Raw genomic sequence first — 56,588 nt, forward strand, 5'->3', positions numbered from 1 at the left:
TCAGGGGTGGAACTCCTACTCGGGCCCTCTCAGGCTAACCCGACAAAGCGGGATGTCTCACCCAAGGCTGACAGAGAGGGGCCTGGCGCGCCGTTCGGCCCGCGGCCGGCGACGGGGAGCTGACGCGGCTGCTCGCTTTCGGTGCGTTCGCGGCCGTCGAGCGGGTGGCGGGGTGGATCGGCGGGTGACCGGCCCGTCCGGCCCGCCCGGCCGTCAGCTGCAACCGTCAGCGCAGCGGCTTCGCCATCACGAGCTCCCGGGCGACCCTGTCGGCGAGCGGCCCGCCGGGCTCGGCGAGCACGGTGAAGCCGTGCCGGCGGTAGAGCGTGATCGCGGGTTCGTTGCCGGGGAGCACCGCGAGGCGCAGCGTGCTGCCACCGGATGCGCGGGCCCAGCGCTCGACCTCCTCCAGCAGGCGGTCGGCGACGCCCCTGCCGCGCGCCTTCGGTCCGACCCATACCGAGCGCAACTCCCGTACGCCGTCGGCTCCGGGGAGGCCGTCCGCCAGGCCGACGGGAGTGGCGTCCGGACCATCCGAACCGGCCGGACCGTCCAACAGCGCCGCGACGTGGTGGGCGCCCGGCAGGTGCAACCGGGCGCGCCACCGTCCCTCGCCGCCGTGGTGCCAGTCCGCCAGGCGGGCCTTGAAGGCGTGCGGCGCGTCGGAGAGGGCGGCGAGGCGTAGGTCGCGCCAGAGCGGCCAGTCGTCGGTCGTGAGGATGCGCAGGGTCACCATGGCCGTCACGGTAGGGCGTGGGCGGCGGGCCTTCGCCGAAGGCCCGGGGTCGGCCTGCGGCCGGGGTCGAGACCGGGGCGAGCCGAGCAGGGACGGTTCAGGGCGTGCGCCAGTCGGTGGCGAAGGCGGCGGCCGGGTTGGCGGTGAGGAGGAGGCCGGGCAGTTCGGGGCCGAAGGTGCGGGCGAGCCGTGGGACGAGGTCGTTGAGCAGCTCGGTCGGGCCGCCGGCCCGACGGGCGGTGCGGGTGGTGGTGTCGGCGCCGAGGAGGAGTCGGGAGGCGTGGCCGGCCTCGACGAGGTCGGCGATGACGTCGAAGGCCTGGTGGTCGGCCGGGTGGCCGGCCCGGGAGGGGCTGTCCAGCGCGAAGTAGACGCCTTCCGCCGCGAGTTCGCGGTGCACCCGCACATCCGGCAGCCGGGTGAGGTGGCCGAGGATGATCCGGTGGGGCGGGACGCCGTGTCGAACGTGCAGCCGGTTCAGTACGAGGTGCGGGTGGGCTCGGGGTTCGAGGTGAACGGCGATCGGGGCACCGGTGGCGCGGTGCGCGTCGGCGGCCGCGGCCATCACCCGGCGGGTGTGCGCCGTGGTGGTCCCGGGGTCGCAGGCGACCTTGATCAGGCCCGCCCGGACGGCCGCGGGCGACGCGGGCGCTTCGGGGGCCTCGGGGGCTGCGGGCGGTCCAGGCGGTCCAGGCGGTTCGGTGGCCGGTTCGGTGGCCGGTTCGGCCGTCAGCCCGGTGGTGAGTTCGGCGGTGAAGCGTTCGGCCAGCCCGTCGTACAAGGCGCGGAGGGTGTCCGGGTCGCAGTGGGCCGCCTGGTGCAGGCCGGTGGCGGCGACGACGTGGACTCCGGTCACGCGGGAGAGCCTCGCGAGGGAGTCCGCTCCGCGGCCCATGCCGTACGGGGTCCACTGGACGAACGAACGACCGCCGACCGCCGCGAAGGCGCGCAGGACGCCCTCGGCGGCGGCCGGGTCGTCCAGTTCCTCACCGGGGAGCAGGGGGCTGCGGATGAAGAGGTGGTCGTGGGAGTCGGTGGCACCGAGTTCCGCGGGGTCGAGGTCGCCGAGGACGGTACGGATCGTGGGGGTCATGCCCGGTCCTCCTCGGTCGGGGATGCCGGGGTCGGGTCTGCTGGAGTCGGGGATGCCGGGGTCGGGGATACCGGGGTCGGGTCTGCGGCAGCCGGGGGCGCCTCGGTCGGGGGCACCTCGGCGAAGGTGGCGGTGGCGACGCGCAGGCCGGCCAGGGCCTTGGGGACGCCGACGTAGGGGGCGAGGTGGACGATGACCTCGGTGATCTCCTCCCTGGTCAGGCCGATCCGCAGACTGTTGCGGACGTGGTCGGCGAGCTGCGGCTCCACGCCGCCGAGGGCGGTGAGCGCGGCCAGGTTGGCCACCTGCCGGTCGCGCAGGGCGAGGCCGGGGCGCTGGTAGGTGCCGCCGAAGAGACTGGTGACGATCCAGTCGGGGAAGCCGGGCGCGAGACCGTCCAGGCCGCCGAGGGTCGCGGCGGCGACCGGGCCGGCGAGGTCGGCGAGCAGGGCGTAGCCGGCTTCGCGGTCGAGCGGCGCGGGGGTCAGGTCGGCCGGTGTCATCGGGGCGGGGGCCTGGACGGCGGTCGCGGTCGCGGGGGTGACGGTCGCGGTCATGGGGCTGGTCATGGAAGTGGCGAAACCTTTCACCAGTGTCGGCCGCCGGGCAGCCGGTCGAGTTCGGGACGGGACAGGTGCAGCACCTGGTAGCGGATGCCCGGCACGTCGTCCGGGGCCGGGCCGTACCAGAGGGCGAAGCGGACCAGCTCCCAGCGGCTCGGATCCACCGCGACGGCGGCGGTGTGCAGAGCGGGGTGCGCGGGGGACTCGGCGAGGGCCCGCTCGACCGCCTCGGCGGGATCGTCGGACTCGGGGAGCCTGACGATGTGCCGGGTAGCCGTGATCGAGGTCGAGGTCGCAGTCGAGGTCGAGGTCGAGGTCGCCGGAGCGTCCGGCACGGCGCCGTGGGCCAGACCGGCGCCGAGCCAGTGACGGACGGCCGGGCGGCCGAAGTCGGCGCTCAGGCCGCGAAAGCCCGGTCCCCAGAGGAAGCTGTTCATGCCCTCGGCGGTGCGCCAGAGGTAGAACGGCGCGTACTGGTTGACGGGCGACCCGTCGCGGCCCCGCTCGCGGACCAGGTACGCCTTGAGCCCGAGGCCCGGGTGCGCATCGAGCAGATGGCCCTTGTCGGCGACGCGTTTGCGGATGATCCCCAGGTCGTAGTCGGCGGGGAGGGTGATCTCGTACTGCATGGCGTGCACGGCGGGTCTCCTCGGTCGGATCGTCGAGCGGGGATCGCTCGGCCAGTCGGTCACGCGCGCGGTCACGCGGCCAGTCGGTCACGCGGCCGCTCAGCCGTGCGCGGCGCGGGTCAGGCGGTGCGCTGGGCGGCGAGCAGGCCGAGGGCGCCGCGTACGGCCTGCTCGAAGGGCTCGGCCCGGTCGGCCGCGCGGGCCAGGACGTAGCCGCCCTGGACGACGGCGACCACGGCGGCGGCGGTGTCGGCCGGGTCGACACCGGGGACGAGCTCGCCCGCGGCCTGGCCCTCGGCCACCAACTCGGCGATCCGGGCGCGCAGCCAGTCGAAGGTCTCCTCGACCGGGGCGCGCAGTTCGGGGTCGGCGATGACGTCCGGGTCCTGGGCCATCCGGCCGATCCGGCAGCCGCGCAGCACGTCACGGTCGCGGTGCAGGTAGGCGGCGATGCGGTCGTACGCGCCGCCGGGGGCGGACAGGTCGGCGGCGGCGACTCCCCGCAGTTGCTCGGCGCTGCGGCGCAGGGCGGCTGCGGCGAGGTCGGGCTTGCCGGCGAAGTGGTGGTACATGCTGCCCTGGCCGACACCGGCGTGCTGCTGGATGGCCTTGGGGCTGGTGCCGACGTAGCCGCGCTCCCAGAGGAGTTCCTGGGTGCTCTCGATGAGGCGGTCCTGGGTGGTCATGCGAACCACTGTACATACCAGTAGGTACAGAAGGCCAGGAATTTCCCAGCTCGACGCGGACGCGGGGCGGGCGGACGAGTTCGCGCCGGGGACGAGGCGGGCCGACGGGTTCGCGCCGGGGACGGCCGAGGGCCGTGCGCCGCCCCCCGGCGGCCACGGCCCCTCGCCCGCTCGTCTCCCCCGCCCCGACCGGCGGCACTCCACCGCGGCCGGTGGCGCGCGTCACGTCGGGCGGGCGCTCACGGAAGCTCGCGCCTGACCACCGGGGCGACCTCGGCAGCGAACAGCTCCAACTGCTCCCGCTGCGCCCCTTCCGTCAGGGCGTCGACTCCGATCCCGACCACCTCGTTGCCGAAGGCCTCGTGATAGCGGTGGATCTTCTCGATCACCTGCTGCGGGCTTCCGACCAGGGCCGAACCGTGTTCCAACGCGTCCTCCAGCGAGGTGAACGGCGACTTGTTGTGCCGGCCGGCCGCCGAACTGAACATCGCGTCCCAGTACGGACGGAAGCCCTCGACCGCGTCCTGCGAGCGCTTGGCGACGTACAGCCCGCCGAAGCTCGCGCCGACCCTGGCCTCCCTCGGATCGCGCCCGTAGTGCGCCCAGCGCTCGCGGTAGTGCTCCACCAGGGAGCGGTACTTGGCCAGCGGGTGGAAGGAGTTGGCGGAGAAGAGCGGGTCACCGTAGCGGGCGGCCAGGTCGGTGGACTGGGTGCTGGTCGCGCTGCCGTGCCACACCGGGATCGGGTCCTGCAACGGGCGCGGCGACACGGCCGTGTCCTTGAGCGGCGGGCGGGTCGAGCCCTCCCAGGTCACCCTCTCCTCACGCCAGAGTCGGCGCAACAGGCCGTAGTTCTCGGCGAGCGCGTCCCACTGGCGCTCCTCGGGCAGGCCGAACAGGTCGAAGTGCCGCGGGTCGTTGCCCTTGCCGATGATCAACTCGACCCTGCCTCCGGAGAGCTGGTCGAGCAGGGCGTAGTCCTCGGCGACCCGGACCGGATCCAGGATGCTCAGCACCGTCACCGTGGTGAACAGCCGGATGGTGGAGGTGCGGGCCGCTATCGCGCTGAGCAGCACCGGCGGCGCCGGAGAGAGGAACGGTTCACCGTGCCGCTCCCCCACGCCGTAGCCGTCGTAACCGAGTTGCTCGGCCACCACCGCCTGGTCGATGACGTTCCACAGCTTCTCCTGCGGGGTGCGCTGGACGCCGGTCACGGGATCGGGTCCGTTGGCGACGAGGGACGAGACGGTGAACCGCACGGCGGTCTCCTTGGGGGCGCTCGATGGGGCCTCGGCGCGACGCCCTGACCCGAGGCGCGGGCACGGCTGCCGAGGAGGGGCGGCGGCGGCCCGCGCGGAACGCCCGGGTACGGGCTGCGCTCACGCGGGCGGCACCGGGAGGGGATCGCGGCGGAGCGGCTCTGGGGCGGCGTCAGCGCGAGGTGCAGCGGCGGCGACGACAACAGCGGGGCACGGCGGTCGCGATCGCGGGTGCGGTCATGGCCGTGGCCGTGGCCGTGGCCGTGGCCGTGGCCGTGGCCGTGGCAGCGAACACGGTTGCGATCTCGGGTGCGGTCGCGGGTGGGGTCACAGCCTGGACGGTCATCGTGACTCCCCCTTCGCCTCTCACGCGTACGATCCCCCGCGAGCATAAGCACCGGTCAGAAACGGGGCAAGGGCTTGATCCGCCCGCGACGACTGGCAAGATGTCCAGCATGAGCTACCTCGCCGCGGATGACCGCTATGCCTCGATGACCTACCGCAAGGCCGGCCGCAGCGGCGTTCAGCTGCCGGCCGTCTCGCTCGGCCTCTGGCACAACTTCGGTGACGCCCAGCCGCTGGAGGTCCAGCGCGCGGTGCTGCGCCGCGCCTTCGACCGGGGGATCACCCACTTCGACCTCGCGAACAACTACGGTCCGCCGTACGGCAGCGCCGAACGCAACTTCGGCTACCTGTTCGCCCAGGACTTCCGCCCGTACCGCGACGAGCTGTTCATCGCCAGCAAGGCCGGCTGGGACATGTGGCCGGGCCCGTACGGCAACGGCGGCAGCCGCAAGTACCTGCTGGCCAGCCTGGACCAGTCGCTGGACCGGATGGGGCTGGACTACGTCGACGTCTTCTACTCCCACCGCTACGACCCGGACACCCCGCTCGAGGAAACGATGGGCGCGCTGGACAGCGCGGTGCGCTCGGGCAAGGCGCTGTACGCGGCGATCTCCAACTACCCGGCGGAGCAGCACCGGGAGGCGGTGGCGATCCTGCGCGAGCTGGGCACGCCGGTGCTGCTGAACCAGTCGGCGTACTCGATCCTCAACCGGTACGTGGAGGAGGGCGTGCTGGACGCGGTGGGCGAGACCCGGACCAGCCTCATCGCCTACTCGCCGCTCGCCCAGGGCCTGCTGACGGATCGCTACCTGTCGGGCGAGGTGCCGGCCGGTTCGCGGATGTCGGTCGGGCGGTTCCTGACCGAGGAGGCGCTCAGCGGGCCGAAGCTGGAGCAGCTGCGGGCACTCAACAAGGTCGCCGAGCGGCGCGGGCAGACGCTGGCGCAGCTCGCGCTGTGCTGGGTCCTGCGGGACCCGCGGGTGGTCTCGGTGATCATCGGGGCGAGCAGCGTCGCCCAGCTGGACCAGAACATCGACGCGCTCGCGGGCGGTCCGCTGACCGCGGAGGAGCTCGCGGAGATCGACCGACTCAGCCTCTGAGCGGGTAGGGGGCTTGCCGCCGGAACGGGCGAACAACTAACAGCTGACAGATTTCATCATCTGTCAGCTGTTAGTTGTCACCTGTCAGCCGTCAGCCGTCAGCGGCGGATGCCCAGGGCGGGCAGTACCGTTTCTGCAACCCGGTGGGCCTCCTCCAGCAGGGGGTTACCGGAGAGGATGAAGGTGTCGACGCCCAACGACTCGAACTCCTGCAACCGCTCGACCACCTGGGCCGTCGAGCCGACCACCGCCGTACCGGGGCCGGGGCGGAACAGGCTCATTCCCGGCCAGAGGTTCGGGTAGGCCTCCAGCTCCCGGGCCCGTGCGGGCACCTTGCCGCCGTGCTGGCGGAACTGCCGCTGCCAGCCGACCCCGTCCTCACCCTTCGCGCCGCCCAGTTGGCGGGCGTACGTGGCCTCGCTGGTGACGTCGAGCAGGCGGTCGGCGGCCGCCCAGGCCTCGTCCTCGGTGTCGCGGACGATCAGGTGCAGCCGCAGCCCGATCCGCAGGGTCCGGCCGTGGGCGGCGGCCCGCGCCCGGACCAGGTCCAGCTTCTCCTTGAGCAGGTGCGGCGGCTCGCCCCAGGTCAGGTAGACGTCCACGTGCTCGGCCGCCATCTCGATGCCGGCCGCCGAACTGCCGCCGAACCAGAGCGGGATGCCACCGGGCTGGACCGGCGCCAGATCCCGCAGGCTCGCGCCCGCGTTCTTCAGTTCGTAGAACTCGCCCTTGTGGTCGAAGACTTCGCCGGCGGTCAGGCGCTTGACGATCGACCAGTACTCGGCGCTGAGCCGGTAGCGGTCGTCGTGCTCGACGTCCAGTCCGTACTCGCGCAGTTGCGCGGTCGAGCCGTTGACCACGTTGAACCGCAGTCGGCCGCCGTGCATCCGGTCGAAGCTGAGCGCCATCTTTGCCAGCAGGGTGGGCGAGACCAGCCCCGGGTGGACAGCCAGCAGCGGCTTGAACGCCGGGGTGGTGGCGGCCGCGAGCGCACTGCCGAGCGTCCACACGTCGTAGAGGTCGGTCGCGAGCAGGGCGCCGGTGTAGCCCAACCGCTCGACGCTTCCCGCCAGTTGCTGCAGGTAGCGGAGATCCACCGGGCGGCGGCCGGCCGGCTCCCACGGGTAGTGGCCCTCGCGCGGGATGATGTACCAGAGGACTTCGGAGGCCACGGTTCAGACCGCCTTGGCGAGCGCGGCGGCCACCGGGGCCTCCAGCGCGGGCAGATGGGCGTCGGCGACGGTCAGCGCCCGGTCGATGAACCCGACCCCGTGGAAGATGTCCGCGGCCTCCTGCTGCTCGGCGATGAACCCGGCGGTGGCGGGCTCCAGTTGCCACGGCAGTGCGACCAGCGCCGTCTGCCAGTCGACGGCCGAGCCGCCCAGCTGCTCCGCCGCGATCGCGGCCGCCTCGGCCGGGTGGGCGGCCACCCAGGCGTCCGCCCGGCGCAGCGCGGCGGCGATCGCGGCGACCACCTCGGGGCGGACGGTCGCGAAGTCCCGGCGGGTGAAGAACACCGAGCGGTCGGTGATGACGTCGCCGGTGCGGATCAGCTCCCGAAAGCCCCCGCTCCGGCGGGCGGCGGCCAGTTCGGCGCCCTGGGCGATCCACCCCGCGATCTCGCCGTCGCGCAGCCGCTGGGCCTGGTCCTCGCCGGCCGCCGGGCGCACCGGGGTGACGTCCTCGGCGTACGAAAGCCCCTGCCCGTGCAGGGCCTTGGCGAGCAGATGGGTCTGCCAGGATCCGATGCCCAGCACGACGGTGCCGCCCTTGAGGTCCGCCACCGCCTGGACCGGGCCGCCGTCCAGCACCAGCAGGGCGCCGTGGTCGGGCCGGGGTGCGGAGACCGCCGCGTACACCAGGTCGTGGCCGGCCGCCTGGGCGGTGACCGGCGGGGTCGAGCCCGTCCCGCCGAAGTCGATGGTGCCGTCGGCGAGCAGCGCACCGGTGCGGGTGCCGTCGGCATAGTGGTGGAAGGCGCCGGTCTCGCCGAGCGGGGCCAGTTCCTCGTCCAGGTAGGGCAGTCGGGCGAGGTAGTAGAGCGAGGGGTTGCTGGCGTGGACGCCGAGGGTCACGGTCATCTGTTCAACTCCGGTGGTGCGGGCGGGCGGTCTTGAGGACGGTTCGGTGGGGCCGCTTACGGGTCAGTGGACGCCGAGGTCCGCCAGCAGTCGGCGGCGCAGGTCGGCGAAGGCCGGGTCGGCGGGGTCGCGGGGGTGGTCGACGGCGACCGGTTCGTCGCGCACGAGCAAGCCGTCACGCAGGACGGCGACGCGGTCGGCGAGCCGGACGGCCTCCTCCACGTCGTGGGTGACCAGCAGCACGGCGGGGCGGTGGCGGCGGACGAGGTCGCCGACCAGGTCCTGCATGCGCAGTCGGGTGAGCGCGTCCAGTGCGGCGAACGGCTCGTCGAGCAACAGCAGTTGGGGTTCGCGAACGAGGGCCCGGGCGAGGGCGACGCGCTGCGCCTCGCCGCCCGAGAGGGTGGCCGGCCAGGCGTCGGCGTGCTTGTCCAGGCCGACCTCGGCGAGCGCCTTGAGTCCGGTCTCCCGGGTGGCGGCACCGCGCGGCAGGCCGACCGTGACGTTGGCCAACACCCGCTTGGACGGGACGAGTCGGGGCTCCTGGAAGACCACCGTACGCACCGGCGGGACGAGCACGGTGCCCTCGTCGGCCCGGTCGAGCGCGCCGAGGATGCGCAGCAGGGTGGTCTTGCCGGTGCCGCTGGCGCCCAGCAGGGCGACGAACTCGCCCCGGGCGATGGAGAGATCGACGCCATCAAGGACAGCCCGGGTGCCGAACACCCGACGCAGGCCCCGCAGATGGACGGCCGGAGCGGCGGCCGCGGGAGCGGCGGTCGCAGGCACGGAAGTGGCGGAAGTGGCGGAGGTGGCGGTGCTCATCGGGCTGCTCCCTGGACGGCCTGGCGCCACGGCATGAGGAGGCGTTCCAGGACCCGGACGACCGCGTCGGCGGTGAGGCCGAGCAGCCCGTAGATCAGGATGCAGACGGCGAGGATGTCGGTGCGCGAGTAGTTCTGGGCCTGGGCCATCAAGTACCCGATCCCCTCGGTGGAGTTGATCTCCTCGGCGGCGATCAGGGCGATCACGCTGAGCGTCATCGACAGCCGCAGACCGGACAGCAGGGCGGGCAGCGCGCCGGGCAGGACGACGGTGCGCACGATGGCCCAGCGGCCGAGCCCGAAGCTGCGCATCGCCTCGACCAGCTTGCGGTCGGTGTTACGGACGCCGCCGGAGGCGGACACGTACATCGGGAAGCTGGTGGCGACGCCGATCAGGGCGACCTTCGCGGTCTCGGTGATGCCGAACCACACCATGAACAGCGGAACCAGCGCCAGGAACGGGACGGTGCGCAGCACCTGGATCGCGGAGTCGAGCAGTTCCTCGCCGAGCCGGGTGAAGCCGGTGACCACGCCGAGCACCAGACCGGTGGTCGCGCCGAAGAGCAGGCCGAGGCCGGCCCGGGTGAGGGAGACCCCGAGGGCATCGGTGAGCTGGCCGTTGCCCCACAACTCGCCGACGGCTCCGGCGACCTGGGCGGGTGAAGCGAGGACGTCCTGGGTGAGGGCGCCGGTGGCGGAGGCGAGCGCCCAGCCGCCGAGCAGGGCGAGCGGGCCCAGGGTGCGCAGGATCACGGCGAGGGCGCGCGGGCGGGGCCGCTGCCGCCTGGTGTGCGGGGTGACGAGTCCGGCGTCGAGAGCGAGACGGGTCTCGTCGGTGGTGCGTTCGGGGGCGGCGGTGGTCACTTGGCACCGTCCCCGAGCTTGTTGATGTCGATCAGGTACGGCTTGACGTCCACGAGTTGCTTGGTGACCTTCTGGTCGGCGAAGAACCGGGCGACGGTGCCGAAGCGGGCGGTGTCGGCGTCGGAGATGGCCTCCGCGGCGGCGCCCTGCCCGCTGACGTTCACCGCGATGTCCTTCTCGGCGGGGGTGACGGCGGTCGGGCCGGAGTCGGTGAAGACGTTGAGGTAGGCGGCCGGGTCCGCCTTCTCCTTGAGGCCGTTCTCGCGCAGGTAGGTGTAGAAGGCCTTGACCACCTCGGGGTGCTTGTCGGCGAAGCCGTTGCGGACGGCCCAGACGGCGTAGTTGTCGGATCCGACCTCCTTGCCGTTGGCCAGGAAGTGCGCCCCGGCGTTGGCGATGGTGGGCGTGGAGAAGGTGTTCCAGGTCGCCCAGGCGTCCACCTGGCCGGAGTTGAAGACACCGGCCGTCTGGTCGGCGCGCAGGTAGACCCGCTCGACCTTGTCGACCGGGATGCCGTTCTTCTCCAGCGCCTTGAGCAGCAGGTACTCGCTGGTGCCGCCCTGGGAGACGGCGACCTTGCGGCCGACCAGGTCCTGGACGGACTTGATGGGCGAGTCGTTCTTCACCAGGATCCCTTCGCCGACGCCGTCGGGCGCGGTCTGGGCGAACAGCTTGAAGCCGGGCTTCTGGGCGAGCGCGGCGACGGCCGAGGTGATCGAGCCCAGGGCGACGTCCAGTTGGTCGGCGGACAGGGCCTGCGCGGCCGGGGCGAACGGGCCCGCGCTGCCGGTCCAGGCGACCTTGGCGTGGACGGCGGCCAGCGCCTTGTCCAGCGAGCCGTCCTTCTTGCCGCGGGCGAGGAAGCCGTTGTTTCCGGGGTCGGGCAGGCGGAGCACCACGTCGGCCTTGCCACCGGCCCCGCCGTCGGCGGAGGCCTTGGCCCCGTCGGCGGACGAGCCGCAGGCGGCCAGTGCGGTGGAGGCGAGCAGCGCGGTGGCGGCGAGGGCGAAGCGGGGGGTCTTCACGGGGTCTCCAAACGAAGGACAGCTGACAAGTGACAACTTTCGAAATCTGTTATCTGAAATCTGTCTGCTGAAATCTGTTAGTTGTGATCTGTCAGCCTGCGGCCGGGCGGCGCTCAGCCGCCCACCGCGGCGCGGCGCCGTTCGCGCAGCAGCTCGTGGGCGGCGCGCAGGGGTTCCGGGTCGGCCCAGCCGGGGATGTCGACCGGGGAGGCGAGGAATCCCCGGTCCCCGAGGAAACGTTCCTGCTGCGCCAGCAGCTCCAGGCGCTCCGCCGAGAGGTCCAGGTGCAGGGTGCGGTGGCTGCCCGGTGCGTACGCCCCGGCCACGCCTTCGGCGCCCGCGCCGGTCTCGGCCCGCAGGATCCGCACCACCTCCGCCGGGTGCTCGGCCGCCCAGTCGGCGGCCTCCAGCAGAACGGCGAGGAAGCGGGCGACCAGCTCCGGCTGCTCGTCCAGCAGTTGCTGGTGGACGGTGACCGGCCGGGGCGTCCCGTTGTTGACCCGGGCCCGGCGGTCCGGCGCCGCGTCCAGCTCCACGGCCACCTCCGCCCCGACCCGGCGGGCCGCCTCGACGGCGAGCGCCCCCTTCACGTACACGGCGTCCACCACACCGTCCCGCAGCGCGGCCAGCTCGCCGGCCCACTGCCCGCCGCCGGGCAGGCCCGGGACGTCGACCAGCTCGGCGTCGTCCAGCGTGAGCCCGGCGAGGCCGAGGGCGCCGCGGAAGCCGGCCAGGGCCATCGCCCGCCAGAAGTCGATGCCGATGTCATGATGTGGGACCGCCAGCCGCAACCCGCGCAGGTCGCCGGGGCCGGTGATGCCGCTGCCGGCCCGGACCAGGACCACCTGGCGCTCCTCGATCCAGGTGAGGCCGATCAGCCGGGTCCGTTCGCCGCGCGAACGGGCCCACAGCGCCGGGACGTTGCCGCCCTCGCGAAAAAGTCCGGTGAGCGCGTGGGTGTAGTGGTGGTCGGCGGCCACCTCCGGCGGGGCGTCCTGGAGCGAGCGGACGGCGATCCCGTCGGCGGCGAACTCGCGGGCGAGCCAACCCTGGTCGGCGGCGATCCCGGTGGCGGTGGGCACCGGGCAGCGGGTGAACCAGAGGGTGTCGGGGGCACTGGGGGAAGGGCTGGGCACGGGGTGTGGTCCTCTGCGGAGGGGGCGGGTTCGGCGGGCGCCGGAAGGCTGCGGGTCTGGGCACGCCGCGCGGGTCACGGGGCCCGGGGCGTCGGGGAGTTGCACGAGGTGGCGAGTCGGGCGGGGCGGTGGGTCGCGCGAGGCGGGGAACGCCGGACGGTGCGACGCGAGGGGAGCGTCAGCGACAACACGCGCAGGAGGCGAGGAACCGGTGGATCGTCACGGCGTCGCTCCTTCCTGCGGGTCGGGGTTGCGGGTGGTGCGCCGGACGGCGGGCGTCCGGCGCGATGGGAGGAGCGTTCCACGACGATCGAGCCGGAGGCAAGGTTTTGCCACATGGTGGGATCACTTGTTCATCAACGCCATTCCATTGCAACGTCGTCGACACAATCCCGCAGCACTCGCTGCCCTACGCTGAGACTCCTCCCGGTGATCCAGCCGGATTCCCGAACCGAAACGCGAGGTGCCATGGCCGAGGCCGCCACCGCCGTCCAGGGCCCGCCGGCCGGTGCGCAGGCCGTCCAGCGTGCGCTGGGGCTGCTGCACTGCTTCCACGACAACGGCCCCGACCTGAGCGCCTCCGACCTGGCCCGCCGGATGGACCTCTCGGTCTCCACCGCGCACCGGCTGGCCCGGACGCTGGTCAGCGCCGGCTTCCTGGAGCAGGACGAGCAGACCGCGCGCTACCGGCTCGGCCCGGCGGTCGCCGAACTCGGCCAACTCACCTTCCACCAGCGCGGACTGCACCTGGCCGCACCCGAGTTGGACCGGCTGTCCCGACGCACCGGTGCGACCGCGGACCTCGCGATCCGCAGCGGTCCGCACGCGGTCATCCTGGTGGGGGCCTCCGTCCGCCCGGACACCGGCCTCGGGCTGCGCCGGCCGCTGCACTCCACGGCGCTCGGCAAGGTACTGCTGGCCTGGCCGCGCCCGGGGGAGCCGGCGGTGTCGGCACTCGGCCCGCTGCCGTCGTTCACCGACCGGACGATCACCGAACCGGCCCGGCTCGACGAGGAGTTGGCGAAGGTCCGGAGCTCCGGGCACGCGCTCAACGACGGCGAGTCGGCCGCCGGGGTGCGGACGGCGGCCGTGCCCGTCCTGGACGGCACCGGGCAGGCCCGGTTCGCGCTGGCCGTCCGCTCGACCCCGGCACACCTGACCGACGACCGCCTGGACTGGTTCCTGGGCCACGCCCGCACCTGCGCCGACGCGCTCGCCGTCCTGCTGCTGCCGCCCGATCAGCGCGCCTGACGACACGTCACAATGCCGCAGCGGGATGCCCGTTGCGCGATGGCACGGGCAACCCGCCGCGGCAGGAAGTTCGGTGGCCGATCAGCTGGCCGGGGTGTACTTGTATCCGACCCGACGGACCGTCACGATCGTGTCCCGGTAGCCCGGTCCGAGCTTGCGGCGCAGCCGGGCGACGTGCACGTCGACCGTGCGGCCGTCGCCGACGTGGCCGTAACCCCAGACCGCCGAGACCAGGTGATCCCGGGTGTGCACCCGCTGCGGGTGCTCGGTGAGGTGGGCGAGCAGCTCGAACTCCAGGTAGGTGAGGTCGAGCAGCCGCCCGTCGACGTAGGCGTTGCGCCGCTCGGCGTCGACGGCGATGCCGCGCCCGGCCGGTCGGACCGGGCGAACACCGGCCTGTGCGGGCACACTCACGTGCACACCGGCGTGCGCACCGACGTGTTGTACACCCGAGGGCCCGCCGAGGGGCGCGCCGGCGGGCACCGCCGCCACCGGGCTGTCGGCCGGCACGAGCACCAGGTACCCGACCATCGGATTCCCGGTACCGGCGCCGAACTGCGTGCCGTACTGGGCGAGCAGACCCTGCGGCAGCGCGCCCTGCGGCAGCGCGGCGACGACGGTCGCCCCCTCGGGCAGCGCGGCGAGCAGGGCCGCCGGCGCGGCCGGGAGGACCGCGCCCGGCTGGGGCACGACGCCCGCGCCCGCCGGACGGGACGGGATCGCGTGAGAGGGCCGGACCGCTCCCCCGGGCCATCGCTCGGCGGCCGGCGAGCCGTGCGAGAGCGGGGAGGCGGAGGAGCCCGGCGCGCCGGAGACGCCGGAGCCGACCGGGGCGACGCCCGGGACGGAGCGGACCGCGCGCAGGTGCGGGGTCGCGGAGGGCAGGGGCAGGGTGGCCGTGGATGAAGAAGACATGGTGTGCCGCTCATTTCGCGCGTGACGGACGGGGTGGAGTCGTCTGCGCGTCGACCGGGCGTACTGCCGGGCTGATCCGGAATCAGCCTGCGGAGGGCCGGGACGCGCTGGGCGAGCCCGGACACGTCTGATCGAACAGGTGCGGCTGCCGGGACGGCCAGAACGGCTCAAGGTCGAGGCGACCCTGGTGGCTGTCCCCGGCGCGGTTCGCGCGCCCGTTCCACCGCCTGGCCGGTCCGCCGACGCACATCGCGGAGGCCGCCCCGGTCGAGCGGGGACGGCCGGCGATGCCGGGGGCGGGGCTGGTGCAGGCGATGTTCACTGGTGGTCTCTCCGCGAGGCGGGGCCGGATCGGCGGTCGCGGGCACGCCGGATGAGGCGGGTCCGCTACGGCCTGGTCGACGGGATTGGCGGTGCGTCAGACGGCGGCCGGGTGGGCCGGGAGCGTCAGGGACGTACCGGGAAGGGGCCGGCCGGTCACCGACAACAGGCGCTGCAGATCAGTGCCTGGTCGATGTAGCGGCGGACGGTGAGCACCGGCGTGACGGGGGTGGGATCGGTCGTGGCGTGTCGCTGGCCGACGGTCATCCTGCTGCCCTCCCCCTTGCTCTGTACGACGGCGCGTCGTCGTCGATGCGCGCCTTCGTGAACGGAACGTTTCCGGCCCTCCCGACGGCATGGCCGGGCGGCTTTCGTGCCCAGAGCCTTCCACGCCGGGCCGGTCTAGGCAACCTTCGGCACACCGAACGTCCGGGATGCGGACAACCGAATGAGACGTCGGGAGGCTCGAAGGCTCTGTGAAGCCTCTGTGCGGGTGCAGTGCCGGACCGAGGGCGCACTGCCGGACCGAGGGTGCGGCGGCGTCAGACCAGGGACGCGGTGTCGTCAGACCGGGGGCGCGGAGGCATCAGACCCGGACGCGGTGTCGTCGGACCGGGTCCCAGCAGCGCTCTACCCGGGGTGTGGCGGCGTCAGGTCCGGGCCGGGGCGCCGCGGTGGCGACGGGCGGCGGCGTGCTCGACGAGCGCGACCAGGAGTTCCTTCCCGTCCTCCCGCAGGCGGGCGTCACACAGCAGCACGGGAATGTCCGGGTCGAGGTCGAGCGCGTCCCGGACCTCGTCCGGGGAGAACCGCTCGGTGCCGTCGAAGCAGTTCACCGCGACCACGAACGGGATGCCGCGCTGCTCGAAGAAGTCGACCGACGGGAAGCAGTCGGCCAGCCGCCGGGTGTCCGCGAGCACCAGTGCGCCGAGCGCGCCGCGGGCCAACTCGTCCCAGACGAACCAGAACCGGTCCTGCCCGGGTGTGCCGAACAGGTACAGCGCGAGTCCGGGCCGCAGGTCGATCCGGCCGAAGTCCATCGCCACGGTGGTGGTGCGCTTCGCCTCCACGCCCGAGGTGTCGTCCACCGGGCGGCCCAGTTCGCTGAGCTCCTCCTCGGTGCGCAGCGGCCGGATCTCGCTCACCGAGCCGACCAGCGTGGTCTTGCCCGCGCCGAAGCCGCCCGCGACGAGGATCTTCACCGCGACGGCCGGGCCGCCGCGCCAGCGCGGGTCGTTGGCGCGACCGCCGGAGCCGTGGCCGCCGGGGGTGCCGCCACCAGGGGTACTGCCGGCAGAGGTACCGCCGGCAGCGGCGCGGCCGTCGTGGTCAGAGCGCACGGAGTCCATTGATCACGTCTCGCAGCAGGCGCTCGTCCGGCAGCTCGGCGAGCGGAACGGGTCGGGTGACGCTGATCAGCTCGGCGTCGTAGAGGTCGCCGAGCAGCACCCGGACGACGCTGACCGGCAGGTCGGTGTAGGAGCCGAGTTCGGCGACGGACAGCGGCTCGCGGCGGCACCAGGCGAGGAGGGTCTGGTGCTCCGGGTCGAGGACGTGCGCGGGCACGGCCCCCGCGTTCGGCCCGGGCTCGGCGGCGGTGATCAGCGAAATCAGGTCGAACAGGCCGTCCTCGACCGGCCGGGTGCGGCCGCGGGTCATCGAGTAGAGCCGCACGACCGGGCCGGCCTCGTCGTCGAACCAGCGGTCGTCGGCAGGGGCACGCGGGTGGAGCAGGTCGGACTCGGCCCCGTCCTGGCCCGTCTGCTCCACCACCGCCCCGGCCGACACGTCCGAGCCGCCCGAGCCAGACGACTCGGACGGCCCCGCCGCCTCAGCCTTCGGATCCGCCATCGGACCGCTCATCTCCCCGGCGGCGCGGCTTCGGTGCGCGGCTCGGCGGCCAGGTGCTCGCCGACCCGCTTGACCAGCAGCGCCATCTCGTAGGCGATCTGGCCGATGTCGGCCTCGGCCTCGCTCAGCACGGCCAGGCAGCTGCCGTCACCGGCCGCCGTGATGAACAGGAACGCCTCGTCCAGTTCCACCATGGTCTGGCGGACTCCGCCGACCTTGAAGTGCCCGCCGGCGCCCTTGGCCAGGCTGTGGAATCCGGCCGCGACGGCCGCCAGGTGCTCGGCGTCCTCGCGGTCGAGGTCGCGGGAGGCTCCGGTGGCCAGGCCGTCGCTGGAGAGGATCACGGCGTGCCGCAGGGCCGCGACGCGCCCCACCAGGTCGTCCAGGAGCCAGTTGAGGTCCCCGGACGGCTGCGTCGAAGTGGTCATGAATCAGTTCCTTCCGATGGAGCGGGTGGTGCAGGTGGTGCAGGTGGTGCAGGTGGTGCTGTTGGTACGGGTGTTGTCGATGGTGCAGGTGTTCCCGGTGGTGCAGGGTTTGCCGGGTTCCGTCGGACGGGCGAGCCGGCCGGCACCCGACGGGCGAGCGGTGCCCGCGCACCGTCCGGCGGCGCGGACAGCGCCGCCGGGGCGGGTGCCGGACTGATCGCCCGCCGGGCGGGGTCCGGCGGCTGCCAGGCGGGTACTGCGGCGGGCCGGGCACTCGACGGGGCCGACCTGGGCGTGGCGGCGCCGCGCCCTCGGGTGAAGCCGCGCTGGAACGAGGCGAAGGTGGCCCGCGCCTCCTCGGGCGAGCGCTCACGCGCCCGCTCGGCCTCCTGGGCCTCCCGGGCCCGTCGGGCGGCGAGGGCGGCCTCGTCCTCGGGCCCGTTGTCGGCCCGTTCCCGGAGGCGCTCCTTCAGCTGCTCCTTGAGCTGCGGCGCGAGGTTCGCCTGCCGGACCCGCCGGGGCAGCCCGCCCTCGGTCCGCGGGCCTGCGACCAACGGCAGGTCCGCGGGCCCGTCGACGACGGGAGCGGCCGTGGTCGGCTCGTCCCGACGGTGGCGCCCCGTCCCCGCACCGTCCTCGGCGTCCCTGGGCGGCGCGGGCACCAGCACCGGCCCGCCCTTGGTCCGCGAGGCCCGTCGCGGCAGCCCGCCCGGTGTCCGGGCCGGCTCGGGCGTGGACGGCCGTGGACCGCCGCTGCCCCGGTTCCGCTCGTCCTCCCCCGCGACGGAACCGGCCACAGACCCGGCACCGGCACCGGCACCGGCGCCGACGGCAGAGCCGGCAGCGGCCCGAGCCGCGCCCTCCGCCGTACCGCCGCCGCCACCACCGCCACCGCCACCGCCACCGCCACCGCCACCGCCGAGCGCGGGCACGGCGACCAGGTCGCGCTGTCCACGCCGGACCGGGGCGGAGCGCTGTCCGGTGGGCGGCGGTTCGGGCAGGCCGTCCGGCGCCTCGGCGAGCAGTTCGCGCGGGATCAGCACGACCGCCGTCGTCCCGCCGTACGGGGACGGGCGCAGGTGGACCCGGATGCCGTGCCGCCGGGCCAGCCGGCTGACCACGAACAGGCCCAGCCGGTCGGTGTCGGCGAGGTCGAACTCCTGCTCCACGGCGAGGCGTTCGTTGGTTTCGGCGAGGAGTTGATCGCTCAGCCCGAGCCCGCGGTCGTCGATCTCCAGCGCGAATCCGTGCGCCACCACCTCACCCTGGACGGTGACTTGGGTGGTCGGCGGGGAGAACACCGCGGCGTTCTCGACGAGTTCGGCGATCAGGTGGGTGACGTCCGCGACGGCGCTGCCGAGCAGGCCGGTGCCGGGGAACGGCCGGACGATCACCCGGGCGTAGTCCTCGACCTCGCCGACCGCCGCGCGGACCACGTCCACCATCCGGACGGGCTTGCGCCAGGCGCGCCCGGGCGAGCCGCCGGCGAGGATGATCAGGCCCTCGGCGTGCCGCCGCATGCGCGTGGTGAGGTGGTCGACCTTGAAGAGGTCGGCCAGCTCGGTCGGGTTCTCGGTGCGGCGCTCCATGGTGTCGAGCAGGGTGAGCTGGCGGTGCAGCAGCACCTGGCTACGCCGGGCGAGGTTGACGAACACCGCCGAGACGCCGCGCCGCAGTTCGGCCTGTTCGACGGCGGCCTCGACGGCGGCCCGCTGGACGGCGTTGAAGGCCTGGCCGACCTGGCCTATCTCGGCTGCCCCGAAGCGCAGTTCGGGTGCCTCGGCCGCGACGTCCACCGCCTCGCCGCGGCGCAGCCGCAGCATGACGGAGGGCAGCCGGGCGCCGGCCAGTTCGTTGGCCGCGTTGCGCAGTCCGATCAGTTCGCGGGCGAGGCCGCGCCCGATCCGGAAGGAGATCAGCACCGACAGGACGACCGCGACCAGGCCGATCGCACCGGCGATGCCGCCGCGCCAGAGCAGCCCGATCGCGGCGGACCGTTCGCGCTCGCCGATCCCGTTGGCGATCCGGGTGTTGATCGAGGTGAGGTCGCCGAGCGCCCGGTCGGCGGTCTCCCGCCAGGAGTCGCCGTTGATCGCCTGGGCGACCCGCTCGGGGCCGCCGGCGCCGACGAAGTCCGCTTCGGCGCGGGCCAGCGCGGCCCAGGCCTCGCCGCCGCGCAGGGCGATGTAGTCGGACTGGTCCGCGGGTTCGAGTTCGGCGATGTAGACGGTGAACAGGGCCTGCTGGTTGTGCAGGGCGTCCAGGGCGACCTGGTACTGCTCGGCGGTGGGCTTGGCCGCGCCACCGCGCAGGCCCTCCATCGCCGCGTCCTCCTGCGCGAGGTACTCGCGGGCGCGCACCAGCTCGATCAGGATGGTCCCCTGCCGCGGGAGTTGGCCGGTCTGCCGGGCGACGTAGGCGGACCGGAAGCCGAACACCGGCTTGACCAGGTCGCTGTACTGCCCCAGCGCGAACTCCCAGTTGAGCGCGGAGCGGCCGACCTGCGCGCGCAGCGGTCCGATCTGGTCGGCGGCGGCGATGATCTGCAGGAAGCGGCCGCGCTGGGAGCTGGAGAGCTTGCCGCCCGCGTGGTCCTTCTTCTGCCGCAGGACGTCGAGGCTGCGGTCGGTGGCGGCCTTGGCGTGTTCGTAGGCGTCCGTGGCGACCTGCGAGTTCGGGACGGCCAGTCGCTGGACGGCCGCGCGGCGCTCGTTCTGCAGATCGTCGGCGTACCGGTCGACCGGGGTCCCGAACTCCTTGTACGTACGGCTGATCTCCAGCTGGCCCCAGACGTCTCCGGTGGTGGCGAAGGTCGCGTACACCCACAGCGCGGTGAGTGCGACGATGGGCACCAGGAGCAGCGCGATGATCTTCGCGCGGATCGAGCTGCTGCGCAGACGCATGGAGTCCTCGGTCGGGAAGTGCCAGGCGCGGACGGGGAGCGGTTCGGAGGAGCCGCGGGGCTCGGCCGGAAAAGGCTTGGGAAAGGGCTTCGGAAAGAGTTCGGGTGCGGGCTTCGGGAATCGGCTTCGGGGCTGGTCGGCGTGGATGGTGCGTCGTCGGATCGGGCCTGGCCGGGAGGCCCCCGGTCGCAGGTCTGCGAGAGCCTACTACGCCCTGACCACTCGTTCGAGGGTCGTACCAGTCCACTTCCCCGGCTTGCCCCGCACACGTCAGGATCGACTCCCGGTCACTGCGGGCTCGCGTCCGGATCATCCACCGCCGCCCGGTTTGCCCGGTCACCGAACGCACGCGGTTCCTCCTCGGCGGCGACACCTTCCGCAGGGACCGGTGCCGATCTCGTCGCGTCACGGTCACAACCCTGGGCAGTGACAGGCCGATCCGATAGTTTCGCTCCACCTGCGCGGCCCGGCACCGCCGCCACGGCCTCCGGCGCCGACACCGGTTCCGGCACCGGCGCGGGCAGTGCCGCCGCGAGACGCCAACGGGGGGAATGTGCGCGAGTTCACCACCCCCGCCGTGGCCGGGCCCGAGGCCACCGGTGGACTCGCCGACTCGCTGTACGACACCGCCGAACGCACACCGGACCTGGTGCAGCTGGCCCGCCGCGTCGGCCCGCCGGGCCCCGCCGACCCCGCCGAGCACCGGGACGGGCACCGGTTCGGGCACCGGGACGAGTGGCGGGACGAGTGGCGGGGCGTCACCGCGCGGGAGTTCCGCGACGAGGTGCTCGCCCTCGCCAAGGGCCTGCTCACCCGGGGCGTGCGCTACGGCGACCGGGTCGCCCTGATGTCCCGCACCCGCTACGAGTGGACGCTGTTCGACTACGCGCTCTGGTCGATCGGCGCGATCACCGTCCCGGTCTACCCCACGGCGGCGGCCGAGCAGGTGCGCTGGATCCTCGCCGAGACCCAGGCCGTGGCCTGCCTGGTCGAGGACGAGGACGCCGCGATGACGGTCGGCGCGGTCTGCGACGCGCTGCCCGACCTCACCGGCATCTGGCAGCTGGACCGCGACTGCGTCGCCGCGATCACCGAGGACGGCCGTGACGTGCCCGACTCGCTCGTCCACCGCCAGCGGCTCGGCGTCACGGCCGGGAACGTCGCCACGGTCGTCTACACCTCGGGCACCACCGGCCGCCCCAAGGGCTGCCTGATCACCCACGCCAACCTGGCCGCCGAGGCCGACGCGCTGCTCGGCGGCTGGCGGGAGGCCTTCCACGACACCGGCGGCGGACAGCCGTCCACCCTGCTGTTCCTGCCGCTGGCACACGTCTACGGACGGGCCGTGCAGGTCGCGGCGATCCGCGGCGGCTTCCGGATCGGGCACGTCCCCGAGGTCTCCACCGACGCCCTGCTGCCCGCGATGGAGTCCTTCCGGCCGACCTTCCTGCACGTCGTCCCGTACGTCTTCGAGAAGATCTTCCAGCAGGCCCGGCGGGCCGCCGAGGACGCCGGGCGCGGCGAACTCTTCGAACAGGCCCGGCAGGTGGCCGTCGACTGGGCCGCCGCCCGGGAGCAGAAGGCGTTCGGGCGCGGGCCCGGGCCCAGCCCCAAGCTGCGGCTGCGCCACCTCGCCTACGAGCGGACCGTCTACCAGCGGCTGCGGGCCGTACTCGGCGGCCGGGTGCGCAGCGTGATGTGCGGCGGCTCCGCGCTGCGCCGTGAACTCGGCCTCTTCTTCACCGGCGCCGGCCTGCACCTGTACGAGGGCTACGGGCTGACCGAGACGTCCGCCGCGATCACGGCCAACCCGATCGGGCGGCAGAAGCTGGGCACGGTCGGGCACCCGCTGCCGGGCTCGTCGGTGGCCCTCGCCGACGACGGCGAGGTCTGGGTGCGCGGCGGCTCGGTCTTCGGCGGCTACCTCAACCACCCGCAGTGCACGGCGGAGTCCCTGATCGACGGCTGGTTCGGGACGGGCGACCTGGGCCGGCTGGACGAGGACGGCTACCTGACCATCACCGGCCGCAAGAAGGACCTGATCGTCACCAGCAGCGGCAAGAACCTGGCCCCGTCGGCGCTGGAGGAGCGGGTGGCCGCGCACCCACTGGTCTCCCAGTGCCTGGTGGTGGGCGACGACCGCCCGTACGTGGCCGCGCTGATCACGCTCGACCCGGCGGCGCTGGCACACTGGTTGAAGACGCACGGGCTGGAGCAGCTGGACCCGTGGGCGGTGCTCGCGGACGAGCAGCTGCACACCGAGGTCCAGCGCGCGGTGGCGGCGGCGAACACGGCGGTGTCGCGGGCCGAGTCGATCCGCGCGTTCCGGCTGCTGCCCCGCGAGTTCAGCCAGGACCAGGGGCTGCTGACACCCTCCCTGAAGCTGCGCCGGGCGGCGATCGCCGAGTACTACGCCGATGACATCGCGGAGTTGTACGTCCCCTGACGCATCGTCTCGTCCCTTTTGTGGCAGGTGCGGTGGGCTTCGGTTCACCGGCCGTTCCCTTGACGGGCTGATTGGTCCAGTCCATTGTTTCTCCTCGGTCCGAGTGCGGCGCACCATCCGCTCCCGCCCCTCCGGGAGCACCCAGGTCCCGCGAGCCCGGTTCCAGAGGCCCGCCCCACGGGCCCGGTTCCAGGGTTCCGGTTCCAGGGTTCCGATTCCGCCACGCCCTCCCCACGGGCGTGTCCCCCACACGCAGGAGTCCTCTCGTGTCGATGTCCACGCGCCCGTCTGCGCGCCCGTCTGCGCGCCTGTCCACGCGCCTGTCCGCGCTGGCCGCCTCCGTCGCGCTGCTCACCGCCTTCGCCGCCCCGGCGGCCTCCGCCACCCCCGGGCCCGCGCCGAGCGCCCCGAGCGGTCCGAACACCCCGAGCGGCCCGACCGTCAACCTGGCCATCAACCCCGGCTTCGAACTGCCCGCCCCCGACCTCTCCGCCTGGGGCGCCGTCCCCGGCTGGAACTGCACCGGCGGCCCGGCCGAAGCCGCCGTCACCACCACCACCGCGCACTCCGGCGCCTCCGCGCTCACCGTCACGCCGGCCACCGCCGACTCCACCGGCGAGTGCGCGCAGACCGTGGCCGTCCAGCCCAACACCGCCTACACCGCCTCGGCCTGGGTCCGCGGCGCCTTCGTCTACCTGGGAGCCACCGGCACCGGCAGGGACGTCGCCCCGGCCTGGACCGAGACCACCGGCGGCGGCTGGCAGCAGCTCACCACCCGGTTCACCACCGGCCCGAACGCGCACAGCGTCCGGCTCTACGTCCACGGCTGGTACCAGCAGGGCCCGTTCTCGGTCGACGACGTCCGGGTGGACGGCCCCGCACCCGCCCCGGCCGTAGCCGCCGGATCCGTGCCCACCAGCGACAAGGTCGTCTTCTTCACCGTCGACGACGGCTGGCAGCGCACCCCCGAGGCGGAGAAAGTCATCGCCGACCACCGGCTGCCGATCACCGCATTCCCGCTGCCGATGCCGGCCGGCACCGACCCCGACTTCTTCCGGCGCGTCACGGCCGTACCCGGCTCCTCCATCCAGGACCACAGCGTCTCCCACTCCGACCTCAGCAAACTGCCGCTGGAGCAGCAGCAGATCGAGATCTGCGACGCCCGCGACGCCCTGACCCGCCAGTTCGGCACCACACCGGTGGCCTTCCGCCCGCCGTACTTCGCCTGGAACGCCGACACCCTTCAGGCCGCCGCCAACTGCGGCATCCGCACCGTGCTCACCGCCGACGCGGACTTCAGCTGGGGCGCGTCCAACATCTGGCACCCGGGCCTGCTGCAGCCGGGCGACGTCGTCCTGATGCACTGGACCGACACCCTCGCCTCCGATCTCCAGCGCGCCCTCGCCGCTGCCGACGCGGCCGGGCTCAAGCCGGCCGGCCTGGTCGACTACCTGCGCTGACGCGTCGCCGCTGGCGGGCTCCCCAGGGAGCCCGCCGACGGGGGCACCCACTCGCGGGGCTCCCGTCCACCGGCGGCCGGGCTCAGCCGAAGACGTGCGCCATCCAGCCGCGCAGGCGCTCGTCGAAGTCGGCGGCGCCGGTGAAATCGTTGGCCGGGATCACGCCGCCCTCGGCGTCGTCCTGCTCCTCCCAGCCGGCGGCGAGGTACTCGACATCGGCCCAGCCGCCACGGAACAGCACCACGTGCAGTTCGCCACCGGACAGCGGGTCCACGACCTGGACGCCGACGGAGTCCGGGTCCGTGACGCGGGCGCGGTCCGTCTCCAGCGGCTGCGGCCACGGGGCCAGGGCGTCGCGCCAGGTGAGCGCGCCGACCGTCAGACCGGCGGCCCGCCAGCGTACGGCCCGGGCGGCGATCCGCTCGGCAGCGTGGTCGAGGTCGACGATGCGCTCCACGACGGCGTTCACTTCCCTTCATCGGCGATCCCGCGTCGGCGATCTTTCGGCGGCGATCTTGCTCGTTGACAGGGCGTCCGCGCGTGGCTCTAATGGGGGCGTGCAGCGCGGCGCCGGCCACAGAGTAGTGGGCCGGCCGGCAGCCGAGCGAGCACCTTTATCCGAGGGACGATGCGCGATGAGCACTTTCTCCGCTGCCCTGATCTGACGTAGGCGGTCACCGTGGTGTCCGCGTGCGCGCCCGTGCACCGCGTGTGGCCGTGACTCCCAACCCCTGCAGGAGACTTCACCCACACCTATGTCCATGTCCACGAACCATGTCAACCAGTTCAACCAGAGCGTCATCGAGGAGTTCCGGGCCGACGGCGGGCGGGTCGGCGGCCCGTTCGAGGGCGGCGACCTGCTGCTGCTCACCACCGCCGGGGCCAGGTCGGGCAAGCCGCACACCGTGCCGCTCGGGTACGTCCGGGCCGAGGGACTGCTCCTGGTCGTCGCCTCCGCCGCCGGGGCGCCGGACCACCCGCAGTGGTACCGCAACCTGCTCGCCCGACCGGTGGTCCGGGTCGAACTCGGCTCCGAGGCGTTCGACGTGATCGCCGTACCCGCCGAAGGCGCCCGCCGGGAACGACTGTTCGCGGCCGTCGTCCGGCAGGCACCCGGGTACGGCGACTACCAGGCGAACACCGACCGGGAACTGCCGGTGGTCGTCCTGGAACGGCCCGAGACACCCGCGCGCGAGGTGCGCAGCCTCGCCGACAAGCTGTTGGAGGCCCACACCTGGCTGCGTGCGCAGCTGCGCCACGTCCGGGAGGAGGCGCACTCGCACGTCGTGGGCCGCCCGGCCGGCCTCGGACTCCAACTGCGCCAGCACTGCCTCGCCTTCTGCGAGGGGCTGACGCACCACCACACCGGCGAGGACGCCGCGATCTTCCCCGCGCTCGCGCGCAACCACCCGGAGCTGGCCGGGGTGCTGGAACAGCTGGGCGAACAGCACCTGGTGATCGGGCGGATCAAGGAGGAGCTGGTGGCACTGCTGGCCGGGATCGAGGTCACCGAACCGGACCGGCTCCGGGCCGAGTTGGACCGGATGTCGGCCGAGCTGGAGGCACACCTCGACTACGAGGAAGCGGAACTGCTCCCGACGCTCGCCGGGATCCCGTTCCCGCCGCTCCGGCCCGGTCCGGCCCGGGACTGAGACGCACGAATGCCGTCGGCCCCTCTCCCCACGCTCGGGGAGAGGGGCCGACGGCCCGCGTGCCGGGTTCGGCGGGCGCCCTGGAGCGACGGTCCCACCTATGTGACGGGCCTGCCGATGCGACGGCCTACCGGCGCGAAGCCGTTACGACTGGGTGAAGACCGGGAGGTAGCCACCGGACTGGCCGGCGGCCTTCGGGTGGTAGCTCTCGTCGACCGGCAGGGTGGCGCTGTTCAGCCAGGTGGTCTGCGAGCCGCAGATCTCGTGCTCGGTGAAGATGCTGCGCACGTCGCCGAAGCTGAAGCCGGCGTTGGCGACCCGCTTGGCGATGACCTCGTCCAGCGTGTCGGCGGCGCCGTTGATCGCGGCGCGCTTGGTGTCACTGATGCCGAGGATGCAGCTGCCGCCGATCTTGTAGAGGTGCGGGTAGCCCAGCACCACCACGTGGGCGTTCGGCGCCTTGGTGTGGATCGTCGAGTACACCTTGTCCAGCTGGGCGGGCAGGGTGTTGCGGGCGTAGTTCTGGGCCGCGCTGACGGCGCTGAGGCAGGTGCTGTCCGACTCCAGCACGCAGGTCTTCATGGTGTCGGCGAAGCCGGCGTCGTTGCCGCCGACCGACAGGCTGACCAGCGTGGTGCTGGAGCTCAGCGCGGAGATCTGGTTGCTGAGGACGTCTCCGGTTCTGGCGCCGGAACACGCGACGAACGAGAAGGACGACGGCGAGTGCGCGTTCTTCCACAGGTACGGGTAGGCGTTGGTGCTTCGCTTGCAGTTGCCGCTGTCGCTCAGGTAGCTGCCGGCACCGACACCGGCGGAGTAGGAGTCCCCGAGGGCGACGTAGTTGACGCTCGCCGCATTCGCGGATGAAGCGGTGAACAACGTGGTCAGAGTGAGCAGAGCCGCTATCGCGGCAACGGACATGGCGCGCGCTGGACGGAGCATGGCACCTCCTGGTGTGGTACGGGTCACAGAAGTGATACCAGGCAGTAGGTGAACCGGGAAGCGGTCATGCCAAGGACATTGACGGGCAGTCCGACAACGCAGAAGTGAACCATCGGCCACAGGGCGTGAGTTGGCGCTGGTCAGCGCCGGTGTACGCCGACCGACGTCGGTCATCGCGCGTAGACAGTGGTCGGTGAAAAAGTCAGCGAGTGGTCAGTTGGTAGTCAGGGCGCGGCCAGGACACCGTTACGACACGGCCATCGCCAGGCCACCCCGCCGTACGACGCGTCGCGTCGCGCCGGGGCTCGCCACGGCACAGCGCGGCACGAACCGCCACGAACCGGCACGACACGACCCGACTCCGCGCGAACCGACTTCTCACGCAAGGGCGTCAGCGCGCGCGGGCTCCGGCGCACGCGGGCTCCAGCTCGAAGCCCTGACCGTGGATCACGCGGACGGCACCGTCACCCGGCAACCCCTCCTCCGGCTACGCGAGGCCCGGGTGAGACTCGCTCGGGCACACCGCATCCGGGCGGACGGCCTCCGGGTAACCGGCGTCCGGACACGCGGCATCCGGGTAGACGGCGCCGGGGAAGACCACGCAGCCCTCCACCGGCAGCTCCTCGATCGCCTCGTTCGCGGCGACCGGCACGCCGAGCCGACGGGCGGCGGTGGAGACCGCCACCCGGGCCTGGCGCAGCCCGGGCGCGCCCCAGCCGAGCAGTTCGACGGCGAGTCCGGGCGCGACCAGCAGCCGCCGGTAGTGCCGGCCGGAGGCCGGGTCGGCCGCGCTCGGGCCGACCGCGCGCAGCGCCGCCGCCATCCGGACCCGCGCACACTCGTGCCCGCCGTTGGCCGAGCCGACCCGGTCGTAGAGGTAACCGAGGTAGTACGGTCGGCCGATCACGGCCTGGGCCTCCTCGGCCGCCTCCCGGGCCAGCGCGGAGGCCGGATCCCCGGCGTCCTCCGGTTCCAGCGAGCCGCCGGGGAGCGAGCAGATCCCGTCCCTGGGGTTGACCAGGGTCAGCACCCGCCCGTCCGGAGCGAACAGCCACCCCCAGGACTGCTTCACCGGCAGCCCCTCGGGCACCTGCTCGCCCGGCCGCCACGGCCACCCCGCCGTGGGACGCCGGCGCACCCTGCCGAGCAGCTCGGCGATCTCCGCGCTGTACTCGATCCGGCTCATGCGTCCCCCTCTCGCTGTCGGGCTCGCCGGACCGGCAGTGCGCGGGACGGACCTGCGGAGCACGGTACGGAGCGGAGCGGCCGGAGCGGCGGCGTGGGGCACCGCACGCTCCTGCTGTTGATCTTCTCCGAATCTTCCCCGAACAGGCGGTCGATGAACAGTCCCCAGCGCCGCATGGTGGATGGCAGGGGTGGAAACCCCCTGATCACCCCAGCGGCCCACCCCCCTCCTCCGACGGGGAAGCGGGCTCCGGGAAGCCCGGCAGCGGGAAGCCCGGGCGCGGGACCACCCCGGGCGGGAACGGCAGCCCGCGCGCGGCGTCGTCGGCCAGCTCGTCGAACACCTCGTGCACCGTCATCGGCCGCAACCGCCCGCCGGCCAGCGCCCAACCGCGCACCCACGGCCCGTCCGAGGCCGAGGCCCCGGGCGCCGGGACGCCCGGATCGCCGTGCAGCAGCAACGCCCCCGCCCCGCCGCCGGCGACCCCCGCCGCCAGCGTCACGCAGAACGCCTCGGTGTCCCGCCCGGCGGGGTGGAGGCCGCCCGCCTCCACGCAGACCTCCACCGCCGAGCTGAGCTGCTCGCCGTCCTCCGGGCCGTGGCAGCGCAGCGTCAGCAGGTGGCAGCCCTCCCCCGCGCCCTCGGCCAGAGCGAGGTAGGCCGACGTCACGTACCCCATCACCGCCGCCAGCCGCCGCTGCCCGTCCGGGTCGTCGCCGACCGCCTCCAGCAGGGCCACGCCCGCGACGGACATCCGCACCCGCGCCCGGTGGTCGTCCAGCAGGACCGGGAGCAGTTCGGCCAGCCGCTCCCCCGCGTAGACGAAGGGCTCCCCGGCCAGCTCCGGATCGCCCGCGTACGCGACCCGGGCGGCGGGCGTCCGGGGGTCGAGGCCGAGCGCCGTGCAGTAGTCCTCGTAGTCACCCGCCTCCAGGACCCGCAGGTGCACCTCCAGGCCCTGCGCGTGCAGGACCCTCAGCTGCTCCTCCGAGCGCCGCAGGTACTCCTGGTGGGCGAGCCGGCCGAACAACCCGTACCGCGCGAGGCCGGCGAAGTCGGACGCAGCCGCCGCCACCGCGACCGCCACCGGCTGCGGCGGCGGAGCACCCCGGGCCCGCCCGCCACGGCGCCCCCGCGCACCGGCCCCGCCCGCACGCCCTCCCGGCGGCCGGTCACCACCGGACGGCCGGGCCCCGCCGGGAGCACCCGGCCCACCGTCCGCCCCGGCCCGCCGCCCGGCGCGCAGCAGCACCCGCCGGCGGACCCGCGACCGCCCGAAGACATCGACGGCCACGGAACCCCGGCAGCCCCCACAACGCCCCGCACAACGCTCCGCAACCTCGGAGCCCTCACGACCCAACGACCACACCCGCACGGTTCCTCCCACCGACTAGCCCAGCACCGGACACCGCCGACCGCTCCGACCCCGGAACCGCCGACGTCGAGGAACATACACAGAGCCACTGACAATCCACCCCGAGTAATCGAACACGCGCGTCCCAGGACCCCGGGCCTCCCGATCCGGACGGGATTGTCAGTACCGGACGTCAGGGTCGGGAACCATGCGACTGCCGCATGGAGACACAGCCCAATGGGCGGCAGCTTTTGGCGCACCAGTAGATCTGGCCGCAAAAGCAGCGAGTTGGATGGACCACTTCTGGACGACGATCCAGCTGTGAACGGGTGCGCCGTACAACGGCGAATGCCCGCCGGTGCAGGGCACCAGCGGGCAATCCCGAAATATCATTCCTCGAAGCGCTTGCCGTTCCAGCCCGCCGGAGTCACAACGGTGTTGCGTGCTCCGCCGTTGACCCAGTGCCAGTTGGCGGTGCTGGCCTCGCCGGTCCGTCCGGGCACGGAGGCCTGAGCGTGGGCCTCCTCGGTGCCGACCGGAACGGCCGCACCCGTCGCAGGGAAAGCCGTGACGACTGCCGTGCTTTCCGCACCCGTCTGGGCAAGCGCCACACCGGCACCGAGGCTGAACAGCGCAGTTGCCGCTACGCCAACTACTACACGCTTGATCACTATGGTTGTCCAAGGACTCGAAGGGGTCAGTTCTCACAGTGGACCAGCGGCCAGTAGACATTCGATCAACGCCAGTTGTGCGGCGAATCTCGGGGGCCTCGTGAAACAAGGAAAGCGGGCCCCACCCGAGAAGGCGGGGCCCGACCCATTTTCCTTGGGATCCACGATCCGGATCACCGCCGACGTCTGCGGCCGCCTGTCCCCTGATGCGGGTGAGAGGCTGAGGGCTGTGATGGACGGGGCTCTGTCGGTGGGTCCTGTGATACTCGGTACTGACCAGGCGCCGGCCGCGTGACCGGTGCTGACTCGGTGCTGACTCGGAGGACATGGAAGTGGCAAACATGCAGGTAGGGGCGCTGTAGTGCGACTGCTGCATACCTCCGACTGGCATCTGGGCCGTTCCTTCCACCGGGAGAGCCTGCACGACGCCCAGCGCGCCTTCCTGGACCACCTGGTGGACGTGGTCCGGGCCGAGCGCGTGGACGCCGTGCTCGTCGCCGGGGACGTGTACGACCGGGCGCTGCCGGGCCTGGACGCGGTCGCCCTGTTCGACGACGTGCTGCACCGGCTGGCCGGGCTGGGCGTGCCGACGGTGTTCATCAGCGGCAACCACGACTCGGCCCGCCGCCTCGGCGTCGGCGCCGGGCTGATCGGCCGGGCCGGCATCCACCTGCGCACCGACCCGGGCGAGTGCGCCGCCCCGGTGCTGCTGGCGGACGAGCACGGGCCGGTGGCGGTGTACGGGCTGCCGTACCTGGAGCCGACGCTGGTGCGCGAGCGGTTCGGGCTGGAGCGCGGCGGGCACGCGGCGGTGCTCGGCGCGGCGATGGACCTGGTCCGGGCCGATCTCGCGGCCCGCCCGGCCGGCACCCGCGCGGTGGTGCTGGCGCACGCCTTCGTCACCGGCGGCACGGCGAGCGACAGCGAGCGGGACATCGCGGTCGGCGGCGTCGCCTCGGTGCCCGCCTCCGTCTTCGACGGCGTGCACTACGCCGCGCTCGGCCACCTGCACGGCTGCCAGACCCTGGCCCCGCACCTGCGCTACAGCGGCTCGCCGCTCGCCTACTCCTTCTCCGAGGTGGACCAGCGCAAGACCATGTGGCTGGTCGACCTCGCGGCCGACGGCTCGGTCGCCGCCGAGCGCGTCGACTGCCCGCGCCCGCGCCCGCTCGCCACGCTGCGCGACAGCCTCGACGCGCTGCTCACCAAGGACGGGTACGCGCCGTACGAGCAGGCCTGGGTGCAGGCGACGCTCACCGACGCGGCCCGCCCGAGCGAGCCGATGGAGAAGCTGCGCCGCCGCTTCCCGCACACCCTCCAACTGCTCTTCGACCCCGAGGAGAGCGAGGCCGAGCCCTCCCGGTCGTACGCGGCCCGGGTCAGCGGCCGGGCCGACCTGGAGATCGCGGAGGGCTTCCTGCGGCACGTACGCCCGGGTGCCGAGCCGGAGCCGGACGAGCTGGGCTGGCTGCGCGCCGGGTTCGAGAGCGTCCGGGAGACCACCGACCGGAAGGCGGACCTGCCCCGATGAGGCTGCACCGGCTCACCGTCAGCGCGTTCGGCCCGTTCGCGGGCAGCGAGAGCGTCGACTTCGACGCGCTCGCCGCCGGCGGCCTGTTCCTGCTGCGCGGCGCCACCGGCGCGGGCAAGAGCAGCGTGCTGGACGCGGTCTGCTTCGCCCTCTACGGCGACGTCCCCGGCACCCGGCGGGCCAACCGGCTGCGCAGCGACCACGCCGAGGCGCGCAGGCTGACCGAGGTCCGGCTGGAGCTGACGCTCGGCGGGCGGCGGCTGCAGATCACCCGGCTGCCGGAGCAGCGGCGGCCGAAGAAGGTCGGCACCGGCACCACCGTCGAGCGGCCGCAGACCCTGCTGCGCGAGTGGGCCGCCGACGCGGGGGACGGCACGCCCGGCTGGCGGGCGGTGAGCAAGTCGCACCAGGAGGCCGGGGAGGAGATCCACCGGCTGATCGGCATGAACCGGGAGCAGTTCTGCCAGGTGGTGCTGCTGCCGCAGGGCGACTTCGCCCGCTTCCTCAAGGGCGACTCGGAGGAGCGCGGCAAGCTGCTGCGGCGGCTGTTCGACACCGAGCGGTTCCAGCACGTCGAGGGGTGGCTCGCGGAGCAGCGGCGCGTTCAGGAGGCCGCCGTCCAGGCCGGCCGTCGCCGTCTGCGGGATCTCGCCAGCAAGGCCGAGCAGGCGGCCGGCCCGGGCGCCGAGCCCGCCGAGGGCTGGGTGCCGGCCGAGGAGGACGCCGCCGACCTGACCGCCGGGGTGCTCGGCTGGGCGGCGATCCTGCGCAGCGGCGCAGCCGAACAGCGCACCGTCGCCGGGGCCGCGCTGGCAGGCGCCGAGGAGGCGCAACGCGCCGCCCAGGGCGAGCGCGCGGCCGCCGAGGAGCTGGCCGGGCGGCAGCGCCGCCACCGGCAGGCGCTGCTCCAGGCCGACCGGCTGGCCGCGTTCGAGCCCGAGGCGGCCCGGGACGGCCGGCGGCTGGCGGCGGCGCAGGCGGCCGTCGGGGTGGAGTCCGCGCTGCGGCTGCACGAGGGCGCGACCGAGGCGCACCGGCGGGCCCGGGAGGCCGAGCGACGGCACCGCGAGGTGCTGGCCGGCGACGGCGGCGCGGGCAGCGCTGCCGCCGGGGGCCCGGCGCTCGCCGAAGCGGGGACCGCCGAGCTGGCCGAGGCCGAACGCGAACTGCGGGCCGGGCTGGTCCGGCTGGAGGCCGCCGGGGCGGAGGAGCGGCGCTGCGCCGAACTCGCCCGCGAGCAGCGGAGCCTGGACGAGGAGCGCCGGCGGGCCGACGAGCTCGCCGAGGAGGCCGAGGACTGGCTGGCCGAGTACGACGCGCGGCTCGGCGGCCTCCAGGAGCAGCAGGACCGGGCCCGGGCGGCGGGCGCGCTGGTCGAGCAACTAGACGGCCGACGTGCCGAGTTGAGCACCCGCCTGGACGCCGCCCGGGAGCGCGACGGCCTGCGGGCCGAGATCGCCGCCGCCGAGCCGCGCGCTGCCGCCCTGCGCACCGCCGCGCTGGACGCCCGCGAGTACGGCCTCGGCCTGCGCGAGCGGCGGCTGGCTGGCATGGCCGCCGAGCTGGCCGAGCAACTGCGCACGGGCGAAGCGTGCCGGGTCTGCGGCTCACCCGAACACCCGGCGCCCGCCGAGACCGCCGACGGCCGGGTCGGCGCCGACGACGAGGAGCGTGCCCGCCGGGCCCAGGCCGCCGCCGAACAGGCCTGGACGGCAGCGGACCAGGCCCTCACCGCGCTGCGGGTCCGCGAGGCCACCGCCACCGGCGCAGCCGGGCCGGAGGGCTCCGACGCGCTCGCGCAGGCCCTCGCCGAGCTGGACCGCGAGCACCGCGAGGCACTGCACTCGGCGGAGGCGCTCGGCCGGGTCGAGCAGGAGATCGCCCGTTTGTCGGCCGACCGGGACCGCCGGCTCGCCGAGCTGCGCGAGGCCCGGGAGCGCGCCGCCGTCCGCACCGACCGGCTCCAGGCGCTCCGGCACGAACAGCGCGAGCTCGCCGCACGGGTGACCGCGGCCCGGGGCGAGGCGGCCTCCGTCGCCGCGCGGGCGGCCGCGCTGGAGCGGCTGGTCGAGCGGGTCGCCGCCGCGGCCGAGGCCTCGCGCGCCTGCGCGCAGGCGCTGGCCCGGCTCGGGGACGCCGAGGGCGAGCTCGCCGAGGCCGCCGCCGCAGCGGGCTTCCCGAGCCCCGAGGAGGCCCTGGCCGTGCTGCTCCCCCGCGCGGAGCGCGAGCGGCTGGCAGCCCGACTGGAGCGGCACCGGACGGAGTCCGCCGCCGTCCGGCACGAACTCGCGCTGCCCGATCTGGCCGAGGCCGCGGCCCGTCCGCCGGTCGACCTGCCCGCCGCCGCGGCCGCGCTCGGCGCCGCCACCGACCGGCTGGGCCGGGCCCACGCCGACCGCTCGGCGGCCGACGAACGGTGCGCGGCACTGGCCTCGATCGGTCGGCAACTGGCCGACCTCGCGGACGAGCTGGCCCCGGCGCTGGCCCGGTACGGGCGGATCAACCGGCTCGCGGCGCTGGCCGCCGGCACCTCCACCGAGAACCGGCTCCGGATGCGCCTGGAGTCCTACGTCCTGGCGGCCCGGCTGGAGCAGGTCGCGGCGGCGGCCAGCGACCGGCTGGTCCGGATGTCCGGCGGCCGCTACACCCTGGTGCACAGCGACGACCGGGGCACCGGCAACAAGCGCTCGGGCCTGGCCCTGCGGGTGGTCGACGCCTGGACGGGCACCGAGCGGGACACCGCGACGCTCTCCGGGGGCGAGAGCTTCTTCGCCTCCCTCGCCCTGGCCCTGGGCCTGGCCGACGTGGTCACCGACGAGGCCGGCGGCATGCCGCTGGACACCCTGTTCATCGACGAGGGCTTCGGCACGCTCGACGAGCAGTCCCTGGAGGAGGTGATGGACGTCCTCGACGGCCTGCGTGAACGCGACCGGGCGGTCGGCATCGTCAGTCACGTCGCCGACCTGCGCACCCGCATCCCCGCCCAGCTCCTGGTCCGCAAGGGGCGACGCGGCTCGACCCTGGCCCTGGCCGGGAGGGAGGACGCCTAGGGACCGCCCAGGGACACTGCCAGCGGCTTTGAGGCGGCCTTCCCAGGCCTTCTCGCCCCAGCATCACCGCAGGTCAGCGACTTGCTGGCGCTGTCAAGCCGGTGGCATCGCGGCTAGGTCGCACTGCTTCGCATCAGCCCGAACAGGCCACCCGCTGGGCCTGCTGCCAGGCGCAGACCGGGCAGAGCGTGCTGCCCGGGTGGTCGGCGGGCAGTTCGGTCGGCTCCCCGCACAGGACGCAGTCGGCCCGCGGCCCGGTCGACGCCGGATCGCGCACCAGCGCCGCCTGCGCCCCGCCGTCGGGGGCGAACTCGCAGACCGCCGTGTCCTCGTTCCTCGCGCTGTCGCTCATGCCGCCTTCCTACTCCGCCCCCGGCCCCCGCCGCAAGGCGCCGCCGACCCGAGCCCGACCCGATCGCCGGCCCGCCCTGACCCAGCCCGACCCGGTCCCCGCACTCCTCGATCAGGGCGGCGGCGCCGTCCAGGAGCGGGTGCAGCCCGAACCGGCCCGCCCCCGCCCGACCCGACCCAGCTCCCCCCGGACGACCCGCCGACGGCGGGCCCACGACGCCCGGCTACGGTGACCGCATGGCCACCGACCTCCAGCGGCGCCTGCTCGCCGCCCGCGCCAGCGCGCCCTCCTACCCCGAGGTCGGCGCCACCCGCGGAGGCCCGCTGCCGGACGGCTACGCGCACCTGCGGCGGCGGGTGCACCTGGGCCGAGGGCCTCAGGTGCTGGCCCGGGCCGGGCGGCACGTGCTCGGCTGGGGCAGCCAGCTGGGCACCGGTTTCGCCGTGTACCCGCATGCGCCGGCCGAGCCGGGGTCGACGGTGCTGCTGCGACTGAGCCTGCCGGGCAGCCGGTGGCCCCGGCTGGTGATCCCGTGCCGGGTGGTGTGGACGGTAGAGGAGCCGGACCGGATCGGCTTCGCGTACGGCACGCTCCCCGGGCACCCGGAGTGCGGCGAGGAGGCGTTCCTGGTGTCCATGGACGCCGCCGGCGAGGTGTGGTTCGAGGTGTCGGCGTTCTCCCGGCTGACCGCCTGGTACGCGCGGATGGGCCGGCCGGTCGCGCTGCTCTGCCAGTACCTGGCGATCGAGCGCTACCTGGCAGCGGTGGCCGCCGCCGTGGCCGAGCCGGCCGGGCCCGCGGGCCCGGCCGATCCCGCCGTCGAGTAGCGCGTCGAGTCGGCCGAAGGAGTGTCGGCCTAAGGAGTCCCTGCCGAAGGAGCCCCTGCCGAAGGAGCCCCGCCCGAGGGAGTCCCGGCCGCAGAAGTCGGGTCAGCCGAAGAAGGAGAGCCGCACCGTCCGGCGCGGATTGTCGCCGTTGGTGTCGATCAGCACCACGGACTGCCAGATGCCGAGCGCCAGCTGGCCGCCGATCACCGGCAGGGTGGCGTGCGGGGCGACCAGGCCGGGCACCACGTGGTCCCGCCCGTGGCCGGGGCTGCCGTGCCGGTGGCGCCAGCGGTCGTCGGCGGGGAGCAGTTCGCGCAGGGTGGCGAGGAAGTCGTCGTCGCTGCCGGAGCCGGTCTCCAGGACTGCGATTCCGGCGGTGGCGTGCGGGACGAAGACGTTGAGCAGGCCGTCGCAGCCGGCGGCCCGCTCGGTGAGGAACGCGGCACAGCGGTCGGTGATGTCGAGCGCGACCTCTCGGCTGCCGGTGGTGATCTCGATGGTGGTGGTCTGGAAGAGGCCCTGGTGGGTGGAGTGGATGTTGTCCGCCATGGCGCCATCCTGACCCACCTCGGCGGGCCCCGCGCAGCACCTCGCCGACTCCGCCTGTGGGGGCGGTGAGGTGCACTAGGCTGAAAGGTTTAGACCACATCGGCCCGGCCGGGGCGGGCCCGGATCCGGGCACGCCGAAGACCCGACGGTCCGTGTGGTCCGCCGGGTCGGGGTCCCGATCCGCACCGGGTGGCCCGGGAGGCCCGGGCCGCGGAGCCGTAGGCCCCGGGCCGACGGGCGCTAGCCGCGCCCGCCGAAGAGGCTTCGCCGCAGCCGGCGCAGTGGCGTCAGCAGCGAGATCCGCGCGTGACGACGCTTGGCCGTCGGGGCGTCCGCGCCGCGCGGCGTCAGCTCCCTTATCAACCCGAGCGCCTCGGCGGTGTCCACCGCCGGGAGCGCGGGTGCGCCGAGCACGGCCAGGTGTCGGTCGATCCGACGGCCGGTCGTGCCGACACCGCACTGGATCGCCGGCACGCGGGGCCGAGTCCGCACTTGCATGTGTTCCATCAGTTTTCCCACCCCTACGAGGCGCCAGGGCCGTGAGGCGAAGACTATCCGCGATGGACGGCCTTCGCGCAACCGTCCTTGGTGTTGTGCCACCGTACCGTGCGGCGTCAACTGACGATGCACCAGGGGCCACCAGGGCGATCACGACTAGGCATCAATGATGGTGCACGACCGGCCATCTGTCAGCAATACCCGGGGCGCAGGTCCGGCGCCCGGCCGCGCGGCGCGCGCCGGGCGCACGCGACCCCGCACGCGGCCCGGCGGGCGGTCCGGCGGCCATGGGGGATGCCGCGGCGGATGCGGCGGTGGACACGACGCGGATACCGCGGTGGATATAGGGGACAGCCTGGGTCGTCGACAAAGCGACCGGTCGACACCTCCAGGCTTCATGAAGTGAACACATTCGAGGGATTGACTCCGGGGAATCCTCCAAGCAATATCTGTGAGAACGCGTCCGTGCCCGCATCGCACCCGGGTGCGTGTTCGAGTGATGAAGAACTCCGGCTCCCGCGAGCCACTGCCCGGCCGCCTCGACGCTGCGGTGGCCAGGCTCGCGAGGTGCCCGGAAAGGCGGTCGGCCGTAGAGGGTCGGCCGGGCCGCCGCCAGGCTGCCGGTGCCGCCCCGTTCAGGGCCCGGCACCGGCGGTTCCGGGCCCAGCGGCGATCGTGGCCACGGTTCCACCGCGGCCGGTCAGCCCGGCCCGCCACCTCGGCCGATCACCCCGGTCGGACGTCCCCGCAGGTCGCACCCGGTCGATCGGTAGACTCGGCCAGCGTGCCCCTCCTCCTCAGCATCGTGCTCCCGGTCCACGGCGTGGAGCGGTTCCTGCCGCGCTGCCTCGACTCGATCCTCGGCGACACCCCCGCCACGGAGTCCCGTTTCGAGGTGATCGCGGTCGACGACCTCTCCCCCGACGGCTCCGGCGCGATCCTGGACGCCTACGCGGCCCGCGACCCCCGACTGCGGGTCCTGCACCTCACCGAGAACCAGGGCCTCGGCGGCGCCCGCACCGCCGCCCTGGCGCAGGTGCGCAGCGAGTACGTCTGGTTCGTGGACAGCGACGACTGGCTGCCCGAGCGGACGGTGGGCGCGATCCTGGACGAACTGGAGCTGGAGCAGGAGCGGGAGCGCGGGCCCGGGACGCCCGCCGACGTCCTGCTCACCGGCTTCACCCACGTCTACCCGGACGGCGAGACCGAGCCGAACCCCTGGCGCCACGTGCTGGCCGACTCCCCGCTGGTCGAGGGGTGCACGCTGGCCGAACACCCGGCGCTGTTCCAGACCGTGATGTCGGTCTGGAACAAGGTGTTCCGCCGCGCCTTCCTGGAGGGCCTCGGCGTCTCCTTCGGCCGTGGCTACTACGAAGACATCTCGGTCACCTACCCCGCGCTGCTGGCCGCCGGGCGGCTGCGCTACCTCGACCGCCCCTGCTACTTCTACCGGCGCGGCCGGGACGGCGCGATCACCGCCACCGCCTCCCCCAAGCACGCCGACGTGTTCGCCCAGTACGACGCGATCTTCGCCTTCCTGGACCGCCCGGACCGCCCCGGCCGGCCCGTCCCCGACGCACTGCGCACCCTGGTCTTCGACCGGACCGTCCGACAGGCGCTGAACGTCTACGACACCCCCGGGCTGGTCCCCGCCGACCGGCGCAAGGACTTCTTCCGCCAGATCGCCCGGCACTTCGCCCGGCACCGCCCGACCGGCTACCGCTACCCCGGCGGCGTGCGCGGCGTGCAGTACCGGCTGGCCGCGCGCGACGCCCGGATCGCGTACGCGGAGCTGCGCCGCACCGGGCAGCTGCCGCGCGAACTCAAGCGCGGGGCAAGGGCGGTGGCCCCGGCCGTGAAGAAGGGCGTGCGCAGCGGCGCGCGGTTCACCGCGTACAACGCCTTCCGCCGGCTGCCGCTGGACGAACACCTGGCGGTCTACGCGGCGTACTGGCACCGGGGTTACGCGTGCAGCCCGGCGGCGATCTACGAGAAGGCCAGGGAACTGGCGCCGCAGATCCGGGGCGTGTGGGTGGTGGAGAACCGCAAGCAGGCCGCGACCATGCCGCCCGGCGTGCCGTACGTGATCGTCAACACCCCCGCCTACCTCAAGGCGATGGCGACCGCCAAGTACTTCGTCAACAACGTCAACTTCCCGCGCACGATGGCGAAGCGGGCGGGCACCGTGCACGTGCAGACCCAACACGGCACCCCGCTCAAGGCGATGGGCATGGACCTGCGCGAACGCCCCGAGGCCGCCGAGGGGATGGACTTCGAACGGCTCCAGGAGGCCGTCGACCGCTGGGACTTCCTGGTCTCCTCCAACCCGCACACCAGCGAGCACTTCACCCGCGCCTTCCCCGGCCGGTACGAGATGCTGGACACCGGCTACCCGCGCAACGACCGGCTGGCCAACACCACACCGGACGAGGTGCGGGCCATGCGCGAGCGGTTCGGGCTGCGGCCGGACACCACGGCCGTGCTGTACGCCCCGACCCACCGCGGCGACCAGGGCGGCTACGTGCCGCTGCTGGACGTCCGGGAGCTGGCCCGGCGGCTGGGCCCGGACTTCACCCTGCTGGTGCGCACGCACTACTTCCACACCGGCGGCCCGGGCGACCTGGCGGCGGGCGAGGGTTCGGCCGCGATCGTCGACGTCTCGGCCCACCCGACCGTGGAGGACCTCTACCTCGCGGCGGACGCGCTGGTGACGGACTACTCGTCGATGATGTTCGACTACGCGGTGCTGGACCGGCCGGTCGTGATCTTCGCGCCGGACTGGGAGGAGTACCAGCGGGTGCGCGGCGTCTACTTCGACCTGTTCGAACAGCCACCGGGGGCCGTCACGGTGGACCCGGACGGGCTGGCGAAGGCGCTGCTGGCGGGCGATCCGGAGCCGGCCGCGCGGGCCCGCTTCCGGGCGCGGTTCTGCCCGTGGGACGACGGCGGGGCGGCGGAGCGGGTGGTGCGCCGGGTGTTCCCGGTGGAGTCCTGAGGCGCCCCGCGGCGCTCCCGGAGCCCTGAGGAGCCGTGAGGAGCCCTGAGGGGCCTTGAGGAGCCGTGCGGCACCGGGCCCGGCGCCGCCGGTACGGCGACCGGACCCGTCGGCACGCTCAGCGCTGGCGGGCGGCCAGGAACTCGTCGAAGGTCAGGAAGCCCTGGTGGCGGGTGTCCATGGCATGGATCAGGGCCTCGGCCATCGACAGCGTCACGGCGTGGTCGCCCATCTCGTTCGCGACCAGTGCGTATTCGGCCGGAGTGATCTTGCCGTCGCCGTTCTTGTCGAAACGGTCGAACATGGCCTTGATCGCCTCGGTGGTCTCCATCGTGCCCTCCTGGTACTGCGGGGTTGCGCTCTGTTCGGACGGGCGTACCCTACCCGGCCGTGGTGCGCGCCACGGTCGCCGGGAGTGGACGGCCGCGGGGGTGGTTGTCGTAGTCTGCGGATCTGATTGCAGGCCCGGGCTCCTCCCGGGCGATCGTTCGTCCAGGGAGGGACCATGCTCGATCTCGCCACCAGGCTGGTGCTGAAACCCGTCTCACGCGGCATCTGGCGGCCGACCATCGAGGGCATCGAGAACGTGCCGCGCAAGGGCGGGGTCATCCTGGCCAGCAACCACCTGTCCTTCATCGACAGCGTGGTGATCCCGCTCACCGCCCCGCGCCGGGTCCACTTCCTCGCCAAGGCCGAGTACTTCACCGGGACGGGACTCAAGGGCCGGCTGTCCAAGGACTTCTTCGAGGCGATCGGCGCGGTGCCGGTCGAGCGCGGCACCTACCGTTCCGCTCAGGCCTCGCTGGAGTCTGCGCTGGAGATCCTGGAGGACGGCAAGGCCTTCGGCATCTACCCCGAGGGCACCCGGTCGCTGGACGGCCGGCTCTACCGGGGCAAGACGGGCGTCGCCTGGCTGGCGCTGACCGCGGGCGTGCCGGTGGTGCCGGTGGCGCTGGAGGGACCGGAGCAGATCCTGCCGGTGGGCAAGCGGGTGCCGCGGATCAAGAAGGTGACCGTCCGGTTCGGCGAGCCGCTGCACTTCGACGAGCTGCACGGGCAGGCCCGCTCGCTGAAGGCCCGTCGGCAGGTGACCGACGAGGTGATGGCGGCGATCCAGCGGCTCTCCGGCCAGGAGGTCGCGGAGCGCTACAACGAGGCGCCGAAGGCCGCGTAGGCCCCGGCCGCGCACCGCGCCACACCTCGCCGCGCCACATCACGCTTCGCCACACCTCGCTGCGCCACACCTCGCTGCGCCGCGCCGGGGCGAGCGCTCACACGTGTCCGAGCGCGGCCGTCTCCGGTACGACGGCGGCCGGCTCCGGCGCCTCCCGGCGCAGCAGTGCCGCGTAGCGGCCGTCCAGCTCCACCAGTTCCTCGTGGGTGCCGAGTTCGACCACCTCACCGTGGTCGAGGACGGCGATCTGGTCGGCGGCCCGGACGGTGGAGAGCCGGTGCGCGATGGTGATGGTGGTGCGACCGGCCGCCAGGGTGTCCACCGCCTGCTGGACGGCCTGTTCGGTGCGGTTGTCGAGCGCACTGGTGGCCTCGTCGAGGATCAGCACCGGCGGGTTGCGCAGGATCGTCCGGGCGAGCGCGAGGCGCTGCTTCTCGCCACCGGAGAAGCGGTAGCCGCGCTCGCCGACCAGGGTGTCGTAGCCGTCCGGCAGGGCGGCGATGGTCTCGTGGACCTGCGCGGCCCGGGCGGCTTCGACCAGTTCGGCGTCGGTGGCCTCCGGCTTGGCGAAGCGCAGGTTCTCGGCGACCGAGGCGTGGAAGAGGTAGGTCTCCTGGGAGACCACGCCGACCGCGCGGGCCAGCGTGTCGAAGGACAGCTCGCGCACGTCCACGCCGTCGATGGTGACCCGGCCGCCGGTGACGTCGTACAGCCGCGGGACGAGGTAGCTGAGCGTGGTCTTGCCGGAGCCCGTCTCACCGACCACGGCCAGTGAGCTCCCGGCCGGGACCTTGAGTTCGATCCCGGAGAGCGTCGGCCGTTCCTGCGCGGGGTCGTAGCGGAAGTCGACGTCCTCGAAGCGGACCTCGCCGCGGATGTCGGTCAGGTTCCGCGGCTTCGGCGGCTCGGCGATCTCCACCGGCAGGTCGAGGTACTCGAAGATGCGCTGGAAGAGCGCGAGCGAGGTCTGCACGTCCACGCCGGTGGAGAGCAGGCTGACGGTCGGGCGGAACAGGCCCTGCTGGAGGGTGACGAAGGCGACCAGGGTGCCGACCGAGACGATCGGTGCGCCGCCCGCCGCGGACAGCCCCGCCGCCCAGTAGATGACCGCGGGCATCGCGGCCATGACGATCTGGATGGTGTTCATCCGCCAGCGCCCGGCCATGCTGGCCCGCACTTCGAGGTCGGCCAGCTGGTCGGACTGCCCGGTGAACTCACGGGCGAGCGAGTCGGAGCGGCCCATCGTGCGGCCGAGCAGGATGCCGCTGACCGACAGCGACTCCTGGACCGCCGAACTCATCGCGGCCAGCTGCTTCTGCCGCTCGGTGGTGATCTTCTTGCGCTCGTTGCCGACCCGCCGGCTGATCCAGACGAACAGCGGGAGCAGCAGCAGCGAGACGACGGTGAGCCGCCAGTCGAGCGCGACCATGGCGACCACGGAGGCGATCACCGCGGTGAAGTTGGAGACCAGGCTGGTCGCGGTGGACGTCACGGTGGACTGCATGCCGCCGATGTCGTTGGCGATCCGGGACTGCACCTCGCCGGTGCGGGTGCGGGTGAAGAAGGCCAGCGACTGCCGTTGCAGGTGGCTGTAGACGGCGGTGCGCAGGTCGTGCATGACGCGCTGGCCGACGGTGGTGGAGATCAGCGTCTGCAGGACGTTGAAGATGCTGTTCACCACGGCCGCGAGAACCATGCCGAGCGCGAGCAGGCTGAGCAGCCCGGTGCGGCCTTGCGGGATCGCGGTGTCCAGGACGGCCTTGAGCAGGAACGGCGAGGCCACCGATACCACGGCGGAGGCGGCCACCAGCAGCCCGACGACGGTGAGGCGGCCCGTGTACGGGCGGAAGAGGGCGAGGATGCGCCGCCACTGGGCCGGCGGGCGGGGCTCGCCCTGAGCGCGTTCGGGCGGGGTCCAGTTGATGGTGGTGGGTCTCAAGGGCAAACCTCCGTGGGTGGGGCGGTCGGACGGCCGCCAGCATAGCGAGAATAGCTCATAGTTAGACTAGCTAATAGTGAGGCTGGATCTATTCCCATGGCGACCGCCCCTCCGGCCGCCCGACCGACCGCCCCGACCGCCCCGACCGCGTCAGTTCGTCCGGTAGCTGCGCGCCGCCTTCGAGGACAGACCGCCCAGTCGGCCGGAGGGCAGCAGGCGGGCGAGCGCCACCACCGCCTTGTAGCGCTTGCCCGGCACGGACACCGACCGGCCCCGGGCCAGGTCGCGCATCGCCTCCGCCACCACCCGCTCGGCCGAGAGCCAGGACCAGGCCGGGATGTTGCCGGTGCCCATACCCGCCCGCTGGTGGAACTCGGTGCGGGTGAAGCCCGGGCAGAGCGCCATCATCCGCACCCCGGTGCCGCCGAGGTCGCGCAGCACGCCCTGGGTGAAGCTCACCACCCACGCCTTGCTCGCCCCGTACGTGCCGCGCGGCAGGAACGCCGCCACCGAGGCGACGTTCACGACCGCGCCGCGACCGCGCTCGCGCATCCCCGGCAGGGCCGCCGTGGTCAGCCGCAGGATCGCCTCGATGTGCACCTTCAGCATGTCCAGCTCGTCCTGGAGCGGGACGGTCCCGAACGCGCCCTTGTTGCCGAAACCGGCGTTGTTGACGAGCAGGTCCACCGGGCGGGCGGAGTCGGCGAGCCGGGCTTCGACGGCCGCGATGCCCTCGTCGGTGGCGAGGTCGGCGGTCAGCGCCTCCACCTCGACTCCGTACTCGGCGTGCAGGTCGGCGCTCGCGCGCTCCAGGCGCTCGGTGTCCCGGGCCACCAGGACGAGCCGGTAGCCGCTGCGGGCGAGCCGGCGGGCGAACGCGGCTCCGATGCCGGCGGTCGCGCCGGTGATCAAGGCTGTGGTCATGCCCCCGACGGTACCGACTCACCGCGGCCGCGCCCACTCCGAACGGACTATCCCGGCCCGGCCGTCTGCGGATGCAGGTACCGGACCGCGCCCTCACCGTTCGGACGGGGGCATCCCCCGACCGGGCGGTGACGCTCAACTGAGGAGGCACTTCTGATGCTTACTCACTGCCGGACCCACCAGACCACGACCACGCCGACCGCGACGCGCGTCGAGGCGGACACACTCGCGAGCCTGATGGTGGAGGACGAGGCCGTCGTGTCCGACGCGCCCACGTACTCGCCCGAAGCCCTCGGACTCCTGCTGCTGGCGCTGTTGCTGTCGCCGAAGCCGCCGAAGGAGAAGTCGACCCGCTAGCAGCCGGGCGACCCGATCACCGACCCGGTAGCCGGGCGGCCCGATCGCGGGGCCGGTCCACCGACGTGGACCGGCCTACCCCTTCCCCGGCGCCTCGGCGGGCCTGCGTGAACCCGTGCTCGCGAACCCACGCCCCGCGAGGCCCCTCGCCGGGGGCTCCCCGACCAGGAGGAACACCACCGATGCCCTTCGCCGAGACGCCACTGCGCGACGAGTACGCCGCAGCCGTCGAACGGGTGGCGCCGGACCCTCGACGCCCTCCGGGGCGACGGGGGCGCAGCCGCGCTCGCGGACCCGGACGGCGCCGTACCGCGCCCGACCCTGGCCGCACTGCGGGTGCTCGGCGCGGACCTCTTCGCCCCGCAACTACTCACCGGGGCCGCGCCCGACGGGCCCACCGCCGCACTGCTGGCCGAGGCCCGGCAGGCCTTTCCGGCACCGGACCCGGCACCGGACTCGGCAGCGGCCTCGGTGTCGGGCTCGGCCGACGCCGCGCTGGTGATCGCATGGCAGGACTGGGCGGCCGGGCAGGTGCTCGCCCGCACGCCGTACGGAACCGGTGCCCCGCCGACCGCGCCGCCCGTGCCGCCTCCGGGCCCGGAGGCCGTCGGCTGGCAGACCTGGTCGGTACGGATGGCGCAGCTGTCCGTCCTGGCGCTGCCCGGGCTCGACGGCCCGGTGCACGACACCGCCCGCACGCACACCCTGGCCCTTGCCCGCGGCACCGTCCGCTCCATGCTGCGTCGCGGCCTCCCCACCGCCGCCCGGCTCGCCCGCTGGCTCGCCTGGGCCGGTGCCGAAGGCCGGCCGCTGCGGCTGGAGGTCGAGCCCGTCCTGGAACGCATCCGGCTGGCCGGTAACGGCAGCGCCCGCACCGGACTTGAGCTGGCCGTCGCCCGTCGGATGCTCGACCGTTCCTCCCGTCCGCCGACCGACCGACGGAGCCGGGTCCGATGACCGACACCCACGTCCTCGCCACCGCGCAGCGGCTCGCCTCCCGCGCGCTGGCCTGGCTGCACGCCTCCCACGCCGACGGCCTCGGCCGGATCCCGGACAACACCGTGGTCGACCTCTCCGACCCCGACGACGCCTACAAGCCGCTCGGCGAGATCGCGCTGGCCGCTTCGCTGATCCTGCGCGACGGCGTCACCGGGCCCACCGAGACCCGCACCGCACGCGCGCTGCTCGACCACGCCTGGGGGCAACTGCGCGAGGGCGACCTGCTGTACGAGCGGCAGCTGCGCCACTTCACCATGACCGACCCGCTGGAGACCTACGCCCACTTCGCCCGGGCCGGCTACCGCCACCCCGCGCTGGAGGAACTGCTCGATTCGCTCGGCCGGCTGCGGGCCGCGCACGCCGAGGAGATCCACCCCAACCGACGCCTGGGGGTCGCCGACGCCCGACGGGTCGTCGGGCTCGCCCACCAGCCGAACTGGGCCGCACTCGCCGTCGGCACCTGGTTGGGCGCCACGCCCGAACCGTGGGCCGTCAACTGGATGACCGGCTACGACATCACCCACACCGTCTTCCACCTCACGGACTGGGGCGCCCGCCCGGACGGCCTGCCGGAGCCGATGCGCGACCACGTGCGCGACTGGCTGCCGGCCTGGCTCGACATCTGGCTGGAGATCGGCCAGTGGGACCTCGCCGCCGAACTCCTCGTGGTCGACGCCTGCATCGGCGAACCGGCCACCGGACGGCAGGGCTGGGACGCGCTGGCCGCCGCCCAGCACGAGGACGGCCTGCTGCCGCGCGACACCGACCCGGTCGACGAGGACCGCGAGCGGGCGTTCCAGGACCACCAGCACACCGCCGTCGTCGCGGTGGTGGCCGGTGGCATCACGCTCGCCCGGGCACTCGGGGCCACCGCGGCGCTCGCGTGAACGGGCTGGGTCCGGCGGTCGCGGAGGCGGTGCGCGCGGCCGGACCGTACGCCACCGTGGCCGTCACGCGCGGGGACGCGGAGGAGGTGCGCTGCCACGGGCGGCTCGGGCACGGGCGGACGGCTGCATGCTCGCCGGACACCGTCTTCGAACTCGGTTCGGTCAGCAAGACCTTCACCGCGCTGCTGCTGGCACAGATGGCCGCGCGCGGAGACGTCTCCCTGCACGACACGGTCGAACACCGCCTGCCGGACTGCTGGCGCCCGGTGACCGTCCGCTCCCCCGAGCCGATCCGGCTGCTGCACCTGGCCACCCACACCTCGGGCCTGCCCCGGCTGCCGCCCGGACTGGCCGCGCGCGCCGTGCCGACCTGGTTCAGCAATCCTTACGCCGCGTTCGGGGACGAGCAGTTGAGGGCCGGAGTGGCCCGAACCACCGTACGGTGCAGGCCCGGCAGCCGGTACCGGTACTCCAACTACGGCGTCGCGCTGCTCGGGCGGGCACTCGCCGAGACGGGCGGGTTGCCCTACGGGGAACTGCTCTCCGAACGAGTCCTCCGACCGCTGGGCCTCGGTGCCACCACCTGTACGGCGGACTCGCCGGGGCGGGCGGTCGGGTACCGGCGCGGACAGGAACTTCCGCCCTGGCGCATCCCCGGACTGCCGGGGGCCGGCGCGCTCCGGGCGAGCGGGGCCGACCTGTTGCGCTACCTGAGGGCGCATCTCGACGGCGGCCACGGCGAGTTGGCGGCCGCGCTGCGCGAGGTCCAGCGGCCGTGGCTGCGACTGCCGCGCTCGACGGACGAGCTGTGCCTGGTGTGGAACCATCGCCGCCCGGGCGGGCGCGACCTGTACTTCCACGCCGGGGCGACCCGGGGGTTCACCGCCTTCGTCGGGTTCTCGCCCCAGGCGTCGGCCGCGGTGGCGGCCCTGGCCAACACCGGGCCGTCGCTGGACGGACGGTTCCTACAGGCGGCGTACGAGGTGCTGCGGGCGGCTTAGGACCCGACCTGGGGGGTGCGGCGCCGCGGCCCAGGCGGCGGGCGGCGGGCGGCGGGCGGCGGGCGGCGGGCGGGCCTAGGCTGCCACGGCTTTGGCGCGGTCGGCGGCGATGTGGACGGCGAGGCCGCCGAGGACCGTCCCCATCGCATAGCGCTGGAACCGCAGCCAGGCGGGACGGCGGTTGAGGAAGGACGCGATGCCGCCCGCGCTCACCGCGATCAGCCCGTTGACGGTGACCGCCACCACGATCTGGGTCAGCCCCAGCACCAGGCTCTGCACCGCGACGTGACCGCGCTCGGGCGCCACGAACTGGGGCAGCAGCGAGATGTACATGATGGCGATCTTGGGGTTGAGCAGGCAGGTCAGGAAGCCCATGGCGAACAGCCGGCGCGGCGGGTCCGGCGGCAGCTGCTGCGGGGCGAACACCGCCGTACCGCCCGGCCGGACGGCCTTCCAGGCCAGCCACAGCAGGTAGCCGGCGCCGGCCAGCTTGATCGCGGTGTAGAGGGCGGGCACCACCGAGAACACGGCGGCCACGCCCGCCGTCACCGCGGCCAGGTAGACCAGGAAGCCGGCCGCGACCCCGATCAGCGACAGCAGCCCGGCGCGGCGGCCCTGGGCGATCGACCGGGAGACCAGGTAGATCATGTTGGGCCCCGGTGTCAGCACCATCCCGAGCGCCACGGCGGCGATCCCGAGCACGGCATGCCCACCCACGGCGGACAGGGCGGATGCGGCGGGCAGGTCGAACGAGGCGGATGCGACGGGAGCGGCGGGGGTCAGTGCTTCCATGCGAGGAGGCTAGGCCCGGCGTCGATCTCAATGCAATGATGACTTTGCACTCGGTGCAATGCCGATGCGATGCCGTGCAATGCCATCACCTTGCGTGGAGGGGTCCCGCCGATGGACGACTACCGCCTGATCGCCGACGAGATCGCCGACGCCATCACCGGCGGGCGGCTGCGACCCGGCCAGCAACTGCCCACCCAGCGCGCCTTCGCCCGCAGCCGGGGCATCGCCAACTCCACGGCGGGGCGCGTCTACCGGGAACTGACCCGGCGCGGACTGACCACCGGGGAGGTCGGGCGCGGCACCTTCGTCCGGGCCGGGCAGGGGGTCGGCGGCGGGGCAACCGGCGGGCAGGTGGCACTCGCCGAACCGGCCGCCGCGCCGGTGGACCTGGAACTCAACTATCCCGCCGTCCCCGAGCAGGCCGGACTGCTGGCCGCCGGACTGGCGCCGCTGCTCCGGGCGGACGCGCTGGGTGCCGCACTCGCGCCGGTGGGCGCGGCCGGGACGGGCGCGGCCCGGCAGGCGTTCGCGGCACTGCTGTCCGACGAACGCCGGACGGGCGGGGACCGGGCGGGCGGGGACCCGTCGGCTGGGGATCGGACGGCCGGGGATCGGACGGGCGGGTCCCGGGAGGTCACCCCGGAGATCGCCGGGGAGGAGCTGCTGTTCGCGGGCAACGGACGGCAGGCCATCGCCGCGGCGCTGTCCGCGCTGGTGCCGCCCGGCCACCGGCTGGGGGTGGAGGCGCTGACCTATCCGGTGGTCAAGGCCGTCGCCCAGCGACTGGGCATCACGCTCGTGCCACTGGCCGTCGACGAGCACGGACTTCTGCCCGACGCCGTGGCCGCCGCCCACCGGGCCGCGCCGCTGCGCGCCGTCTACGTCCAGCCGAGGCTGCAGAACCCGCTCGGCGGGAGCCTGCCGTACGAGCGGACGGCCGCCCTCGCCGAGGAGCTGCGCCGCCTCGACCTGCCGGCCGTCGAGGACGCGATCTGGTCCTTCCTCCGCCCGGAGCTGACCGCCCTCGCCAGCCTCGCGCCGGAACGCACCGTCCTCGTCGACAGCCTCTCCAAGCGGCTCGCGCCCGGGCTGACCACCGGATTCGCGGTCGTCCCCGCCGCGCTGCGCGAACGGATCGCGGGCGCACTGCGCTCGGGCGGCTGGACGCCCAGCGGGTTCGCCCTGGAGGCGGCCGTGCGCTGGATCGGGGACGGCACCGTGGCCGAGGTCGCGGCGGCCAAGCGCGCCGACGCCGTCGCGCGTCAGGTACTGGCGCGCGAGGCGCTGGCGGGGCAGCGCGTCCGGGCCGACCCCTGTTCGTACTACCTGTGGTGGGAGCTGCCGGCGGCCTGGCGGGCGGAGACCTTCGTCGCGGTGGCGGCGCGGGCGAGCATCGCCGTCACACCCGCGGCGGCGTTCGCCGCCGACCCCCGGCGTTCCCCGTCCGCCATCCGGGTCGCCCTGGCCTCGCCGCCGCTGCCCGTGCTGGCGCAAGCACTGGAGACGCTGGCGCGGATCGCGCGGGGGACGGCGGAGGAGTGGATGGAGTGACGGGCGGGCGGGCGGCCAGGCGGACGAACAACTGACAGATAACAGATAACAGCTGTTGAAATCTGTTATCTGTTATCTGTCAGTTGAAATCTGCCAGCTGTCAGTCGACGGCCGTCAGTCGCCGGCGCCGCTCCGACCGCCTCGCACCGCCGTGTCCGCAGCCCCGCCGGCACCGACTGCGCGCAACCGGGAGGCGGCGGTGGCGGCGAGCTGGGGCGCGATCCGGGCGACGTCGCGCGAACCGACAGCCGCGATCAGGCTCGGCAGCAGCCAGCGGACCGGCTGCATGCCGCGCAGCCAGGCCTGCGCGTAGACGTGGGCGGACCGCCGGGCAATGCCGGCGGCGATCCGCTCCACCGCGGGCTCCAGCGGGTAGGTCTTGTTGGCCGGCCACGGCAGCCTGGTCCGCATCTGCTTGAGCACGGTGTCCTCGTCGGCGCCGCGCACCATGTCGGTGTCGGTCCAACTCAGGTATCCCACACCGACCTTGACCCCCTGGTAGGCGACCTCGGCGCGGAGCGAGTGGGCGAAGGCCTCCACCCCGGACTTGCTGGCGCAGTACGCGCTCATCAGCGGCGCGGGAGTGAGCGCGGCGAGCGAGGCGATCTGCAGCAGGTAGCCCCGGCTCTCGACGAGGGCGGGCAGGAAGGCCCTGGCCGTGGCGACGCTGCCGAGCAGGTTGACCTCGATCACCCGGCTGAACGCCCGGTGATCGCTGTCCGCCACCGGCCCGCCGATGGCGATGCCGGCGTTGGCGACCACGGTGTCGATCCGGCCGTAGTGCTCCTTGATCCGGCGGGCGGCGTCGCCGAGCGCGTCGAGGTCGGTGACGTCCACCTCCCAACTGGTCGCGGCCGCGCCGCACTGCGCCGCGACGGCCTTGAGCTCGTCCGGCTCCAGCCCCAGGAGGGCGACCTTGGCCCCGCGCCGGGCGAGCGTGCGAGCGAGCGAAGCCCCGACCCCGCGGGCGGCCCCGGTGACGACGACGACCTGTGCGGACAACGACGGGATGGCGTTCATGCGGCGGCGGTCCTCTCGGAAACGGGCGCAGAGGCGGAGGAGGCAGAGGTGGAGGAGGCAGGAGCGGAGACGGAAGCGGGCGCGGCGGACAGGTACGCGGCGGCCAAGCGGTGGATCTCGGCCGCGACCTCCACCGGCCGCTCCAGCGGCGCCATGTGCCCGACCCCCGGAAGCAGCAACAGCCCCTGCGGGTCGGCGAGTTCGGCAACGATCCGGTGTGCGTGCACCGGCGGGGTCAGCCGGTCCGCGGTGCCGACCACGACGGCGGTCGGTGCGGCGAGCCGGGCGAGCCCGGCGTGGACGTCCAGACGGTCGAGGACGCCCGCCCAGTTGGCGCGGACGGCGGTCGGGCAGGCGTGCACGATCCGGGCCGTCGCCTCCACCTGCCCGGCGGACGAACCCGGGCCCATGGTCGCGAACTTGAGCGCGACACGGCTGACCGGCGAGACCGGTCCGAGCGGCAGCCGGGAGCGCAGCAGTTGGCGGTTCAGGAAGCGGCGCAGCCCCGGGGAGCGCACCGCCTCGGGCAGCACGGCGAGTTCGGCCACCAGCTCCCCCGGCCCGGTGGAGACCAGGACGGCGGCGGCGGTCCGGTCGGCGATCTCCGGGCGGCCGCCGGCGGCCATGACGGTCATCCCGCCCATGCTGTGCCCGGCGAGGACGGCCTTCTCCCCCGCCGGGACGGTCCGCGTGAGGACGGCGGAGAGGTCCTCGGCCAGCGCCCGGGTGGAGTAGCGGACCCGGCTCGGCGGGATCTCGCTGTGCCCGTGGCCGCGCTGGTCGTACGCCACCACTCGGTAACGGTCGGCGAGTTGGCGGATCACCGGAGCCCAGAAGGCGGTTGAGCAGGTCCAGCCGTGGGCGAGCACGACGGTGGGCGCCCCGGGCTGGCCGTGCACCTCGGCGTGCAGCCGGATCCCGTCCGCCGATCGGATGCTCAACTCCTCGACAGGCGTCGGCGGGAGGTACTCGGCGGGCAGCTCGGCGGCGCTCATGCGGACACCTCCTGCACGGCAGAGGCGGCGTTCTGGCCGGCGCGCATGATCAGTTCGTACTCGCCGAGGTCGACCTTGCGGGTGGCGCGGCGGAACGCGGTGGTGGAGCCGGGCCAGAGCACGGTGTTCTTGCCGTTCGGATCCAGGTACCAGCTGCGGCAGCCGCCGGTGGTCCAGACGGTGCGGTCCATCCGGTGCTGGAGTTCGAGGTTCCACTGCCGCTGGGCCCGGGCGGTGGGCTGCATCGCGGTGGCACCGATCGACCCGAGTGTGGTCAACGCGTCGATCAGGTAGTTCAGTTGGGACTCGATCATCAGGATCATCGAGCTGTTGCCGAGGCCGGTGTTGGGGCCGATCACGAAGAACAGGTTCGGGAAGCCGTGCACGGCCGAACCGCGCAGCGCCTCCATGCCGTCCTTCCACTCCTCCGCCAGGCTGGTGCCGTTGGCGCCGAACACCCGGGCTCCGATGGGCATGTCGGTGACGTGGAAGCCGGTGCCGAAGACGATGGCGTCGACCTCGTGCTCACTGCCGTCGGCGGCGAGCAGGGTAGAGCCGCGCAGCTCGCGCAGGCCGGAGGCGACGACCTCGGCGTTGGCCGCGGCGAGCGCCGGGTAGTAGGTGTTGCTGAGCAGGATGCGCTTGCAGCCGATCCGGTAGTCCGGGGTGAGCTTGGCACGCAGGGCCGGGTCGGGAACGCCCTGGACGAGGTGGCGTTCGGCGAGTTGCTGGACCACGCGCAGCATTCCCGGGCGGCGCACGAAGGCGTCCACCTGGAGCTCCCGGAGGGCGAACAGGGTGCCGCGGCGGATCTTCCCGGTGACCGGTACGCGGTCGTGCAGCCACTTCTCCAGCTGGCTGATCTCGCGGTCCCGGCGCGGCAGGACCCAGGCGGGCGTGCGCTGGAAGACCGTCAACTTGCCGACCTTCGGCTGGATCGACGGGATGATCTGGGCGGCGGAGGCTCCGGTGCCGACGATCGCGACCCGCTTGCCGGTCAGGTCGTAGTCGTGGTCCCAGCGGGAGGAGTGGAACACCTTGCCGGGGAAGGTGCCGAGCCCCGGCAGGTCGGGGATCTGCGGGTCGGCCAGCGGTCCGGCGGCGGAGACCACGGCGTCCGCGGTCCACTGGCCGGCCGAGGTGGTGATCCGCCAGCGGACCTGCTCGACCTCCCAACGCGCCTCCAGAACTTCGGTGTTGAACCGAAGATGCGGACGGAGGCCGAAGACGGTGGCGACCTTCTCCAGGTAGGCGCGGATGTCCGGCTGGCCGGAGAAGCTGCGCGGCCACGCGGGGTTGGGCGCGAAGGAGAAGGAGTAGAGGTGCGAGGGAACGTCGCAGGCGCAGCCGGGGTAGCTGTTGTCGCGCCAGGTGCCGCCGACCGAGTCCGCGCGCTCCAGGACGACGAAGTCGGTGATCCCGGCGCGGCGCAGCCGGACCGCGGCGCCGAGACCGCCGAAGCCGGAGCCGATCACCGCCACCCGAACGTGCGGGACGGCCTCGTCCGCCGCGGGGGCACCGGACGTGCCGGGGCGGGGGCGCTTGCTGCTGGATGCCATGCGGCCTCCTCCTGAGGGTGGGGCGATGATCTTCGCGCTGCCGTACTGTGCTCGACTGCTCTCGTACCGCCCTGGCGTTGCCCTGATGCGCCCGGGCGACGCCGCGGTATCGCTCTGGTGCTGCTCTGCATGATGCTCTGCGCACTGCCCTGCGTACTGCCTTGCCGTACTGCCGAGAGGGCTCCCCCGACGACTGGCATCGGAGCCTCGCCAATCGCGCCAGTAATCACTGGCATGATTGGCAGGGTAGCCCTTGCTGACACCGGATGGAAGAAGCGCGGCCACCCGGATTCCGGGAGCCTTCGGACGTGGCGGACCTATGCTGATCGCCGTGGACAAGGTCAGAGCTGCTGCGGGTGACGGAAAACGCGAGTACCGGGTGGAGGAACTGGCCGAGGCGGCCGGCATCACCAGCCGGACGCTGCGCTTCTACCGCGAGCGCAAACTGCTCCAGCCGCCGCGCAAAGAGGGCCGGATCGCCTGGTACGGCGAGGAGCACCTGGCCCGGCTGCGGATGATCGGCGAACTGCTGGACCGCGGCCACACCCTGGGCGGCATCGCCGAACTGATCGGCGCCGGCGAGAGCGGGCGGGACGTCGCCGAGCTGATCGGGCTGGAGGCCGCGATCGTCGCCCCCTGGTCGGACGAGACCCCGGTGCGCCTGGACTGGGACGAACTCAAGACCGTCTTCAACGACCAGCTCACCGAGGAGAACACCGCCGAGTCGATCGCCCAGGGCTACATCACGATCGACGACGACGGGATCACCCACATCAGCCGCCGCCTGATGGACGCCACCACCGCACTCGTCGCCGAGGGCGTACCGCTCTCCGTGGTGCTGGACGCCAGCCGACGCACCCAGGAGCACGTGGAAGCCATCGCCGAGATCTTCATCGACGTGGTCGGCGAGCACCTGCTCGGCGCCCTCGCCGCCGACGCCCCGCTGCCGCCCGGCGAGGCGGCCCGGCTCACCGAACGCATCCTGCGGGTGCGGCCGCTGGCCCGTACGGTCATCGACGCGCAGTTCGCCCTCGCGATGGACCGGCGGGTGCCCGCCGAGTACGACGAACTGCTGCGCCAGCGACGGGAGAACGACACCGAGGCGTAACCCCTCCAACGGGAGGGCAGGGATTCCCGCGCCCTGCCCGCCCGTTGGAGGAACCGCCGATGCCCAGACCCCTCAGTCGCCGCGCCGCGCTCGGCCTCGCCGCCGGGCTCGCCCCGGGCCTCGCACTCGCCGCCTGCGGCCCGAACTCGCCAGCGCCGTCCGCCGGTTCGACCGGCGGGTCCGGCGGGCCAGGCGGTTCCGGCGGATCCAGCGGGGCCGGCCCACGGACCGTCCGGCACGCTCGCGGCGAGAGCACCGTACCGGCCCGGGCCACCCGGGTGGTGGCGCTGGACACCGACGCGTTGGACTCGGTGGTCACCCTCGGGCTCACGCCGGTCGGCGCGACCACCGTCACCGAGGGTGCACCCTTCCCCGCCTACCTGCCCGCCGAACGGCTGGCCGCGACGAAGGCCGTCGGCGCCATCGGACAGCCCAACCTGGAGGCGATCGCGGCGCTGCGGCCGGACCTCATCCTGAGCAACCAGGTGCGCGACGACAAGCGGTACGACGAACTGGCGAAGATCGCGCCGACCGTACTGTCCAAGACCACCGGGCCCACCTGGAAGGAGAACGTCCGGCTGCACGCCGAGGCGATGGGCCGGCAGGCCGAAGCCGATGCGGCCGACGCGACGTACCGGACGAAGGCGCGGGACCTCGTCACCGCACTCGGCGGCCCGGCCAAGGCCGCCGCCACCCGGGTCGAGATGGCTCGTTTCCTCGCGGGCGCGCCGACCAGGCTGTACCTCAACGACACCTTCGTCGGCTCGCTGTTCAAGGACCTCGGGCTCGGCCGGCCCGCCAACCAGGACAAGCCCGGGTTCTCGGTCGAGATCAGCCCCGAGCAGGTGGACCAGGCGGCGGCCGACGTCATCTTCTACTCGGTCTACGGGGACGCGGCCAAGTCCGACCAGGGCAGGATCACCGATGGCGCACTGTGGAAGAACCTGGACGCCGTCCGCACCGGCCGGGTGTTCCGGGTCGACGACAACCTGTGGATGCTCGGGATCGGCTACACCGGGGCCGGCTTGATCCTGGACCAGATCCGGAAGGACCTCGCGCCCTGAGCGCGCTCGGCAGCGCACGGACCGACGGCGGCGCACGGACCGACGGCGGCGCACGGACCGACGGCGGCGGACACCCGACAGACGACGGCGAACAGATGACGGCCGACAGATAACAGAAAACAGATAACAGATGTTGAAATCTGTTATCTGTCATCTGTTCGCCGCGGCCTCTCACGCCTCGCCCGTTGTCCACTCCTCCAACCCCGCCCCGCCCCCGCCCCCGACGCCACTGGTCGATCGACCGATTACCCACCCCCCGGGCGCACCCCTACCGTCGAGGCTCACCCGCAGGTCGCTGTCGCCTGGTCGGGCCGGTGACGGGAGGCGGGCGCCCGCGCCGGCTCCGTGTGGGGGCGTACCGATGTCCGTGGTCGTGAAGTTCCGTACAGCAGCACAACTGACCGGCGGCCGGGTGCTGCTGTGGTCGCTGCTCGGTCGGCTGCCGAACGCGATGAGCCCGATCGGCACCCTGCTGCTGGTGAGCCGGAACACCGACAGCGTGTGGCGCGGCTCCCTGGTCGCCGGTGCGCTGGCGGTCGGCCAGGCGGTCGGCGGTCCGCTGGTGGGTCGGCTGGCGGACCGCCGCGGGCAGCGGACGGCCGGGCTGGTCGCCGCGCTGGTCAACGCGACGGCACTGGTGGCGCTGGTGGCCGCCTCGCAACGCGGGTCGGCCCTCGGCTGGCAGCTCGCGCCTGCCGCCGTGGTCGGCCTGTCCGTCCCGCTGGTCGGCCCGCTGTCGCGCAGCCGGTGGGTCCGATTAGCCGCTGGTGAAACGGAGTTGACCTCCGTCATGCTGTCGCTGGACGGGATCGTCGACGAGGTCGGTTTCACCGCCGGGCCCGCACTGGTCGGGGTCCTCGCCACCGTCGCCTCCCCCGCCGTCGGCCTGCTCGTGGCGGCCGTACTGTCCGGCGTCTGCGCGACCCTGTTCGCGCTGCACCCGACGGCCTCCCCCGGCATCCCGAAGTCCCCGGCCCGCTCCGCCGAGCGGCTGCTCACCGTGCCCTACGTCCTGCTGCTGGCCGGGATGGCGCTGCTGGGCACGTGTTTCGGCTCGGTGCAGGTCGGGGTGACCGCCACCACGGAGGCCCTGGGCCGGCCGGGCGCCGCCGGACTGCTGTACGGCTTCATCGGGTTCACCAGTTCCCTGGCCGGGATCGCCGCCGCGGGCCTGCCCGCCCGGTGGGAGTTGGCGTCCCGGTTGCGGGCGGGCACGGTGCTGCTGTTCGCCGCCGCCTGCGTCCTGCTCGTCTCCGCCGGGAGCCTGTGGAGCCTGACCGCCGCCGTGGGCCTCCTCGGGGTGGCGGTCGCACCGCAGATGATCACGATGTTCGGCCTGGTCGAGCGGACGGTGCCGGCCGTCCGGCTGGGCGAGGCGATGGCGGCGCTGGTCAGCGCGCTGATCCTGGCTCAGTCGGCCGGCACCTTCCTGGGCGGCTGGGCGACCACGCACTTCGCGGCCGCCGCGCCGTTCGCGATCACCGCGGCCGCGGCGGCGGCCGCCCTGCTGCTCGCCGCGTGCACCGCGACCGAACAGCGCTACCGCCGCCGTACTCCGACCGCTCCAACCGCTCCAACCGCTCCAACCGCTCCAACCGAAGGTCGGTCTGACGGTCGGCCTGGCGGTTCCGGCGCCCAACCTCGCATCGCCGCGCCCGTGCGCCGCGCCCCGCGCACATGACGGCGGGAGCGACGGTG

Annotated in this window: 50 protein-coding genes; 18 read left to right on the plus strand and 32 right to left on the minus strand. The window is 73.7% G+C overall.

The features are described 5' to 3' along the window. Positions 1-226: 226 nt before the first annotated feature. From ACFVX9_RS27785 to ACFVX9_RS27810, 6 genes are all read right to left on the minus strand, one after another. A complete protein-coding gene (locus tag ACFVX9_RS27785; protein ID WP_387984118.1) occupies positions 227-736 on the minus strand; it encodes a GNAT family N-acetyltransferase in 510 nt (169 codons plus the stop codon). A 97-nt stretch (positions 737-833) separates the two neighbouring features. Continuing rightward, positions 834-1,829 (minus strand): phosphotriesterase, encoded by a 996-nt coding sequence (locus tag ACFVX9_RS27790; protein WP_387984119.1) that lies wholly within the window; start codon positions 1,827-1,829, stop codon positions 834-836. Beyond that, on the minus strand, positions 1,826-2,398 hold the full coding sequence (locus ACFVX9_RS27795; RefSeq protein ID WP_387984121.1) for a carboxymuconolactone decarboxylase family protein: 573 nt from the start codon (positions 2,396-2,398) through the stop codon (positions 1,826-1,828). Before ACFVX9_RS27795 ends, ACFVX9_RS27790 begins: the two co-directional genes overlap by 4 nt. Positions 2,399-2,415: 17 nt before the next feature. Beyond that, positions 2,416-3,030, minus strand: a complete 615-nt coding sequence (locus ACFVX9_RS27800) for a DUF4865 family protein (RefSeq protein ID WP_387984122.1) — start codon at positions 3,028-3,030, stop codon at positions 2,416-2,418. A 110-nt stretch (positions 3,031-3,140) separates the two neighbouring features. Further along, positions 3,141-3,707, minus strand: coding sequence for a TetR/AcrR family transcriptional regulator (locus ACFVX9_RS27805; RefSeq protein WP_387984123.1), 567 nt, complete (start codon positions 3,705-3,707; stop codon positions 3,141-3,143). A 239-nt stretch (positions 3,708-3,946) separates the two neighbouring features. Continuing rightward, a complete protein-coding gene (locus tag ACFVX9_RS27810) occupies positions 3,947-4,966 on the minus strand; it encodes an LLM class flavin-dependent oxidoreductase (RefSeq protein ID WP_380479473.1) in 1,020 nt (339 codons plus the stop codon). Positions 4,967-5,421: 455 nt separating this feature from the next. Between ACFVX9_RS27810 and ACFVX9_RS27815 the strand changes: the two genes are divergently transcribed. Beyond that, on the plus strand, positions 5,422-6,411 hold the full coding sequence (locus ACFVX9_RS27815) for an aldo/keto reductase (RefSeq protein ID WP_063351537.1): 990 nt from the start codon (positions 5,422-5,424) through the stop codon (positions 6,409-6,411). A gap of 98 nt (positions 6,412-6,509) precedes the next feature. Here the strand turns inward: ACFVX9_RS27815 and ACFVX9_RS27820 are convergent, their stop codons facing one another. From ACFVX9_RS27820 to ACFVX9_RS27845, 6 genes are all read right to left on the minus strand, one after another. Beyond that, on the minus strand, positions 6,510-7,583 hold the full coding sequence (locus tag ACFVX9_RS27820) for an LLM class flavin-dependent oxidoreductase (protein WP_387984125.1): 1,074 nt from the start codon (positions 7,581-7,583) through the stop codon (positions 6,510-6,512). A 3-nt stretch (positions 7,584-7,586) separates the two neighbouring features. Beyond that, positions 7,587-8,492 carry an ABC transporter substrate-binding protein gene (locus ACFVX9_RS27825; RefSeq protein ID WP_387984126.1) on the minus strand — a complete coding sequence of 302 codons (906 nt, stop codon included), beginning with the start codon at positions 8,490-8,492 and terminating at the stop codon, positions 7,587-7,589. A 63-nt stretch (positions 8,493-8,555) separates the two neighbouring features. Continuing rightward, complete coding sequence (locus ACFVX9_RS27830) at positions 8,556-9,314, minus strand: ABC transporter ATP-binding protein (protein WP_380479480.1); 759 nt, start codon at positions 9,312-9,314, stop codon at positions 8,556-8,558. Continuing rightward, the gene (locus ACFVX9_RS27835; protein WP_380479483.1) at positions 9,311-10,177 is read right to left on the minus strand and encodes an ABC transporter permease; all 867 of its coding nucleotides are present in this window, start codon (positions 10,175-10,177) and stop codon (positions 9,311-9,313) included. The genes ACFVX9_RS27830 and ACFVX9_RS27835 overlap by 4 nt, the downstream gene beginning before the upstream one ends. Continuing rightward, positions 10,174-11,202 (minus strand): NrtA/SsuA/CpmA family ABC transporter substrate-binding protein, encoded by a 1,029-nt coding sequence (locus ACFVX9_RS27840; RefSeq protein WP_387984129.1) that lies wholly within the window; start codon positions 11,200-11,202, stop codon positions 10,174-10,176. Before ACFVX9_RS27840 ends, ACFVX9_RS27835 begins: the two co-directional genes overlap by 4 nt. 113 nt (positions 11,203-11,315) lie before the next feature. Then, complete coding sequence (locus tag ACFVX9_RS27845) at positions 11,316-12,338, minus strand: ABC transporter substrate-binding protein (protein WP_387984131.1); 1,023 nt, start codon at positions 12,336-12,338, stop codon at positions 11,316-11,318. Positions 12,339-12,806: 468 nt separating this feature from the next. On the opposite strand from ACFVX9_RS27845, the gene ACFVX9_RS27850 reads away from it, so the two are divergent. Further along, positions 12,807-13,589 carry an IclR family transcriptional regulator gene (locus tag ACFVX9_RS27850; protein WP_387984132.1) on the plus strand — a complete coding sequence of 261 codons (783 nt, stop codon included), beginning with the start codon at positions 12,807-12,809 and terminating at the stop codon, positions 13,587-13,589. Between the two features lie 81 nt (positions 13,590-13,670). On the opposite strand, the gene ACFVX9_RS27855 is transcribed toward ACFVX9_RS27850, so the two are convergent. The 5 genes from ACFVX9_RS27855 to ACFVX9_RS27875 form a co-directional block, all read right to left on the minus strand. Further along, on the minus strand, positions 13,671-14,504 hold the full coding sequence (locus ACFVX9_RS27855) for a winged helix-turn-helix domain-containing protein (protein WP_380479493.1): 834 nt from the start codon (positions 14,502-14,504) through the stop codon (positions 13,671-13,673). Between the two features lie 971 nt (positions 14,505-15,475). Continuing rightward, positions 15,476-16,027 carry an ATP/GTP-binding protein gene (locus ACFVX9_RS27860; protein WP_380376947.1) on the minus strand — a complete coding sequence of 184 codons (552 nt, stop codon included), beginning with the start codon at positions 16,025-16,027 and terminating at the stop codon, positions 15,476-15,478. A gap of 127 nt (positions 16,028-16,154) precedes the next feature. Continuing rightward, positions 16,155-16,676, minus strand: a complete 522-nt coding sequence (locus ACFVX9_RS27865; RefSeq protein ID WP_387984134.1) for a DUF742 domain-containing protein — start codon at positions 16,674-16,676, stop codon at positions 16,155-16,157. An 8-nt stretch (positions 16,677-16,684) separates the two neighbouring features. Beyond that, positions 16,685-17,104, minus strand: coding sequence for a roadblock/LC7 domain-containing protein (locus ACFVX9_RS27870; RefSeq protein WP_063349983.1), 420 nt, complete (start codon positions 17,102-17,104; stop codon positions 16,685-16,687). Then, entirely contained in the window at positions 17,101-20,007 is a 2,907-nt protein-coding gene (locus ACFVX9_RS27875; protein ID WP_387984136.1) for a nitrate- and nitrite sensing domain-containing protein, read from the minus strand. Before ACFVX9_RS27875 ends, ACFVX9_RS27870 begins: the two co-directional genes overlap by 4 nt. Positions 20,008-20,560: 553 nt before the next feature. On the opposite strand from ACFVX9_RS27875, the gene ACFVX9_RS27880 reads away from it, so the two are divergent. Together ACFVX9_RS27880 and ACFVX9_RS27885 are read left to right on the plus strand one after the other, a co-directional pair. Further along, on the plus strand, positions 20,561-22,453 hold the full coding sequence (locus tag ACFVX9_RS27880; RefSeq protein WP_380479499.1) for an AMP-dependent synthetase/ligase: 1,893 nt from the start codon (positions 20,561-20,563) through the stop codon (positions 22,451-22,453). A 272-nt stretch (positions 22,454-22,725) separates the two neighbouring features. After that, on the plus strand, positions 22,726-23,913 hold the full coding sequence (locus tag ACFVX9_RS27885) for a polysaccharide deacetylase family protein (RefSeq protein WP_387984172.1): 1,188 nt from the start codon (positions 22,726-22,728) through the stop codon (positions 23,911-23,913). A gap of 82 nt (positions 23,914-23,995) precedes the next feature. Here ACFVX9_RS27885 and ACFVX9_RS27890 read toward each other — a convergent pair whose 3' ends face one another. Then, a complete protein-coding gene (locus tag ACFVX9_RS27890; RefSeq protein WP_244293498.1) occupies positions 23,996-24,382 on the minus strand; it encodes a hypothetical protein in 387 nt (128 codons plus the stop codon). A gap of 292 nt (positions 24,383-24,674) precedes the next feature. On the opposite strand from ACFVX9_RS27890, the gene ACFVX9_RS27895 reads away from it, so the two are divergent. Further along, positions 24,675-25,565: a nitroreductase/quinone reductase family protein gene (locus ACFVX9_RS27895; RefSeq protein ID WP_387984138.1), complete on the plus strand. Its 891-nt coding sequence runs from the start codon at positions 24,675-24,677 to the stop codon at positions 25,563-25,565. 144 nt (positions 25,566-25,709) lie between these two features. Here ACFVX9_RS27895 and ACFVX9_RS27900 read toward each other — a convergent pair whose 3' ends face one another. The 4 genes from ACFVX9_RS27900 to ACFVX9_RS27915 all read right to left on the minus strand — a co-directional run bounded on the left by ACFVX9_RS27900 (position 25,710) and on the right by ACFVX9_RS27915 (position 29,718). Then, positions 25,710-26,507 carry an SGNH/GDSL hydrolase family protein gene (locus ACFVX9_RS27900; protein WP_380376909.1) on the minus strand — a complete coding sequence of 266 codons (798 nt, stop codon included), beginning with the start codon at positions 26,505-26,507 and terminating at the stop codon, positions 25,710-25,712. A gap of 487 nt (positions 26,508-26,994) precedes the next feature. Continuing rightward, positions 26,995-27,693, minus strand: coding sequence for a hypothetical protein (locus ACFVX9_RS27905; RefSeq protein ID WP_387984140.1), 699 nt, complete (start codon positions 27,691-27,693; stop codon positions 26,995-26,997). Between the two features lie 205 nt (positions 27,694-27,898). Next, positions 27,899-28,768 (minus strand): hypothetical protein, encoded by an 870-nt coding sequence (locus ACFVX9_RS27910; protein ID WP_387984141.1) that lies wholly within the window; start codon positions 28,766-28,768, stop codon positions 27,899-27,901. 668 nt (positions 28,769-29,436) lie between these two features. Continuing rightward, on the minus strand, positions 29,437-29,718 hold the full coding sequence (locus ACFVX9_RS27915; RefSeq protein ID WP_380490888.1) for a hypothetical protein: 282 nt from the start codon (positions 29,716-29,718) through the stop codon (positions 29,437-29,439). Positions 29,719-30,079: 361 nt separating this feature from the next. On the opposite strand from ACFVX9_RS27915, the gene ACFVX9_RS27920 reads away from it, so the two are divergent. After that, positions 30,080-31,249, plus strand: coding sequence for an exonuclease SbcCD subunit D (locus tag ACFVX9_RS27920; RefSeq protein ID WP_380479509.1), 1,170 nt, complete (start codon positions 30,080-30,082; stop codon positions 31,247-31,249). Then, positions 31,246-34,299, plus strand: coding sequence for an AAA family ATPase (locus tag ACFVX9_RS27925; RefSeq protein ID WP_387984144.1), 3,054 nt, complete (start codon positions 31,246-31,248; stop codon positions 34,297-34,299). Before ACFVX9_RS27920 ends, ACFVX9_RS27925 begins: the two co-directional genes overlap by 4 nt. A 133-nt stretch (positions 34,300-34,432) precedes the next feature. Here the strand turns inward: ACFVX9_RS27925 and ACFVX9_RS27930 are convergent, their stop codons facing one another. Next, complete coding sequence (locus tag ACFVX9_RS27930) at positions 34,433-34,651, minus strand: hypothetical protein (protein ID WP_363367075.1); 219 nt, start codon at positions 34,649-34,651, stop codon at positions 34,433-34,435. A gap of 236 nt (positions 34,652-34,887) precedes the next feature. On the opposite strand from ACFVX9_RS27930, the gene ACFVX9_RS27935 reads away from it, so the two are divergent. Further along, a complete protein-coding gene (locus ACFVX9_RS27935; RefSeq protein ID WP_380376924.1) occupies positions 34,888-35,478 on the plus strand; it encodes a DUF1990 family protein in 591 nt (196 codons plus the stop codon). 102 nt (positions 35,479-35,580) lie between these two features. Here ACFVX9_RS27935 and ACFVX9_RS27940 read toward each other — a convergent pair whose 3' ends face one another. Beyond that, positions 35,581-36,027 (minus strand): YjbQ family protein, encoded by a 447-nt coding sequence (locus ACFVX9_RS27940; protein ID WP_063349972.1) that lies wholly within the window; start codon positions 36,025-36,027, stop codon positions 35,581-35,583. Between the two features lie 240 nt (positions 36,028-36,267). Continuing rightward, complete coding sequence (locus tag ACFVX9_RS27945) at positions 36,268-36,534, minus strand: hypothetical protein (RefSeq protein ID WP_063349971.1); 267 nt, start codon at positions 36,532-36,534, stop codon at positions 36,268-36,270. 775 nt (positions 36,535-37,309) lie between these two features. Here ACFVX9_RS27945 and ACFVX9_RS27950 point away from each other — a divergent pair. Continuing rightward, the gene (locus ACFVX9_RS27950) at positions 37,310-39,520 is read left to right on the plus strand and encodes a CDP-glycerol glycerophosphotransferase family protein (protein ID WP_387984146.1); all 2,211 of its coding nucleotides are present in this window, start codon (positions 37,310-37,312) and stop codon (positions 39,518-39,520) included. Between the two features lie 118 nt (positions 39,521-39,638). Here the strand turns inward: ACFVX9_RS27950 and ACFVX9_RS27955 are convergent, their stop codons facing one another. Then, positions 39,639-39,851 (minus strand): EF-hand domain-containing protein, encoded by a 213-nt coding sequence (locus ACFVX9_RS27955; RefSeq protein WP_063349969.1) that lies wholly within the window; start codon positions 39,849-39,851, stop codon positions 39,639-39,641. Positions 39,852-40,025: 174 nt separating this feature from the next. Here ACFVX9_RS27955 and ACFVX9_RS27960 point away from each other — a divergent pair, with 174 nt between their 5' ends. Next, a complete protein-coding gene (locus ACFVX9_RS27960) occupies positions 40,026-40,694 on the plus strand; it encodes a 1-acyl-sn-glycerol-3-phosphate acyltransferase (protein ID WP_063349968.1) in 669 nt (222 codons plus the stop codon). A 97-nt stretch (positions 40,695-40,791) separates the two neighbouring features. On the opposite strand, the gene ACFVX9_RS27965 is transcribed toward ACFVX9_RS27960, so the two are convergent. Both ACFVX9_RS27965 and ACFVX9_RS27970 read right to left on the minus strand, forming a co-directional pair. Continuing rightward, complete coding sequence (locus tag ACFVX9_RS27965; protein ID WP_380376933.1) at positions 40,792-42,633, minus strand: ABC transporter ATP-binding protein; 1,842 nt, start codon at positions 42,631-42,633, stop codon at positions 40,792-40,794. A gap of 150 nt (positions 42,634-42,783) precedes the next feature. Further along, positions 42,784-43,557 carry an SDR family NAD(P)-dependent oxidoreductase gene (locus tag ACFVX9_RS27970; RefSeq protein ID WP_387984149.1) on the minus strand — a complete coding sequence of 258 codons (774 nt, stop codon included), beginning with the start codon at positions 43,555-43,557 and terminating at the stop codon, positions 42,784-42,786. A gap of 156 nt (positions 43,558-43,713) precedes the next feature. Here ACFVX9_RS27970 and ACFVX9_RS27975 point away from each other — a divergent pair, with 156 nt between their 5' ends. From ACFVX9_RS27975 to ACFVX9_RS27990, 4 genes are all read left to right on the plus strand, one after another. Continuing rightward, a complete protein-coding gene (locus ACFVX9_RS27975; protein WP_387984151.1) occupies positions 43,714-43,914 on the plus strand; it encodes a hypothetical protein in 201 nt (66 codons plus the stop codon). Positions 43,915-44,250: 336 nt separating this feature from the next. Next, positions 44,251-44,871, plus strand: a complete 621-nt coding sequence (locus ACFVX9_RS27980; RefSeq protein ID WP_387984153.1) for a hypothetical protein — start codon at positions 44,251-44,253, stop codon at positions 44,869-44,871. Then, positions 44,868-45,800, plus strand: a complete 933-nt coding sequence (locus ACFVX9_RS27985; protein ID WP_387984155.1) for a DUF6895 family protein — start codon at positions 44,868-44,870, stop codon at positions 45,798-45,800. Before ACFVX9_RS27980 ends, ACFVX9_RS27985 begins: the two co-directional genes overlap by 4 nt. Then, entirely contained in the window at positions 45,797-46,801 is a 1,005-nt protein-coding gene (locus ACFVX9_RS27990) for a serine hydrolase domain-containing protein (RefSeq protein ID WP_387984157.1), read from the plus strand. Before ACFVX9_RS27985 ends, ACFVX9_RS27990 begins: the two co-directional genes overlap by 4 nt. A gap of 75 nt (positions 46,802-46,876) precedes the next feature. Here the strand turns inward: ACFVX9_RS27990 and ACFVX9_RS27995 are convergent, their stop codons facing one another. Further along, a complete protein-coding gene (locus tag ACFVX9_RS27995) occupies positions 46,877-47,473 on the minus strand; it encodes a LysE family translocator (RefSeq protein ID WP_363367350.1) in 597 nt (198 codons plus the stop codon). A 231-nt stretch (positions 47,474-47,704) separates the two neighbouring features. On the opposite strand from ACFVX9_RS27995, the gene ACFVX9_RS28000 reads away from it, so the two are divergent. Next, the gene (locus ACFVX9_RS28000; protein ID WP_387984159.1) at positions 47,705-49,144 is read left to right on the plus strand and encodes a PLP-dependent aminotransferase family protein; all 1,440 of its coding nucleotides are present in this window, start codon (positions 47,705-47,707) and stop codon (positions 49,142-49,144) included. A 114-nt stretch (positions 49,145-49,258) separates the two neighbouring features. On the opposite strand, the gene ACFVX9_RS28005 is transcribed toward ACFVX9_RS28000, so the two are convergent. From ACFVX9_RS28005 to ACFVX9_RS28015, 3 genes are read right to left on the minus strand one after another with little or no spacing between them, the layout of a single operon-like run. Further along, positions 49,259-50,164, minus strand: a complete 906-nt coding sequence (locus ACFVX9_RS28005) for an SDR family oxidoreductase (protein ID WP_387984161.1) — start codon at positions 50,162-50,164, stop codon at positions 49,259-49,261. Continuing rightward, positions 50,161-51,159, minus strand: a complete 999-nt coding sequence (locus tag ACFVX9_RS28010; protein ID WP_387984163.1) for an alpha/beta fold hydrolase — start codon at positions 51,157-51,159, stop codon at positions 50,161-50,163. Before ACFVX9_RS28010 ends, ACFVX9_RS28005 begins: the two co-directional genes overlap by 4 nt. Continuing rightward, positions 51,156-52,718: a flavin-containing monooxygenase gene (locus tag ACFVX9_RS28015; protein ID WP_387984164.1), complete on the minus strand. Its 1,563-nt coding sequence runs from the start codon at positions 52,716-52,718 to the stop codon at positions 51,156-51,158. The genes ACFVX9_RS28010 and ACFVX9_RS28015 overlap by 4 nt, the downstream gene beginning before the upstream one ends. A 331-nt stretch (positions 52,719-53,049) precedes the next feature. Here ACFVX9_RS28015 and ACFVX9_RS28020 point away from each other — a divergent pair, with 331 nt between their 5' ends. The 3 genes from ACFVX9_RS28020 (at position 53,050) to ACFVX9_RS28030 (ending at position 56,571) form a co-directional block, all read left to right on the plus strand. Beyond that, the gene (locus ACFVX9_RS28020) at positions 53,050-53,826 is read left to right on the plus strand and encodes a MerR family transcriptional regulator (RefSeq protein ID WP_387984166.1); all 777 of its coding nucleotides are present in this window, start codon (positions 53,050-53,052) and stop codon (positions 53,824-53,826) included. Positions 53,827-53,885: 59 nt separating this feature from the next. Beyond that, on the plus strand, positions 53,886-54,890 hold the full coding sequence (locus tag ACFVX9_RS28025; protein WP_380379851.1) for an ABC transporter substrate-binding protein: 1,005 nt from the start codon (positions 53,886-53,888) through the stop codon (positions 54,888-54,890). A 361-nt stretch (positions 54,891-55,251) separates the two neighbouring features. Then, positions 55,252-56,571 carry an MFS transporter gene (locus ACFVX9_RS28030; protein WP_380379854.1) on the plus strand — a complete coding sequence of 440 codons (1,320 nt, stop codon included), beginning with the start codon at positions 55,252-55,254 and terminating at the stop codon, positions 56,569-56,571. The last annotated feature ends 17 nt before the right edge of the window (positions 56,572-56,588 follow it).

The sequence above is a fragment of the Kitasatospora sp. NPDC058243 genome, assembly GCF_042882025.1.
GTDB lineage: Bacteria > Actinomycetota > Actinomycetes > Streptomycetales > Streptomycetaceae > Kitasatospora.

Coding starts and splice junctions, on each gene's coding strand:
- ACFVX9_RS27785 (WP_387984118.1), bottom strand. CDS start 736: ATGGTGACCCTGCGCATCCTCACGACCGACGACTGGCCGCTCTGGCGC.
- ACFVX9_RS27790 (WP_387984119.1), bottom strand. CDS start 1,829: ATGACCCCCACGATCCGTACCGTCCTCGGCGACCTCGACCCCGCGGAA.
- ACFVX9_RS27795 (WP_387984121.1), bottom strand. CDS start 2,398: ATGACCAGCCCCATGACCGCGACCGTCACCCCCGCGACCGCGACCGCC.
- ACFVX9_RS27805 (WP_387984123.1), bottom strand. CDS start 3,707: ATGACCACCCAGGACCGCCTCATCGAGAGCACCCAGGAACTCCTCTGG.
- ACFVX9_RS27815 (WP_063351537.1), top strand. CDS start 5,422: ATGAGCTACCTCGCCGCGGATGACCGCTATGCCTCGATGACCTACCGC.
- ACFVX9_RS27825 (WP_387984126.1), bottom strand. CDS start 8,492: ATGACCGTGACCCTCGGCGTCCACGCCAGCAACCCCTCGCTCTACTAC.
- ACFVX9_RS27830 (WP_380479480.1), bottom strand. CDS start 9,314: ATGAGCACCGCCACCTCCGCCACTTCCGCCACTTCCGTGCCTGCGACC.
- ACFVX9_RS27850 (WP_387984132.1), top strand. CDS start 12,807: ATGGCCGAGGCCGCCACCGCCGTCCAGGGCCCGCCGGCCGGTGCGCAG.
- ACFVX9_RS27855 (WP_380479493.1), bottom strand. CDS start 14,504: ATGTCTTCTTCATCCACGGCCACCCTGCCCCTGCCCTCCGCGACCCCG.
- ACFVX9_RS27865 (WP_387984134.1), bottom strand. CDS start 16,676: ATGGCGGATCCGAAGGCTGAGGCGGCGGGGCCGTCCGAGTCGTCTGGC.
- ACFVX9_RS27870 (WP_063349983.1), bottom strand. CDS start 17,104: ATGACCACTTCGACGCAGCCGTCCGGGGACCTCAACTGGCTCCTGGAC.
- ACFVX9_RS27875 (WP_387984136.1), bottom strand. CDS start 20,007: ATGCGTCTGCGCAGCAGCTCGATCCGCGCGAAGATCATCGCGCTGCTC.
- ACFVX9_RS27885 (WP_387984172.1), top strand. CDS start 22,726: ATGTCCACGCGCCCGTCTGCGCGCCCGTCTGCGCGCCTGTCCACGCGC.
- ACFVX9_RS27895 (WP_387984138.1), top strand. CDS start 24,675: ATGTCCACGAACCATGTCAACCAGTTCAACCAGAGCGTCATCGAGGAG.
- ACFVX9_RS27900 (WP_380376909.1), bottom strand. CDS start 26,507: ATGCTCCGTCCAGCGCGCGCCATGTCCGTTGCCGCGATAGCGGCTCTG.
- ACFVX9_RS27905 (WP_387984140.1), bottom strand. CDS start 27,693: ATGAGCCGGATCGAGTACAGCGCGGAGATCGCCGAGCTGCTCGGCAGG.
- ACFVX9_RS27925 (WP_387984144.1), top strand. CDS start 31,246: ATGAGGCTGCACCGGCTCACCGTCAGCGCGTTCGGCCCGTTCGCGGGC.
- ACFVX9_RS27930 (WP_363367075.1), bottom strand. CDS start 34,651: ATGAGCGACAGCGCGAGGAACGAGGACACGGCGGTCTGCGAGTTCGCC.
- ACFVX9_RS27935 (WP_380376924.1), top strand. CDS start 34,888: ATGGCCACCGACCTCCAGCGGCGCCTGCTCGCCGCCCGCGCCAGCGCG.
- ACFVX9_RS27940 (WP_063349972.1), bottom strand. CDS start 36,027: ATGGCGGACAACATCCACTCCACCCACCAGGGCCTCTTCCAGACCACC.
- ACFVX9_RS27945 (WP_063349971.1), bottom strand. CDS start 36,534: ATGGAACACATGCAAGTGCGGACTCGGCCCCGCGTGCCGGCGATCCAG.
- ACFVX9_RS27955 (WP_063349969.1), bottom strand. CDS start 39,851: ATGGAGACCACCGAGGCGATCAAGGCCATGTTCGACCGTTTCGACAAG.
- ACFVX9_RS27960 (WP_063349968.1), top strand. CDS start 40,026: ATGCTCGATCTCGCCACCAGGCTGGTGCTGAAACCCGTCTCACGCGGC.
- ACFVX9_RS27970 (WP_387984149.1), bottom strand. CDS start 43,557: ATGACCACAGCCTTGATCACCGGCGCGACCGCCGGCATCGGAGCCGCG.
- ACFVX9_RS27975 (WP_387984151.1), top strand. CDS start 43,714: ATGCTTACTCACTGCCGGACCCACCAGACCACGACCACGCCGACCGCG.
- ACFVX9_RS27985 (WP_387984155.1), top strand. CDS start 44,868: ATGACCGACACCCACGTCCTCGCCACCGCGCAGCGGCTCGCCTCCCGC.
- ACFVX9_RS27995 (WP_363367350.1), bottom strand. CDS start 47,473: ATGGTGCTGACACCGGGGCCCAACATGATCTACCTGGTCTCCCGGTCG.
- ACFVX9_RS28000 (WP_387984159.1), top strand. CDS start 47,705: ATGGACGACTACCGCCTGATCGCCGACGAGATCGCCGACGCCATCACC.
- ACFVX9_RS28005 (WP_387984161.1), bottom strand. CDS start 50,164: ATGAACGCCATCCCGTCGTTGTCCGCACAGGTCGTCGTCGTCACCGGG.
- ACFVX9_RS28010 (WP_387984163.1), bottom strand. CDS start 51,159: ATGAGCGCCGCCGAGCTGCCCGCCGAGTACCTCCCGCCGACGCCTGTC.
- ACFVX9_RS28015 (WP_387984164.1), bottom strand. CDS start 52,718: ATGGCATCCAGCAGCAAGCGCCCCCGCCCCGGCACGTCCGGTGCCCCC.
- ACFVX9_RS28025 (WP_380379851.1), top strand. CDS start 53,886: ATGCCCAGACCCCTCAGTCGCCGCGCCGCGCTCGGCCTCGCCGCCGGG.
- ACFVX9_RS28030 (WP_380379854.1), top strand. CDS start 55,252: ATGTCCGTGGTCGTGAAGTTCCGTACAGCAGCACAACTGACCGGCGGC.